This is a genomic window from Pseudacidovorax sp. (genome assembly GCF_017991995.1).
GTDB lineage: Bacteria > Pseudomonadota > Gammaproteobacteria > Burkholderiales > Burkholderiaceae_C > Xenophilus.
In genome coordinates this window covers 1-54,025 of record NZ_JAGOPN010000024.1, presented here as the reverse complement: position 1 = coordinate 54,025, position 54,025 = coordinate 1, and the positions used below count along the sequence as shown (strand labels likewise).

66 protein-coding genes (1 of these 66 cut by a window edge) are annotated in these 54,025 nt (G+C 69.2%); 22 read left to right on the top strand and 44 right to left on the bottom strand.

Annotation, left to right across the window (positions count from 1 at the left end):
• From KBC94_RS25740 to KBC94_RS25695, 10 genes are all read right to left on the bottom strand, one after another.
• On the bottom strand, positions 1–139 hold the 5' portion of the coding sequence (locus tag KBC94_RS25740; protein ID WP_294377352.1) for an ROK family protein. The gene continues 1,031 nt to the left of window position 1, outside the view; only the first 139 of its 1,170 coding nucleotides appear in the window; it begins with the start codon at positions 137–139; its stop codon lies beyond the left edge, outside the window.
• Between the two features lie 264 nt (positions 140–403).
• Entirely contained in the window at positions 404–823 is a 420-nt protein-coding gene (locus tag KBC94_RS25735; RefSeq protein ID WP_294377223.1) for a F0F1 ATP synthase subunit epsilon, read from the bottom strand.
• Positions 824–837: 14 nt separating this feature from the next.
• Positions 838–2,244, bottom strand: a complete 1,407-nt coding sequence (gene atpD / locus KBC94_RS25730; RefSeq protein ID WP_043117619.1) for a F0F1 ATP synthase subunit beta — start codon at positions 2,242–2,244, stop codon at positions 838–840.
• A 52-nt stretch (positions 2,245–2,296) separates the two neighbouring features.
• Positions 2,297–3,181: a F0F1 ATP synthase subunit gamma gene (gene atpG, locus KBC94_RS25725; RefSeq protein ID WP_294377217.1), complete on the bottom strand. Its 885-nt coding sequence runs from the start codon at positions 3,179–3,181 to the stop codon at positions 2,297–2,299.
• A 20-nt stretch (positions 3,182–3,201) separates the two neighbouring features.
• Entirely contained in the window at positions 3,202–4,755 is a 1,554-nt protein-coding gene (gene atpA / locus KBC94_RS25720; protein ID WP_294377214.1) for a F0F1 ATP synthase subunit alpha, read from the bottom strand.
• 50 nt (positions 4,756–4,805) lie between these two features.
• Positions 4,806–5,336: a F0F1 ATP synthase subunit delta gene (locus KBC94_RS25715; RefSeq protein WP_294377211.1), complete on the bottom strand. Its 531-nt coding sequence runs from the start codon at positions 5,334–5,336 to the stop codon at positions 4,806–4,808.
• Between the two features lie 10 nt (positions 5,337–5,346).
• Positions 5,347–5,817 (bottom strand): F0F1 ATP synthase subunit B, encoded by a 471-nt coding sequence (locus KBC94_RS25710; protein WP_017762128.1) that lies wholly within the window; start codon positions 5,815–5,817, stop codon positions 5,347–5,349.
• A gap of 37 nt (positions 5,818–5,854) precedes the next feature.
• Complete coding sequence (gene atpE, locus KBC94_RS25705; protein WP_038200332.1) at positions 5,855–6,109, bottom strand: F0F1 ATP synthase subunit C; 255 nt, start codon at positions 6,107–6,109, stop codon at positions 5,855–5,857.
• A 78-nt stretch (positions 6,110–6,187) separates the two neighbouring features.
• Positions 6,188–7,066, bottom strand: a complete 879-nt coding sequence (gene atpB, locus KBC94_RS25700) for a F0F1 ATP synthase subunit A (RefSeq protein ID WP_294377197.1) — start codon at positions 7,064–7,066, stop codon at positions 6,188–6,190.
• A 26-nt stretch (positions 7,067–7,092) separates the two neighbouring features.
• A complete protein-coding gene (locus KBC94_RS25695) occupies positions 7,093–7,581 on the bottom strand; it encodes an ATP synthase subunit I (RefSeq protein ID WP_294377194.1) in 489 nt (162 codons plus the stop codon).
• 117 nt (positions 7,582–7,698) lie between these two features.
• Between KBC94_RS25695 and KBC94_RS25690 the strand changes: the two genes are divergently transcribed.
• The 5 genes from KBC94_RS25690 to KBC94_RS25670 all read left to right on the top strand — a co-directional run bounded on the left by KBC94_RS25690 (position 7,699) and on the right by KBC94_RS25670 (position 11,641).
• On the top strand, positions 7,699–8,574 hold the full coding sequence (locus KBC94_RS25690) for an aminotransferase class IV (protein ID WP_294377192.1): 876 nt from the start codon (positions 7,699–7,701) through the stop codon (positions 8,572–8,574).
• A complete protein-coding gene (locus tag KBC94_RS25685) occupies positions 8,571–8,870 on the top strand; it encodes a DUF493 family protein (RefSeq protein WP_294377191.1) in 300 nt (99 codons plus the stop codon). Before KBC94_RS25690 ends, KBC94_RS25685 begins: the two co-directional genes overlap by 4 nt.
• A gap of 68 nt (positions 8,871–8,938) precedes the next feature.
• Positions 8,939–9,592, top strand: coding sequence for a lipoyl(octanoyl) transferase LipB (gene lipB, locus KBC94_RS25680; protein ID WP_294377351.1), 654 nt, complete (start codon positions 8,939–8,941; stop codon positions 9,590–9,592).
• 30 nt (positions 9,593–9,622) lie between these two features.
• Positions 9,623–10,633 carry a lipoyl synthase gene (gene lipA, locus KBC94_RS25675; RefSeq protein WP_294377189.1) on the top strand — a complete coding sequence of 337 codons (1,011 nt, stop codon included), beginning with the start codon at positions 9,623–9,625 and terminating at the stop codon, positions 10,631–10,633.
• A 66-nt stretch (positions 10,634–10,699) separates the two neighbouring features.
• Positions 10,700–11,641, top strand: coding sequence for a LysR family transcriptional regulator (locus tag KBC94_RS25670; RefSeq protein ID WP_294377187.1), 942 nt, complete (start codon positions 10,700–10,702; stop codon positions 11,639–11,641).
• A 36-nt stretch (positions 11,642–11,677) separates the two neighbouring features.
• Here KBC94_RS25670 and KBC94_RS25665 read toward each other — a convergent pair whose 3' ends face one another.
• Genes KBC94_RS25665 through KBC94_RS25645 form a run of 5 tightly spaced genes read right to left on the bottom strand, consistent with a single transcriptional unit; the run spans position 11,678 to position 16,566 of the window.
• A complete protein-coding gene (locus KBC94_RS25665; protein ID WP_294377184.1) occupies positions 11,678–12,697 on the bottom strand; it encodes a 2-oxoglutarate and iron-dependent oxygenase domain-containing protein in 1,020 nt (339 codons plus the stop codon).
• Positions 12,698–12,747: 50 nt separating this feature from the next.
• Positions 12,748–13,602, bottom strand: coding sequence for an ABC transporter permease (locus tag KBC94_RS25660; RefSeq protein ID WP_294377182.1), 855 nt, complete (start codon positions 13,600–13,602; stop codon positions 12,748–12,750).
• On the bottom strand, positions 13,602–14,399 hold the full coding sequence (locus KBC94_RS25655) for an ABC transporter ATP-binding protein (protein WP_294377179.1): 798 nt from the start codon (positions 14,397–14,399) through the stop codon (positions 13,602–13,604). Before KBC94_RS25655 ends, KBC94_RS25660 begins: the two co-directional genes overlap by 1 nt.
• A 21-nt stretch (positions 14,400–14,420) precedes the next feature.
• Positions 14,421–15,443 (bottom strand): adenosine deaminase, encoded by a 1,023-nt coding sequence (locus KBC94_RS25650; RefSeq protein WP_294377176.1) that lies wholly within the window; start codon positions 15,441–15,443, stop codon positions 14,421–14,423.
• A 1-nt stretch (position 15,444) separates the two neighbouring features.
• Positions 15,445–16,566, bottom strand: a complete 1,122-nt coding sequence (locus KBC94_RS25645; RefSeq protein ID WP_294377173.1) for an ABC transporter substrate-binding protein — start codon at positions 16,564–16,566, stop codon at positions 15,445–15,447.
• Between the two features lie 183 nt (positions 16,567–16,749).
• Here KBC94_RS25645 and KBC94_RS25640 point away from each other — a divergent pair, with 183 nt between their 5' ends.
• From KBC94_RS25640 to zwf, 14 genes are all read left to right on the top strand, one after another.
• On the top strand, positions 16,750–17,706 hold the full coding sequence (locus KBC94_RS25640) for an AEC family transporter (RefSeq protein WP_294377170.1): 957 nt from the start codon (positions 16,750–16,752) through the stop codon (positions 17,704–17,706).
• A gap of 159 nt (positions 17,707–17,865) precedes the next feature.
• Entirely contained in the window at positions 17,866–19,014 is a 1,149-nt protein-coding gene (locus KBC94_RS25635) for a porin (protein ID WP_294377167.1), read from the top strand.
• A 13-nt stretch (positions 19,015–19,027) separates the two neighbouring features.
• Positions 19,028–19,570, top strand: coding sequence for a hypothetical protein (locus KBC94_RS25630; protein WP_294377165.1), 543 nt, complete (start codon positions 19,028–19,030; stop codon positions 19,568–19,570).
• A gap of 223 nt (positions 19,571–19,793) precedes the next feature.
• Positions 19,794–21,347 (top strand): ATP-binding protein, encoded by a 1,554-nt coding sequence (locus KBC94_RS25625; RefSeq protein WP_294377163.1) that lies wholly within the window; start codon positions 19,794–19,796, stop codon positions 21,345–21,347.
• Positions 21,344–22,042: a response regulator gene (locus KBC94_RS25620; protein ID WP_294377160.1), complete on the top strand. Its 699-nt coding sequence runs from the start codon at positions 21,344–21,346 to the stop codon at positions 22,040–22,042. The genes KBC94_RS25625 and KBC94_RS25620 overlap by 4 nt, the downstream gene beginning before the upstream one ends.
• Positions 22,043–22,188: 146 nt before the next feature.
• Positions 22,189–22,443 (top strand): hypothetical protein, encoded by a 255-nt coding sequence (locus KBC94_RS25615; protein WP_294377157.1) that lies wholly within the window; start codon positions 22,189–22,191, stop codon positions 22,441–22,443.
• 39 nt (positions 22,444–22,482) lie between these two features.
• Complete coding sequence (locus KBC94_RS25610) at positions 22,483–25,848, top strand: DEAD/DEAH box helicase (protein WP_294377155.1); 3,366 nt, start codon at positions 22,483–22,485, stop codon at positions 25,846–25,848.
• Positions 25,849–25,950: 102 nt separating this feature from the next.
• Positions 25,951–27,510: a class I adenylate-forming enzyme family protein gene (locus KBC94_RS25605; RefSeq protein WP_294377153.1), complete on the top strand. Its 1,560-nt coding sequence runs from the start codon at positions 25,951–25,953 to the stop codon at positions 27,508–27,510.
• A gap of 39 nt (positions 27,511–27,549) precedes the next feature.
• Entirely contained in the window at positions 27,550–27,876 is a 327-nt protein-coding gene (locus KBC94_RS25600) for a transcriptional regulator (protein WP_294377150.1), read from the top strand.
• Complete coding sequence (locus KBC94_RS25595) at positions 27,857–28,153, top strand: helix-turn-helix domain-containing protein (protein WP_294377149.1); 297 nt, start codon at positions 27,857–27,859, stop codon at positions 28,151–28,153. Before KBC94_RS25600 ends, KBC94_RS25595 begins: the two co-directional genes overlap by 20 nt.
• A 5-nt stretch (positions 28,154–28,158) precedes the next feature.
• Positions 28,159–28,884: an AraC family transcriptional regulator gene (locus tag KBC94_RS25590; protein ID WP_294377146.1), complete on the top strand. Its 726-nt coding sequence runs from the start codon at positions 28,159–28,161 to the stop codon at positions 28,882–28,884.
• Between the two features lie 201 nt (positions 28,885–29,085).
• Positions 29,086–29,637, top strand: coding sequence for a cytochrome b (locus tag KBC94_RS25585; protein ID WP_294377142.1), 552 nt, complete (start codon positions 29,086–29,088; stop codon positions 29,635–29,637).
• A 132-nt stretch (positions 29,638–29,769) separates the two neighbouring features.
• Positions 29,770–30,621 (top strand): DMT family transporter, encoded by an 852-nt coding sequence (locus tag KBC94_RS25580; RefSeq protein ID WP_294377139.1) that lies wholly within the window; start codon positions 29,770–29,772, stop codon positions 30,619–30,621.
• 252 nt (positions 30,622–30,873) lie between these two features.
• Positions 30,874–32,337, top strand: a complete 1,464-nt coding sequence (gene zwf / locus KBC94_RS25575) for a glucose-6-phosphate dehydrogenase (RefSeq protein ID WP_294377137.1) — start codon at positions 30,874–30,876, stop codon at positions 32,335–32,337.
• A gap of 39 nt (positions 32,338–32,376) precedes the next feature.
• On the opposite strand, the gene KBC94_RS25570 is transcribed toward zwf, so the two are convergent.
• The 13 genes from KBC94_RS25570 to KBC94_RS25510 form a co-directional block, all read right to left on the bottom strand.
• Positions 32,377–33,222, bottom strand: coding sequence for an undecaprenyl-diphosphate phosphatase (locus KBC94_RS25570; protein WP_294377134.1), 846 nt, complete (start codon positions 33,220–33,222; stop codon positions 32,377–32,379).
• 212 nt (positions 33,223–33,434) lie between these two features.
• The gene (locus KBC94_RS25565) at positions 33,435–33,812 is read right to left on the bottom strand and encodes a DUF2628 domain-containing protein (protein ID WP_294377131.1); all 378 of its coding nucleotides are present in this window, start codon (positions 33,810–33,812) and stop codon (positions 33,435–33,437) included.
• 230 nt (positions 33,813–34,042) lie between these two features.
• Positions 34,043–34,468, bottom strand: coding sequence for a hypothetical protein (locus KBC94_RS25560; RefSeq protein WP_294377128.1), 426 nt, complete (start codon positions 34,466–34,468; stop codon positions 34,043–34,045).
• A gap of 71 nt (positions 34,469–34,539) precedes the next feature.
• Entirely contained in the window at positions 34,540–35,589 is a 1,050-nt protein-coding gene (locus KBC94_RS25555) for an NADP-dependent oxidoreductase (RefSeq protein ID WP_294377125.1), read from the bottom strand.
• A gap of 215 nt (positions 35,590–35,804) precedes the next feature.
• Positions 35,805–37,208: a HAMP domain-containing sensor histidine kinase gene (locus tag KBC94_RS25550; RefSeq protein WP_294377121.1), complete on the bottom strand. Its 1,404-nt coding sequence runs from the start codon at positions 37,206–37,208 to the stop codon at positions 35,805–35,807.
• On the bottom strand, positions 37,205–38,011 hold the full coding sequence (locus KBC94_RS25545) for a response regulator transcription factor (protein WP_294377118.1): 807 nt from the start codon (positions 38,009–38,011) through the stop codon (positions 37,205–37,207). Before KBC94_RS25545 ends, KBC94_RS25550 begins: the two co-directional genes overlap by 4 nt.
• Positions 38,012–38,072: 61 nt before the next feature.
• A complete protein-coding gene (locus KBC94_RS25540) occupies positions 38,073–38,642 on the bottom strand; it encodes a DUF4260 domain-containing protein (protein WP_244917657.1) in 570 nt (189 codons plus the stop codon).
• Positions 38,635–39,105: a Spy/CpxP family protein refolding chaperone gene (locus KBC94_RS25535; RefSeq protein ID WP_114801969.1), complete on the bottom strand. Its 471-nt coding sequence runs from the start codon at positions 39,103–39,105 to the stop codon at positions 38,635–38,637. The genes KBC94_RS25540 and KBC94_RS25535 overlap by 8 nt, the downstream gene beginning before the upstream one ends.
• A gap of 43 nt (positions 39,106–39,148) precedes the next feature.
• On the bottom strand, positions 39,149–39,511 hold the full coding sequence (locus KBC94_RS25530) for a DUF4148 domain-containing protein (RefSeq protein ID WP_294377108.1): 363 nt from the start codon (positions 39,509–39,511) through the stop codon (positions 39,149–39,151).
• 100 nt (positions 39,512–39,611) lie between these two features.
• Positions 39,612–41,393: a phosphoenolpyruvate--protein phosphotransferase gene (ptsP, locus tag KBC94_RS25525; protein WP_294377107.1), complete on the bottom strand. Its 1,782-nt coding sequence runs from the start codon at positions 41,391–41,393 to the stop codon at positions 39,612–39,614.
• Entirely contained in the window at positions 41,390–41,659 is a 270-nt protein-coding gene (locus tag KBC94_RS25520; RefSeq protein WP_043116522.1) for an HPr family phosphocarrier protein, read from the bottom strand. The genes ptsP and KBC94_RS25520 overlap by 4 nt, the downstream gene beginning before the upstream one ends.
• Complete coding sequence (locus KBC94_RS25515) at positions 41,628–42,089, bottom strand: PTS sugar transporter subunit IIA (RefSeq protein WP_114802199.1); 462 nt, start codon at positions 42,087–42,089, stop codon at positions 41,628–41,630. The genes KBC94_RS25520 and KBC94_RS25515 overlap by 32 nt, the downstream gene beginning before the upstream one ends.
• A 97-nt stretch (positions 42,090–42,186) precedes the next feature.
• On the bottom strand, positions 42,187–42,699 hold the full coding sequence (locus KBC94_RS25510; protein ID WP_294377098.1) for a hypothetical protein: 513 nt from the start codon (positions 42,697–42,699) through the stop codon (positions 42,187–42,189).
• A gap of 127 nt (positions 42,700–42,826) precedes the next feature.
• Between KBC94_RS25510 and KBC94_RS25505 the strand changes: the two genes are divergently transcribed.
• Positions 42,827–43,324 carry a TlpA disulfide reductase family protein gene (locus KBC94_RS25505; protein WP_234197577.1) on the top strand — a complete coding sequence of 166 codons (498 nt, stop codon included), beginning with the start codon at positions 42,827–42,829 and terminating at the stop codon, positions 43,322–43,324.
• A 121-nt stretch (positions 43,325–43,445) separates the two neighbouring features.
• Here KBC94_RS25505 and KBC94_RS25500 read toward each other — a convergent pair whose 3' ends face one another.
• The gene (locus tag KBC94_RS25500) at positions 43,446–43,889 is read right to left on the bottom strand and encodes a cytochrome c (RefSeq protein ID WP_294377088.1); all 444 of its coding nucleotides are present in this window, start codon (positions 43,887–43,889) and stop codon (positions 43,446–43,448) included.
• 187 nt (positions 43,890–44,076) lie between these two features.
• Here KBC94_RS25500 and KBC94_RS25495 point away from each other — a divergent pair, with 187 nt between their 5' ends.
• Positions 44,077–44,769 (top strand): cytochrome b/b6 domain-containing protein, encoded by a 693-nt coding sequence (locus KBC94_RS25495; RefSeq protein WP_294377085.1) that lies wholly within the window; start codon positions 44,077–44,079, stop codon positions 44,767–44,769.
• A gap of 21 nt (positions 44,770–44,790) precedes the next feature.
• Positions 44,791–45,300, top strand: coding sequence for a GNAT family N-acetyltransferase (locus KBC94_RS25490; RefSeq protein WP_294377349.1), 510 nt, complete (start codon positions 44,791–44,793; stop codon positions 45,298–45,300).
• A 161-nt stretch (positions 45,301–45,461) separates the two neighbouring features.
• On the opposite strand, the gene KBC94_RS25485 is transcribed toward KBC94_RS25490, so the two are convergent.
• The 15 genes from KBC94_RS25485 to KBC94_RS25415 all read right to left on the bottom strand — a co-directional run.
• The gene (locus tag KBC94_RS25485; protein ID WP_294377080.1) at positions 45,462–45,968 is read right to left on the bottom strand and encodes a peroxiredoxin; all 507 of its coding nucleotides are present in this window, start codon (positions 45,966–45,968) and stop codon (positions 45,462–45,464) included.
• A gap of 82 nt (positions 45,969–46,050) precedes the next feature.
• Positions 46,051–46,320 carry a 30S ribosomal protein S17 gene (gene rpsQ, locus KBC94_RS25480; protein ID WP_017758386.1) on the bottom strand — a complete coding sequence of 90 codons (270 nt, stop codon included), beginning with the start codon at positions 46,318–46,320 and terminating at the stop codon, positions 46,051–46,053.
• Positions 46,321–46,331: 11 nt separating this feature from the next.
• The gene (gene rpmC, locus KBC94_RS25475) at positions 46,332–46,547 is read right to left on the bottom strand and encodes a 50S ribosomal protein L29 (protein WP_234197589.1); all 216 of its coding nucleotides are present in this window, start codon (positions 46,545–46,547) and stop codon (positions 46,332–46,334) included.
• A gap of 40 nt (positions 46,548–46,587) precedes the next feature.
• On the bottom strand, positions 46,588–47,004 hold the full coding sequence (gene rplP, locus KBC94_RS25470; RefSeq protein WP_017758384.1) for a 50S ribosomal protein L16: 417 nt from the start codon (positions 47,002–47,004) through the stop codon (positions 46,588–46,590).
• 30 nt (positions 47,005–47,034) lie between these two features.
• Positions 47,035–47,931 (bottom strand): 30S ribosomal protein S3, encoded by an 897-nt coding sequence (gene rpsC, locus KBC94_RS25465; RefSeq protein WP_017758383.1) that lies wholly within the window; start codon positions 47,929–47,931, stop codon positions 47,035–47,037.
• Between the two features lie 14 nt (positions 47,932–47,945).
• Complete coding sequence (gene rplV, locus KBC94_RS25460) at positions 47,946–48,278, bottom strand: 50S ribosomal protein L22 (protein ID WP_017758382.1); 333 nt, start codon at positions 48,276–48,278, stop codon at positions 47,946–47,948.
• A gap of 12 nt (positions 48,279–48,290) precedes the next feature.
• Positions 48,291–48,566, bottom strand: a complete 276-nt coding sequence (gene rpsS, locus KBC94_RS25455) for a 30S ribosomal protein S19 (RefSeq protein WP_017758381.1) — start codon at positions 48,564–48,566, stop codon at positions 48,291–48,293.
• A gap of 9 nt (positions 48,567–48,575) precedes the next feature.
• Entirely contained in the window at positions 48,576–49,400 is an 825-nt protein-coding gene (rplB, locus tag KBC94_RS25450; RefSeq protein ID WP_017758380.1) for a 50S ribosomal protein L2, read from the bottom strand.
• 2 nt (positions 49,401–49,402) lie between these two features.
• Positions 49,403–49,729 (bottom strand): 50S ribosomal protein L23, encoded by a 327-nt coding sequence (gene rplW / locus KBC94_RS25445; protein ID WP_193758146.1) that lies wholly within the window; start codon positions 49,727–49,729, stop codon positions 49,403–49,405.
• Between the two features lie 5 nt (positions 49,730–49,734).
• Positions 49,735–50,355 carry a 50S ribosomal protein L4 gene (gene rplD / locus KBC94_RS25440; RefSeq protein ID WP_017759512.1) on the bottom strand — a complete coding sequence of 207 codons (621 nt, stop codon included), beginning with the start codon at positions 50,353–50,355 and terminating at the stop codon, positions 49,735–49,737.
• On the bottom strand, positions 50,355–51,032 hold the full coding sequence (gene rplC, locus KBC94_RS25435) for a 50S ribosomal protein L3 (RefSeq protein ID WP_043118345.1): 678 nt from the start codon (positions 51,030–51,032) through the stop codon (positions 50,355–50,357). The genes rplD and rplC overlap by 1 nt, the downstream gene beginning before the upstream one ends.
• 199 nt (positions 51,033–51,231) lie before the next feature.
• On the bottom strand, positions 51,232–51,735 hold the full coding sequence (locus KBC94_RS25430; RefSeq protein WP_294377063.1) for a hypothetical protein: 504 nt from the start codon (positions 51,733–51,735) through the stop codon (positions 51,232–51,234).
• Positions 51,736–51,746: 11 nt separating this feature from the next.
• Complete coding sequence (locus KBC94_RS25425; protein WP_294377060.1) at positions 51,747–53,081, bottom strand: hypothetical protein; 1,335 nt, start codon at positions 53,079–53,081, stop codon at positions 51,747–51,749.
• Positions 53,082–53,496: 415 nt separating this feature from the next.
• The gene (gene rpsJ, locus KBC94_RS25420; protein ID WP_017759508.1) at positions 53,497–53,814 is read right to left on the bottom strand and encodes a 30S ribosomal protein S10; all 318 of its coding nucleotides are present in this window, start codon (positions 53,812–53,814) and stop codon (positions 53,497–53,499) included.
• Between the two features lie 14 nt (positions 53,815–53,828).
• Positions 53,829–54,025 (bottom strand): elongation factor Tu (locus tag KBC94_RS25415; protein WP_294375779.1); only part of this gene is annotated, 197 nt, incomplete at its 5' end.

Below are 54,025 nucleotides of genomic sequence, written 5' to 3'. Positions count from 1 at the left end.
GGCCGGCCTCGGCCAGCAGCCCCTGCTCGATCAGGCCTGCGATCAGCGCGTTGGCCCGGCTGCGGGAGAAGCCCAGGCGATCGGCCATGCCGTGACGCGAGCCGCCGGCCGACCAGAAAAGGGTCGACAGCAGATCCAGCTCAGCAGCAGAAAGGCCGTTCCAGGGCGCCATTCGGCGTTGTCTCCGTGTTCTTGCGGCCATCCGTGAAGGGATGTAGCAGCGGCACGGATGCTAGGCGGTCGACTTTGCACGGACAAGACCGAACTTCGGCCATAAAAAGGCCGAAGCGGTTTTGTCATTCCCTTTGATCCCCTCCTGCGGCGAGCACAAAGAAAAAAGCCAGTCAGCGAACTGACTGGCTTTTCTGTGGAGGCAAGAGCGCGGCGTGGTGCCGCAGGGCCCTCACTTCTTCTGGCGGTACTTGCGCAGCGCGGCCAGCTGGGCGGCCATCACGGCCAGCTCGGACTGGGCCATGGCGATGTCGATCTCGCTCTTGGCGTTCTTGAGGGCTTCCTCGGCGGCGCTCTTGGCGGCGGCGGCCTTCTCGTCGTCCAGGTCCTTGCCGCGGATGGCGGTGTCGGACAGCACGGTGACGCAGTCGGGCTGCACTTCGAGGATGCCACCGGCCACGAACACGAACTCCTCGCCACCGTCTGCCGTCTCGATGCGCACGGCACCGGGACGGATGCGCGTGATCAGCGGCGTGTGGCGCGGGAAGATGCCGAGCTCACCGGCTTCGCCGGGCAGCGCGACGAACTTCGCCTCGCCCGAGAAGATGGACTCCTCGGCGCTGACGACGTCGACGTGAATGGTGTTTGCCATGGGTGATGCGCCGATCAGCCGAGCTTCTTGGCCTTTTCGAAGGCCTCGTCGATGGTGCCGACCATGTAGAAGGCCTGCTCGGGCAGGTGGTCGCACTCGCCGTTGGCGATCATCTTGAAGCCACGGATGGTTTCCGACAGCGGCACGTACTTGCCGGGCGCGCCGGTGAACACTTCGGCCACGTGGAAAGGCTGCGACAGGAAACGCTGGATCTTCCGGGCGCGGGCCACGGCCAGCTTGTCCTCGGGCGCCAGTTCGTCCATGCCCAGGATGGCGATGATGTCGCGCAGTTCCTTGTAGCGCTGCAGCGTGCCCTGCACGGCGCGGGCCACACCGTAGTGCTCTTCGCCGACGACGTTCGGGTCCAGCTGGCGCGAGGTCGAGTCCAGCGGGTCCACGGCGGGGTAGATGCCGAGCGACGCGATGTCGCGCGACAGCACCACGGTGGAGTCCAGGTGGGCGAAGGTGGTGGCGGGCGACGGGTCGGTCAAGTCATCGGCCGGCACGTACACGGCCTGGATCGAGGTGATCGAGCCGACCTTGGTGGACGTGATGCGCTCCTGCAGGCGGCCCATTTCCTCGGCCAGCGTCGGCTGGTAGCCCACGGCGGAAGGCATGCGGCCCAGCAGGGCGGACACTTCGGTGCCGGCCAGGGTGTAGCGGTAGATGTTGTCCACGAAGAACAGCACGTCGCGGCCTTCGTCGCGGAAGGATTCGGCGATGGTCAGGCCGGTCAGGGCCACGCGCAGACGGTTGCCCGGGGGCTCGTTCATCTGGCCGTAGACCATGGCCACCTTCGACTCGGACAGGTTCTCCTGAACCACGACCTTGGAGTCGGACATCTCGTGATAGAAGTCGTTGCCCTCGCGGGTACGCTCGCCCACACCGGCGAACACCGACAGACCGCTGTGGGCCTTGGCGATGTTGTTGATGAGCTCCATCATGTTCACGGTCTTGCCGACGCCGGCGCCGCCGAACAGGCCCACCTTGCCGCCCTTGGCGAACGGGCAGACCAGGTCGATCACCTTGATGCCCGTTTCGAGCAGTTCGGTGGAGGGCGACAGTTCGTCATAGGCCGGGGCCTTGCGGTGGATCGAAGCCGTCAACTCCTGCGAGACCGGGCCGCGCTCGTCGATGGGGTTGCCCAGCACGTCCATGATGCGGCCGAGCGTGGCCTTGCCGACGGGCACCGTGATGGGCGCGCCGGTGTTGACCACGGTGATGCCGCGGCGCAGGCCGTCGGAGCTGCCCAGCGCGATGGTGCGCACCACGCCGTCACCCAGCTGCTGCTGCACTTCCAGCGTCAGTCCGCCGCCTTCGAACTTGAGGGCGTCGTACACCTTGGGCATCTGGTCACGGGGAAACTCCACGTCGACCACGGCGCCGATACATTGAACGATTGTTCCTTGAGCCTGAGCCATGTTGTGCTCCAGTAATTTGTCTTGAATCTGCTGAATGCCGGATCGGGCGGAATCAGTTGCCGGTGGCCGCGGCCGCACCGGACACGATTTCCGACAGTTCCTTGGTGATGCCGGCCTGGCGGGTCTTGTTGTAGACCAGCTTCAGCTCGTTGATCAGGTTGCCCGCGTTGTCGGTGGCGGCCTTCATGGCCACCATGCGCGCCGACTGCTCGGAGGCCATGTTCTCGGCCACAGCCTGGTAGACCAGCGACTCCACGTAGCGCACCAGCAGGTCGTCGATGACGGTCTGCGCGTCGGGCTCGTAGATATAGTCCCAGGCATGCTGCGGGGCGCTGCCCTCGCCGCCCTTGAGGCTCTCGGCCTTCAGCGGCAGCAGCTGCTCGACCACCGACTCCTGGCGCATCGTGTTCACGAACTTGGTGTAGCTCAGGTACACGGCGGAAAGGCGGCCTTCGGCGTAAGCGTCCAGCAGCACCTTGACAGGGCCGATCAGCTTCTCTAGGTGGGGCGTGTCGCCCAGCTGCACCGCCTGCGAGACCACCTTGGCGCCCACGCGCGTCAGGAAGCCCAGGCCCTTGTTGCCGATGGCCACCGCCTCGGTGGACACACCGGCCGACTGCAGCTCGCGCAGCTTGCTGGTGACGGCACGAAGCACGTTGGTGTTCATGCCGCCGCACAGGCCCTTGTCCGTCGTCACCACGATCATGCCAGCGACCTTGGCGTCGCTGGTCTTCATGAAGGCGTGGGTGTACTCCGGATTGGCCTGGCTGAGGTTGGACGCAATGGCGCGGATCTTTTCGCTGTACGGACGCGCGGAGCGCATCCGTTCCTGCGCCTTGCGCATCTTGGACGCGGCCACCATTTCCATGGCCTTGGTGATCTTCTTGGTGTTCTCCACCGATTTGATCTTGCCGCGGATTTCCTTGCCGGCTGCCATAGCGCTCTATGCCTCTCGGATCAGGCGAAGGACTTCTTGAACGAGGTGATCGCGGCCGTCAGTTCGGCTTCCGCGTCCTTGTCCAGGGCCCGGGCCTGCTCGATCTTGTCGACCAGGGCGGCGTGGCTTGTCTTCAGGAACTGGTGCAGGCCGTGCTCGAAGGGCAGCACCTTCTTGACGTCCAGGTCGTCCATGAAGCCCTTGTTCACCGCGAACAGCGAAGCGGCCATCAGCGACACGGGCAGCGGGCTGTACTGGGGCTGCTTGAGCAGTTCGGTCACGCGGGCACCGCGGTCCAGCTGCTTCTTGGTCGAAGCGTCCAGGTCCGAGGCGAACTGCGCGAAGGCGGCCAGTTCGCGGTACTGCGCCAGGTCGGTACGGATACCGCCGGACAGGCCCTTGATGACCTTGGTCTGCGCTGCCGAACCCACGCGCGACACCGAGATACCCGCGTTGATGGCGGGACGGATGCCGGCGTTGAACAGGTTGGTTTCCAGGAAGATCTGGCCGTCGGTGATCGAGATCACGTTGGTCGGCACGAAGGCGGACACGTCGCCGGCCTGCGTCTCGATGATCGGCAGTGCGGTCAGCGAGCCGGTCTTGCCCTTGACTTCACCCTTGGTGAAGGCTTCGACGTAGTCGGCGCTCACGCGGGCGGCGCGCTCCAGCAGGCGGCTGTGCAGGTAGAACACGTCGCCGGGGTAGGCTTCGCGGCCCGGCGGGCGGCGCAGCAGCAGCGAGACCTGGCGGTAGGCCACGGCCTGCTTGGACAGGTCGTCATAGACGATAAGCGCGTCCTGCCCGCGGTCGCGGAAGTACTCGCCCATCGTGCAGCCGGAGTAGGCCGACACGTACTGCATGGCAGCCGATTCCGAAGCCGCAGCGGCGACGACGATGGTGTATTCCATCGCACCGGCCTGCTCCAGGGCGCGCACCACGTTCTTGATCGACGAGGCCTTCTGGCCGATCGCAACGTAGACGCAGGTCATGTTCTGACCCTTCTGGTTGATGATCGCGTCGATGGCCACGGCCGTCTTGCCGGTCTGGCGGTCGCCGATGATCAGCTCGCGCTGGCCGCGGCCCACGGGCACCATCGCGTCGATGGACTTCAGGCCGGTCTGCATCGGCTGGTCCACGGACTGACGGGCGATCACGCCGGGCGCGACCTTCTCGATCACGTCGGTCAGCTTGGCGTTGATCGGGCCCTTGCCGTCGATGGGCTGGCCCAGGGCGTTGACCACGCGGCCGATCAGTTCGGGGCCGACGGGCACTTCCAGGATGCGGCCCGTGCACTTGACGGTGTCGCCTTCGGAGATGTGCTCGTACTCGCCCAGGATCACGGCGCCGACGGAGTCGCGCTCGAGGTTCAGCGCCAGGCCGTAGGTGGGCTGGCCACCGGGCGTGGGCGGGAACTCCAGCATTTCGCCCTGCATCGCGTCGGACAGACCGTGCACGCGCACGATGCCGTCGGTCACCGAGACCACGGAGCCTTCGTTACGGATGTCGGCGCTGACGCCCAGCCCTTCGATGCGGCTCTTGATCAGTTCGGAAATCTCTGCGGGATTGAGTTGCATGACTCTTTCCTTCTTTCAATCGGGTGTAAGGACGCGCGCCACCAGCCGGGTCAGGCGGTGAGCGCCGCCTTCATTTGTTCGAGACGGGCCTTGACCGAGGTGTCGAGCACTTCGTCGCCGACCACGGCGCGGATGCCGCCGATGAGCGACGGATCCAGCTCCACGCGGGTGGTCAGCTTGCGGCCGAAGCGGCGCTCCAGTGCGGCCTGGACTTCGCCCAGAGCCGGGCCTTCGATGGGGAAGGCGCTGAAGAGCACGGCATCGGCAGCGCCGCTGGCGGCGTTCTGCAGGGCGCGGTACTGCGTCGCCACTTCCGGCAGCGCGGCCAGGCGGCCGTTGTCGATGACGGCGTGCAGGAAGTTCTGGCCCGCTTGCGGCAGGCCGCCCGGCACCATCCCGGCGATCAGGTCGAACACCTGCTGCGAGGACACCTTGGGGCTGGCTGCGAATTGCTGCAGCTGCGCACTGCCAGCCACCTGGGCCAGCGGCTCAAGCCATTCGGCCGCAGCCTGCGCGTTGCCGGCTGACGCCTTGTACAGCGCCTCGGCGTAAGGACGGGCAATGGTGGCGAGTTCGGCCATCGGTTCGTCCTTACAGCTCGGTCTTCAGGCGATTGAGCAGGTCGGCATGCACGTTGGCATCGACTTCCTTGCGCAGGATCTGCTCGGCGCCCTTGACGGCCAGCGTGGCGACCTGCTCGCGCAGGACTTCACGGGCACGCACGGACTGCTGCTCGGCCTCGTCGCGCGCGGCGGCCACGATCTTGTTGGCCTCCTCGGTGGCGCGGGCCTTGGCCTCTTCGATGATCTGCTGGGCGCGGCGCTCGGCATCGGCCAGGCGGTTGCTGGTCTCGGTGCGCGAAGCCTGCAGCTCCTGCTCGACGCGTTGGTTGGCGGAAGCGAGTTCGGCCTTGGCCTTCTCGGCGGCCGCCAGGCCCGCAGCGATCTTTTGAGCCCGTTCATCCAGCGCCTTTGCGATCGGCGGCCACACGAACTTCATCGTGAACAGCACGAGCAGCAAAAAGACGACGGCCTGAACGAACAGGGTTGCGTTGATGCTCACGACAACACCTTTCTACAGACGGTGTGGACGAAAAGGATCAGGCGCCGGCGACGACGAAGGGGTTGGCGAAGGCGAACAGCAGGGCGATGGCCACGCCGATCAGGAAGGCGGCGTCGATCAGGCCGGCCAGAATGAACATCTTGGTCTGCAGGTCGTTCATGAGTTCAGGCTGGCGAGCCGAGGACTCGAGGAACTTGCCACCCATGAGGGCGATGCCGATGGACGCGCCGATAGCGCCGAGACCGACGATCAGACCACAAGCCAGAGCGACGAGACCGAGAACGTTTGCCATGATGACTCCTTAGATGAAAGGCAAGAGAGAGGGGAAAAACGAGAGGAAAAGCGGGAGCACGAGGGCCGCGAGGGCCACTCAGTGGGCTTCGTGCGCCTGGCCCAGGTAGATGAGCGTCAGCATCATGAAGATGAAGGCCTGCAGCGTGATCACCAGGATGTGGAAGATCGCCCAGATGGTGCCGGCAATGATGTGGCCGATGGGCAGCAGCACGCCCGACAGCGAGGCCGCCATGGCACCGCCCATCAGGGCGATCAGCATGAACACCAGTTCGCCCGCATACATGTTGCCGAACAGCCGCATGCCATGCGAGATGGTCTTGGCCAAGTATTCGATGATCTGCATCAGCAGGTTGATGGGCCACAGCAGGGGGTGCGCACCGAAAGGGGCAGAGATGAGCTCATGGCCCCAGCCGCCCAGGCCCTTGATCTTGATGCTGTAGATCAGGCACAGCAGCAGCACCGAGGTCGACAGGCCCAGCGTGGTGGACAGGTCGGCGGTGGGCACCACGCGCATGTAGGCATGGTGCGGGTCGTGGCCCAGGGCCGCGTAGGCCTTGGACCAGATCGCCGGCAGCAGGTCGACCGGCAGCATGTCCATGGCGTTGAGCAGGAAGATCCACACGAACACGGTCAGCGCCAGCGGGGCGATGAACTTGCGGCTCTTGGCGTTGTGGATGTTGGCCTTGGCCTGGTTGTCGACCATCTCGACCAGCATCTCGACGGCCGCCTGGAAGCGGCCGGGCACGCCGGCCGTGGCCTTGCGTGCGGCGAGCCACAGCACGAAGCAGCCGAGCGCGCCGATCACCAGCGCATAGAGAACGGAGTCGAGGTTGATGACACCGAAGTCCACGATGGCCTTCTGGACCACGGGCTTGAGGCTCCAGTCCACCTGCCAGTGCTGCAGGTGGTGGACGATGTACTCACTCGCGGTCGGGGCGTGTCCTTCGGCGGCCATCTTTCAGCGTCTTTTCTCTTAAACAGTCAAATACGGTTCGGTTTGCGGGGCCGCATGACCAGCGCGAGCCAGTACATCTTGAGCGCGACCACCGCGCCGGCCAGCAGAGCCAGCCAGTGAATTCCCTCGATCAGCCACGGTGCCGCGGCCAGCAGAGCCACGGTCAGCGCGATCTTGATCAGTTCCCACACCATAAAACCCAGCATGGCAGCCGATTGCGACACGCCACCACGCATGCGACCCATGGCACGGGCGAACAGCGCAGCGGGCACAGCGACCGCCATGGCTCCGTAGAACGCGGACACCGCCGCCACCGGCCGCTGCGTCCAGCCCCAGGCCACCGCTGCCACGATCAACCCCGAGGCGATCTGGGCCCCGACCACCCACCAGGGGGAGAGTTCGGGATGGCGCTCGCGAAGCCGCTGGGCCTCTTCGGCAGTCAGCGGGGTGAAGCTGTCTTCGTCAGCTTCTGCAAGCTCGGTGTCGACCGTGCGGATCGGGGCCTTGGTTGTCATTCGAATGGCAGCCGTCGGTCCAAACGGTCAAGTGGAGAAATCTACAAAGCCACTCATTATAGGTAGCAAAAACACGTAGAGGCCAGCCCAGAGTGGTGCGCCTTCGATAATCGACCCATGCCTGCTGCCACGCCCCTGCCCGAATCCCTGTGCCATCTCGATGGCGAATACCTGCCGCTGCGCGACGCCAAAGTGAGCGTTCTGGACCGCGGCTTCATCTTCGGCGACGGCATCTACGAGGTCGTGCCGGTGTACGAGGGCCGCCTGTTCTGCTTCGACGAGCACATGGGCCGCCTGGAGCGCTCGCTCGACGAGCTGCGCATTCCCAATCCGCACGACCGCGGCGGCTGGCGCACCATCGCGGAGCGGCTGATCGAGGCCTCGGAGCGCTCTCCCTCCCAGTCGCTCTATATCCAGATCACCCGCGGCGTCGCCATCCGCGACCACGCGATGCCTGCGGGCCTCATCCCCACGGTCTTCGTGATGCTCAATCCGCTCAAGCCCGTGGCCGACAAGGCCCGCGCCGAGGGCGTGGCCTGCGTCACGGCGGAGGAATTCCGCTGGCAGAAGGCCCACATCAAGAGCACCAGCCTGCTGGGCGCCGTGTTGGCGCGCCAGATCAGCGTGGAAGCCGGCGCCGCCGAGACGCTGATGTTCCGCGGCGAGCTGCTGAGCGAGGCCTCGTCGAGCAACGTCTGGGTGATCAAGGACGGTGCCGTCGCCGGCCCGGTGCCCGACCACCGCGTACTGCGCGGCATCCGCTATGGCCTGCTGCAGCGTCTGTGCGAATCGCGCGGCATTCCCTTCGCGCTGCGCGACATCACGCGGGGTGAAGTCTTCTCGGCCGACGAACTGCTGATCTCCTCCGCCACCAAAGAGATCGTGCCCGTGACCCGCCTGGACGGCCGCCCGGTTGGAAAGGGCGAGCCCGGCCCCATCTACCACGCCTTGTATGCGGCCTACCAGGACGCCAAGCAGGAGCCCCAGCCATGACCGACACCCCCGCCACCCCCGGTTCGACCGACCCGCGCAAGGATTCGCTGATCGAATACCCCTCGCGCTTTCCCATCAAGGTGATGGGTGCGAAGGTGGACGGCTTCGTCGGCGCCGTGACGCACATCGCCAGGCAGTTCGACCCCGAGTTCGACGCCGGCACCATCGAGCTGCGCGACAGCCGCGCCGGCAACTACCTGGGCGTGACCATCACCATCACCGCCACCAGCCGCGAGCAGCTGGACGAGCTCTACCGCACGCTGTCCTCGCACCCGATGGTCAAGGTCGTGCTGTGAGCGTGGCCGACGGCGAAGCCCCGGCCGCGGCAGAAGCCATCCGCCCGCCTCCGCCCACGCCCGAGTGGCTGGGCCGGGTGGACTACGCCGCCACCTTCGCCGCCATGCAGCGCTTCACCGCCGAGCGCGTGCCCGAAACGCCCGACCGTCTCTGGCTGTGCGAACACGACCCGGTCTTCACGCAGGGCCTGGCCGGCCGGCAGGACCACCTGCTGCTGCCGGGCGACATTCCCGTCATCCAGACCGACCGCGGCGGCCAGGTCACCTACCACGGCCCGGGCCAGGTGGTGGCCTATCCGCTGCTGGACCTGAAGCGCGCCGGCTACTTCATCAAGGAATACGTCTACCGCATCGAGGAGTCGGTGATCGCCACGCTGGCCCACTTCGGCGTGACCGGCCACCGCGTGCCCACGGCACCGGGCATCTACGTGCGGCTGGACGACCCTTTCTCGCACGCGGCGCTGACCGGCCCCATGCCCGGCGGTGACCCCTTCCGCGGCCTGGGCAAGATCGCCGCGCTGGGCCTCAAGGTCAGCCGACACTGCACCTACCACGGCGTGGCGCTCAACGTGGCCATGGACCTGGAACCCTATTCGCGCATCAACCCTTGCGGCTACGCAGGGCTGCGCACGGTCGACCTTTCTACAATCGGCGTCCCCGTGGCCTGGGACGATGCCGCCCAGGTACTGAGCCGGAAGCTGCAGGCCTACCTCCTGCCCTGACACCCCCGGCCCCTCCCAGAAAGCCTCCCAATGAGCTCCACCGAAGTCGTCCGCGACGCCCAGAGCGCCGACACCTACAACCCGCTGGCCAAGCAGAAGGCCGCCGCCAAGCTCTCGCGCATTCCCGTCAAGGTCGAGCAGACGGGCGAGGTGCTCAAGAAGCCCGAATGGATCCGTGTCAAGGCCGGCAGCCCCACCACGCGCTTCTACGAGATCAAGCAGATCCTGCGCGAGTCCAACCTGCACACGGTCTGCGAAGAAGCCTCCTGCCCCAACATCGGCGAATGCTTCGGCAAGGGCACGGCGACCTTCATGATCATGGGCGACAAGTGCACGCGCCGCTGCCCCTTCTGCGACGTCGGCCACGGCCGGCCCGATCCGCTGGACAAGGACGAGCCGCTCAACCTGGCCAAGACCATCGCCAAGCTGCGCCTGAAGTATGTGGTGATCACCAGCGTCGACCGTGACGACCTGCGCGACGGCGGCAGCGGCCACTTCGTGGAATGCATCCAGAAGACGCGCGAGCTCTCGCCCACGACGCAGATCGAGATCCTGGTGCCCGACTTCCGCGGCCGCGACGACCGCGCGCTGGAGATCCTCAAGGCCGCGCCGCCGGATGTGATGAACCACAACCTGGAGACCATCCCGCGCCTGTACAAGGAAGCGCGGCCGGGCTCCGACTACCAGTTCAGCCTGAACCTGCTCAAGAAGTTCAAGGCGCTGCATCCCAACGTGCCGACCAAGAGCGGCATCATGGTCGGCCTGGGCGAGACCGACGAAGAGATCCTGCAGGTCATGCGCGACATGCGCGCGCACGACATCGACATGCTGACCATCGGCCAGTACCTCGCGCCCAGCAACAGCCACCTGCCGGTGCGCCGCTACGTGCACCCCGACACCTTCAGGATGTTCGAGGAAGAGGCCTACAAGATGGGCTTCAGCCATGCCGCCGTGGGCGCCATGGTGCGCTCCAGCTACCACGCCGACCAGCAGGCCGGCCATGTGCTGGCCGCCGGCGCCGAAGCCGCGCCTGCTGCCTGATCACCGCACCATGAGGCAGCTGGCGGCGCCTGCGCGCACCGTCCTGCCCGCGCGGGCGGTGCAGCCGTGATCTCCACCACCGCACTGCGCTACTTCGTCGAGTCGGTGCGCTGCGGCTCCATCCGCGCCGCCTCCGAGATCCTCTTCGTCGCGCCCTCGGCCATCAGCCGCCAGATCGGCCTGCTCGAAGAGACGCTGGGCGCGCCGCTGCTGGAGCGCAGCCGGGGCCGCTCGACCCTCAAGCTGACGGCGGCGGGCGAACTGCTGATGCGCTATGCCAAGAGCGTGGACAGCGAATCACGGCGCCTGCGCTCCGAGATCGAGGCCATCCAGGGCCTGCGCCGCGGCCACGTCAACCTGGGCATTCCGGAATCGCTGATCCGCGACTTCATGCCCGGCTTCATGGCCCGCTTCACGCGGCGCTTTCCGGGCTTCACCTTCAACGTGCAGGTCTACAACAGCCCGCAGCTGATCGAGATGCTGGTGGACGACCGGCTGGACCTGTGCCTGACCTTCGGCAACGTCACCCATCAGGACGTGACCATCGCCTACCAACGCCTGCTGCCGCTGTACGTGTACGTGAGCGCCGGTCATCCCCTGCACGGGCGCGAGACGCTGCGCCTGTCGGATTGCGCGGAATATGGCCTGGCCCTGCCCGACGCCACCATGTGGACCAAGCAGCAGTACGACGAGATGCTGTCCAAGGCCAAGATCCGGCCCAAGGTGGCGCTGGAGACCAACTCCTACGAGCTGCTGCGCAACGTCTCGGCCGAGGGCATGGCGCTGTCGATCCTGACGCCGCCGCTGCAGGACACGCAGCACCTGGCCGGGCGCGGCCGCTATGTGCTGCTGAAGGACCCGCGCGCCAAGCCGCAGCGCTTTTCGCTGTGCGTGCACCGGGGCCGCAACCTGCCGCTGCCGGTGACCACCTTCATCAACGAGCTGACGGCCGAACTGGAGCAACTGGAGCCCGAATCCGCCGCGGCCGCGGTGCGGCCCAGCCGCTGATCGAGGCCGGCCGCCGACGCATGGCGCGTGGCGCCCTCAGCCCGCCGCTTCCTCGGCCGCCAGCTCGGCCGGCGTCTTGTACTTCTGCACCGAGGCGAAGCGGCTCACGAGATAGTCGCCCGACTTGATCGGCGCATGCCGCGGCGCCTCGCCCGGCTCGACGAAGCCGGGCAGGCAGGCCACGGGCGTGTCGTAGTCCAGGTTGAAGAAGGTCGGGATCGAATAGCGCTCGCGGCCGGTGCGGTTGGCCACGCGGTGCAGGTTGGAGACATAGCGGTCGTTGGTCCATACCTTCACCAGGTCGCCCAGGTTCACCACCAGCGTGCCCTCGATGTAGGGCGCGGCCACCCATTCGCCGGCCTTGGTGCGCAACTCCAGGCCGCCGATCGGGTCCTGCACCAGCAGGGTCAGCATGCCGTAGTCGGTGTGGGCAGCGGCTCCCAGTTCCAGCTGGGTGGGCGACTCCTGCGGCGGATAGTGGAAGAGCCGCGCCTGCACCATCGGCTTGCGGGCGTACTGCAGGAAGAACGCCTCCGGCTGACCCAGCGCCAGCGCAAACACGCGCAGCAGCCGCTTGCCCAGCGCGATGGTGTGGTTGAAGTAGGCCATCGCGGCCTCTTCCAGCCAGGGCTTGTCGGCCGGCCAGCGGTTGGGGCCATGCAGCGGGCGCCCGGCCTGCACGTCGGCATCGGTGAGCGGCAGGTCCAGGCCCAGTTCGTAGCTTTCCTTCAGGTCGGGCTTGTGGCCCGGATGCTGCGTCACGCCGATGGGCATGAAGCCGCGGCGGAAGCGCTCATCGATCTTGTCCTTCAGGCGCTCCTCCATGGGCAGCGACATGTAGCGGCGGGTGGCGTCGAACACGGCATCGATGACGGCCTGCGGCACGCCATGGTTCTTCACGTAGAAGAAGCCGGTGCGGGTACAGGCCTCGCGGAACTGCGCGACCAGCGGCTCGATGGGACCGCCGGCGATCCATTCGCCCAGGTCGAGGACGGGCATTTCCTGCGCCGAGGCACGGCGGGGCGCGACCACGGCGTGGTCGTTCGATTCGGTCATGGGAGGCTCCTTGGTTTTGGGGAGAGTGCGCGGCGGGAACGGCCAGGGGGCTAACTGCCGCGCGAGAGATCGGAGAAGGCGTCGGCCCAGAAGATCACGCGCCGCGCGATCCAGCGCACCGCCGCATGCAGCACGATGCCGATGAGCGAGAGCACGATGAGGATGGCGAACATGCCCGCCGCGTCCATCGAGAAGTTGCGCTGCAGGATCAGGTAGCCCAGTCCCGCCTGGGCGCCGACGAACTCGCCCACGATGGCGCCGATGACCGACAGCACGATGCCGATGTCCAGCCCCGCGAACACATAGGGCAGCGCATGCGGCAGCCGCACCATGCGGAACACATGCCAGCCCGAGGCGGTGAAGGCGCGCATCAGGTCGATCTGCTCGCGCGGTGCCGAGCGCAGGCCGACGATGGTGTTGGCCAGCACCGGAAAGAACACGATGGTGGCCGTGATGATCACCTTCGACGTGGTGCCGAAGCCGAACCACAGCACGAACAGCGGCGCCACGGCCACCTTGGGCACAGTCTGGAAGGCCACCACGTACGGGTAGAGCACCGCCTCCAGCAGCGCGCTCTGGCCGATCAGCGCACCCAGCACGAAGCCGGCGAGCGCCCCGGCCGCGAAGCCGGCCAGGATCTCGTAGAGCGTGACCCACAGGTGCGAGGGGATGTCGCCAGAGGCGATGCCGTCGTAGAGCGCCTGCACCACGGCCAGCGGGCCGGGGAAGATCAGGTGCGACACGTCGAGTGCTGTGACCGCCAGCTGCCAGGCGGCGATCACGGCCACGAACACGGCGGCGATGAGCACGCGCCGGCGCATCGGCGTCAGACCGGTGGCACGCACCGGGGCGTCCTCGGCGGCGGCCGCGCCCGGCGGCACGGAAGAGGTCAGGGTGTCGGCCATCAGTCCAGCCCTCCGCTGGCATGCAGGTTCGCGCGGATGCCCGACACGTAGGTGCCGAAGCGCTCGGTGTTGATCAGGTCCAGGGTGCGCGGCGAGGGCAGGTCCACCTCCACCACCTGCGTCACGCGACCGGGCCGCGGCGACATGACGATCACCCGGTCGCCCAGGAAGACCGCCTCGGGAATGCTGTGCGTGACCAGCATGATGGTGGCGCCGGTGCGCTCGCGCAGCTTGAGCAGCTCGGTGTTCATGGTCTCGCGCGTCATGGCGTCGAGCGCGCCGAAGGGCTCGTCCATGAGCAGCAGCAGCGGGTCGTTGACCAGCGCCCGGGCGATGCCCACGCGCTGCTGCATGCCGCCCGACAGCTCGCCGGGGTACTTGGTCTCGAAGCCGGACAGGCCCACCAACTGCAGGTAGTGCCGGGCCCGCTCACGCGCGGCGGCACGGTCGCGGCCCTGGATCTCGGCCGGCACCAGCACGTTGTCGAGGATGTTGCGCCAGGGCAGCAGCACCGGCGACTGGAACACCACGCCCACGTCGCGACTGGGCCCGGCATGCGGCCTGCCACCCAGCTCCACCTGGCCGCGGCTGGCGCGCTCCAGGCCGGCCAGGATGCGCAGCAGCGTGCTCTTGCCGCAGCCGCTGGGGCCGACCACGGTGACGAACTCGCCGCGCCGCACGCTGAAATGCACGTCGTGCAGGGCGACGACGTCGCCGCCGTCCTTGGAGCGGAAGGTCTTGTGCAGGCCGCCGAAGCGGAAGGCCGGCGGCGCTTCGGGCGCCAGGGTCGAACTCATGCGAGGTCCTCGGGAGAAGGGTCAGACGGCGGCATCGGCCAGCGCCACCCAGTCGTCGATGGCCGCCAGCGCCTGCGCGCGCTGCGCCTCGGGCATGAACGCGGCCTCGAAGCTCTGGCGCGCCAGTTGCGCCAGCTCGCCCTGCGTCAGGCCCAGCGCCTGCTGGCAGGCGAGGTAGTTGTCGTTGACGTAGCCGCCGAAGTAGGAGGGGTCGTCGGAATTGACCGTGACGCACAGGCCGGCGTCCATCAGCGTCTTGAGCGGATGCGCCGCCATGTCCGTCACCACCTGCAGCTTGAGGTTGGACAGCGGGCACACCGTCAGCGGAATGCGGCGGCGCGTCAACTCCTGCACCAGCGCCGGGTCGTCCAGGCAGGCATTGCCGTGGTCCAGCCGGTCCACCTGCAGCAGCTCCACCGCCTCGCGTACATAGGCGGCCGGGCCTTCCTCCCCGGCATGGGCCGTCACCTTGAAGCCCAGTTCGCGGCAGCGGGCGAAGAAGCGCTCGAACTTCGAGGGGGGATGGCCCAGCTCCGCGCCGCCCAGGCCGAAGCCCAGGATGCGGTCGAACCAGGGCTCGGCCTCGGCCAGGAGCGCCATGGCCTCCTCTTCGCTGCGGTGGCGCTGGGCCACCAGGATCAGGCCGCTGGTGATGCCGTCCTCGGCCTCGGCCGCGTCCATGGCCGACAGCACGCCCTGCATCACCACCGCCAGCGGCACCCCGCGCGTGGTGTGGCCCTGCGGCCCGAGGAACATCTCGGCATGCCGCACGCCATCGGCATGGGCGCGACGCAGGTAGTCGCGCGTCACCTCGTGGAAGTCGGCCACCTGCAGCAGCACGCGGCAGCCGTCGTAGTACAGGTCCAGGAAGTCCTGCAGCCGGGTGAAGCGGTAGGCGTCGCGCAACTCGGCCTCGGTCTGCCAGCGGATGGCCACGCCGTTGCGCCGGGCCAGCGACAGCATCAGCTCGGGCTCGATGGAGCCCTCGATGTGCATGTGCAGTTCGGCCTTGGGCAGGCCGGCGATGAATTGTTCGGGCGTCATGTCAGCCGTTCTTGCACGCCTTGGCGGCGTCGACGACGGCCTGGTGATCGAAGCGGTTGATCGCCTCCACGAAGCCCGGCTTGAGGTAGAGCATCGACTCGACCGGCACCGTGCGCTTGATCAGCCCTTCGCCCTGCATGAAGTCCTGCATGCGGCCGTAGGCGGCCGGGTCCATCGCGCCGATCAGCTTGCCGCCATTCATGGTGTGCGCGGCCTTCATGGTGTCCAGCTGCGTGTTGAGTAGCGCCAGGTCCCACTTGGCCAGCGTGGCCTCGTCGGCGCCGGTGGGCTTGGTGGAGGGGAAGCTCTTCCAGTGGATGCGGCGGGCGCAGTCCGGGTTGGTCCAGGCGAAGAGCGTGGCCTTGGCGGCGCCGCGGGAGATGGCCTCCACCATCGCCGGGTCGGCGTCGATGGTCTTCTGCATGGTGGCGAAGGTGAAGTCGGGCAGGGCGCGCCAAGCCGGCGCGTACAGCACCCGCAGCGGTGTGCCGGCGTTCTGGAAGCCGGTGAGCGCCGAGCCCCAGAACATCAGGGCCTGCACCCGGTCGCTCTTGAGCGCTTCGAGCGCGGGCGCACCGGCGCCGGTGGCGATGATCTGCACGTCCTTGTCGGGGTCGATGCCGTTGGAGCGCAGGTAGCCCTTGAGCAGCGGCACACCGCCGGTGCCCAGGCTGAAGATGCCGATCTTCTTGCCCTTGAGGTCCGTCACGCTCTTGATGGGGCCGTCCTGCGTCACGCCGATGCCCCAGTCGATGACGCCGGTGCCCATGAGCCCGCGTACGGCCACGTTGTTGTCGGTGTTGGCCTGGATCAGGCCGGTGGAGTTGACCTGCGCGAACTCCACGCCGCCGGCCACCATCTGCTGGATGCCCTGCAGCGAGCCACCCACGGTGACCACCTTGACGTCGTAGCCCTCCTCCTTCCAGTAGCCCAGCGCGATGGGCAGCGTGAGCCAGGGATAGGTGACGTTGACCACCTGCGTGCCCAGGGCGATGGTGACGGGCTTGAGCGGCTTGGCGGGTGCCTGCCCATGGGCCGGCGCCAGCGCCGCGAGAGCGGCCGCAAAGCCCAGGGCCAGGCGGGCAAAACCAATACGCAGAGCGGTTGTCGTGGGGGAGAGCATGCGGGGTCCTCTGTCTTGATGCAGGAAAAGATAGCACCCGTGAAGTTCACCTTGGGATCAGATTTCAGCAATTCATGTACTGATTTTTTGCACATTCAGACGCAGCGCGGCATGGGGCTGTTCGATTCGCAAACGACGCGGATCGGGACGCATGGCTACAGTGCCGGGCTCGCCGGACCCGCCATGCTCGCCATCCTTTCGATCACCGTTCCCATCTATCTCGCCATCGCTGCCGGCTGGCTGGTCACCCGCAGGGGCCTGTTTGCCCGGACGGACATGCGGGTGCTGGGGCAGTTCGTCATCCGGCTGGCGCTGCCGGCCCTGCTGTTCAGCGCGCTGGTCCAGCGACCGACGGGCGATGTGCTCAACCTGCGCTACATGCTGCTGTACGCGGTGGGGTCGCTGCTCACGCTCTTCGTGGGCCGCTGGTGGGCGGCGCGACAGGCACCCGCCGGCAGCCCCGTGCCGGCGCTCGTGGCCATGGGCATGAGCTGCCCCAACAGCGGCTTCGTCGGCTACCCCATCCTGTCGATGGTGATCGCGCAGAGCGCCGGCCTGGTGCTGGGCCTGAACATGATCGTGGAGAACCTGCTGCTGGTGCCGCTGGCCATGGCGCTGGCTGATGCCGCCGACGGCCGCGGCGATTGGCGCCTCACGCTGCGGCGCACGGCGCACAGCCTGGCGCGCAACCCCATGATCTGGGCCATGGCGGCGGGCGTGGCGGTGGCGCTGACCGGCCTGCGCCTGCCGGCGCCGCTGCTGCGCACCATCGGTCTGTTCGCGCAGGCCAGCACCGCACTGTCACTGTTCGTGATCGGCGGCTCGCTGGTGGGCCTGGGCCTGGCGGGCATGCGCCGCCAGGTGCTGCGCATCGCGGCCGGCAAGCTGCTGCTGCACCCCGCTTTGATGCTGGCCGTGCTGCTGGCCGCCGAGGCGCTGGGCATGCCGCCCATGGAGCCGGCGCTGCGCCTGGCGCTGGTGCTGTCGGCGGCTGCGCCCATGCTGAGCATCTATCCGATCCTGGCGCAGCCGCATGGCCAGGATTCGCTGGCGGCCGCCTCGCTGCTGGCCACCACCGCCCTGTCCTTCTTCACCATCAGCGCCCTGCTGGCGGTACTGCCACACCTGCTCGGCATGTAGCCGCGGCACGCCGGGCCCGCGCTGCGCCCTCGCACGGCAGCGTGGGCCCATTCAAATTTCCTCCGACTTTGCCCCCGACCATTCGCTCGCGCCGGTCTCCTGCCGGCGCCCATGGTTCCGGCCGACGGCCGGCCGTGGCTCGAAAGGAACGGAGCAAGAATGAAGAACACCCTCGTCGCCCTGGCCTGCGGCGCGCTCGCCGGGGCCGCCTCGGCCCAATCGTCTGTCACCCTCTTCGGCACCATCGACACGGGCGTGACCTATCAGTCGGCCACGGCCACCGATGCCACCACCGGCCTCACCACGCGCCAGAGCCGCACCAGCCTGGGCAACTCGGGCTACGGCAACAGCAGCCTGGGCCTGCGGGGCGTGGAAGACCTCGGCGGTGGCCTGGCCGCCAGCTTCTGGCTGGAGGCGCCGCTGTCCACCGACGATGGCGCCGGCAGCCTGGCGTTCACACGCCGCTCGACGGTGAGCCTGTCGGGCCGTTTCGGTGAGATCCGCCTCGGCCGCGACCGCACCGCCAACTCCCTGAACGACACGATCTTCGACCCCTTCGGCGGCAACGGCTCGGGCGCGAACATCATCGGCGCGGTGAGCGCGGCCGACACCGGCCTGGCGACCAACTACCTGCGCGCCAGCAACATGGTGAGCTACTTCCTGCCGGCCACGCTGGGTGGCTTCTACGGTCAGGTGCAGTACGCAGCGCACGAGAACGTCGATACCAGCACCAGCCTCACCGGCACCAGCGATGCGGGCCGCTACACCGGCGCGCGCTTCGGCTATGCCAACGGCCCGCTCGACATCGCCCTGGCCTCCGGCCAGACCACCGTGACCGACAGCGGCAGCCTCACCCGCACCGTGCGCCGCAGCAACCTGGGGGCCACCTACGACTTCGGGCCGGTCAAGCTCTTCGGCGAACTCTCCAACGTGCGCGACCGCTCCGACACGCTGCAGACCTCGCTCAGCAACAACTACGACGGCTACCTGATCGGCGCCAGCATGCCGGTGGGCGCGGGCCTGATCCGCGCCTCCTACGGCCAGGTGCGCTACGACGAAGGCGCGCTCGCGCCGCTCTACGGCGAAGCGCCGCGCTCGCGCAAGCTGGCGCTGGGCTATGTGCACAACCTGTCCAAGCGCACGTCGCTGTATGCCACCGTGGCGCGCATCAGCAACCGCAACGACAGCGCCTACACCGGCAGCCTGTCGGCCGCGGCCACCACCGGCTACGGCTCGGTGGGCGTGGGCTACAGCGGTCTGCCGAAGTCGTCCACGGGGTACGACTTCGGCATCCGCCACAACTTCTGACCGGGAGGCCGCCGTGAGAGCTGGAGCCCGCACCGACGCCACCGCCTGGCGCACCGCGCCCGCGAGCCTGCCTGCCGGCGTACAGCCGGCCGACACGACGGCCGACCTGCGCGCCGTGCTGGCCGCCATGGCAGCCGGGCCGCGCCTGGCGCCGGGCGTGTCCGTCGACTGGCAATTGCCGGCCCATGCCCTGTGGGTCGCCATGGCGCCGAACGGCCTGGCACAGGTGCTGGGCCGCCTGCTCGCGCTGGCCGCCGAACTGCTGGCGCCCGCCGGCGGCGTGCTGCGCGTGCACGCACGCGCCGAAGGCGCCACCGCCGCCGTCTCGGTGGTGGACGAGCCGGCAGACCGGCAGCCGCCCGCGCTGGCCCGGCGCGTGCACGGCTTCTCGCAGGCCGTGCATCCGGAGCGCGACGCCGCGCTGCGGCCGCTGGCCGAATGCGCCCAGGCCATCGATGCCCACCGCGGCCGCCTCTATGCCGCCCCCTCGGCCTGGGGCGCGATGGGGGCCACGCTGCGACTGCCCCTCGTGCCATCCGTGAAGGAGCAAGCCTGATGTCCCCCTCGAAGCAAACCGGCCGCGGCTACCGTGCCCTGGGCCCCGTCACCGCGCTCGTCGGCGTGTTCAGCGGCGCATGGCTCAGCTGGAGCCCGTGCACTGCCGACCCGCACCCGAGTCACCAGGATTTGTTTACCCTCGGCCCCATCGTCCAGCACGCCCCCCCGCCCGGCGAGTTGCCCTGGCCCTTCCGGCCATCGGCGCGACCGGCGGCAGCCCAATGCCCCGCCTGACGCTCACGCGCAAACTCTTCCTGGCCCTGGCCACCCTGCTGCTCACGCTGATGGTGGCCTTTGCCGTTTCATCGATGCTCTCGCTGCGCAGCGGCCTGGGGCCGTACGTGGCCGAGATCGAGATCCGCCGGCTGAGCTGGCTGGCCGAGCGGCTGCAGCAGCACTACGTGGCCAATGGCAACTGGTCGCGCCTGCGCGGCAATGAGGAGGCATGGAACCGGCTCCAGCGCGGCGAGGTGGACCCGGCCTCGCTGGCGCCACGCGAACGCCCGCCCAGCCTCTGGGACCGGTCCTCGCGCGGTGGCGGCTGGACCCTGCCCTTCGGCGAGGACCGCGAGCCGCCCTCGCCCCTGGAGCCGGGCGGCCGCGTCGCGCCGCCCTGGTTCTTTCCCTTTCCCCGCGGCGAGGGTGGCCCGCCCGATCTGATCTTCAAGCGGCTGGCGGTGGTCGACACGGCCGGCAAGCTGGTGGTGGGCGCCAAGGTGGACCCGGCCACAGCGGCGCACCTGCCCATCCGCAGCGGCACGGTCATCATCGGCCAGCTGCTGCTGGCGCCCATGCAGGGCCTGGAGCACGAAGCCGACCGCGCCTTCCTGGCACGGCACTCGGGCTTCATCGCGCTGGCAGGCGCGGTCGGCCTCGTGGCCGCGCTGCTGATCGCAGGCCTGGTCGGCCGGCGCTGGCTGGCGCCCATCGACGACCTCACCCACGCGGCCCGGGCCGTGGCCCGCGGCCGGCTGGGCACGCGCGTGCACGTGCAGGGGCAGGACGAGCTGGCCCTGCTCGGCCGCACCTTCAACACCATGGCCGACCGCCTGGACAAGGCCGAAGCCGGCCGGCGCGCCTGGCTGGCCGACGTGGCGCACGAACTGCGCACCCCCCTGGCGGCCATGCGTGCCGAGATCGAGGCCATCCAGGACGGCGTGCGCAGCTTCGACGACCGCACCGCCCTGCGCCTGCATCGGCAGGTGATGCGCCTGACCCAGCTGGTGGACGACCTGCGGCACAGCATGGACAGCCATGGCACCACGCTGCGCGAGCATGCGCCCACCTACCCGCTCACGCTGCTGCAGGAGGCACTCGCCGCCACGCGCGATCGCTTTGCGCAGGCCGACATCGCGGTCGAGGCCGACAGCGTGGGCCGCCTGGCCGAAGAGCGGGCGCCCCGCGTGCTGGGCGAGGCCCGCAAGCTCAGCCAGGTGTGGATCAACCTGCTGGAGAACACGCTGCTCTACACCGACGCGGGCGGCCGCCTGGCGATCGAGGCGCGCATCGACCGGGTGGACGGCGGCCCGGCCCTGGTCGTGCAGCTGGACGACAGCGCCCCCGGCGTGACCGAGGACGAGTTGCCGCGCCTGTTCGACCGCCTGTTCCGCGCCGAGGCCTCGCGCAACCGCGCGCTGGGTGGCTCGGGCCTGGGCCTGGCCATCTGCCGCGCCATCGTCGACGCCCACGGCGGCGACATCGAGGCCGGCGCATCGCCGCTCGGCGGCCTGCGCATCACCCTCTTCCTTCCCCTTTCGGACACCGAACCCTCATGACCCGCATCCTCATCGTCGAAGACGAAACCGACATCGCCGACGTGCTGCGCGACTACCTGCGCCGCGAGGGCCACCAGACCGACCATGTGGCCGACGGCCGCGAGGCGCTGCGCCACATGCTGGAAACCCCGCCCGACCTCACGCTGCTGGACGTGATGCTGCCCGGGCTGGACGGCCTGTCGGTACTGCAGCAGGCGCGGGTGCACACGCAGCACCCGGTGATCATGCTCACGGCCCGCACCGAAGAGGTCGACCGCCTGCTGGGCCTGGCCCACGGCGCCGACGACTACGTGTGCAAGCCCTTCTCCCCGCGCGAGGTGGTGGCCCGCGTGGCCGCCGTGCTGCGCCGCACGCGCGCACCGCAGGAAGTGGCCGCCGCCGCGCACGGCATGGAGCTGGACGAGAGCTGCTGGCATGCCTCGCTCGGCGGGCAGCCGCTCAACCTCACCCGACGCGAGTTCTCGCTGCTGCGCGTGCTGGCCCGGCAGCCGGGTCGCATCTTCTCGCGCGCACGGCTGCTGGAGCTGGCCTATGAAGACGATGTCGACGTCACCGAGCGCGCCATCGACAGCCATGTGAAGAACCTGCGGCGCAAGCTGTCGCAGGCGGCGCCCGAGCACGAGTGGATCCGCTCGGTCTACGGCGTGGGCTTCTCCTTCGAGGCGCCTCCGGCGCCGGCCGCACCCCGCGGCTGAGCGGCCGCGCGTCCCGTGCCCGCGAGTGTGGCGGGCGCGCGTCGGTCTGCGGTGGGATGTGCACTTTGCCACCCCGCTGCGCAATGCCTCCCAGGTCGGCGCCAACACTGATGTCTTCCTCCAAACACCCAGAAGGGACGCAAGACATGGCTTCATTCCGACCACTCGCCGCCGCAGGGGCCGCCCTGCTCGCCGCCGGACTTTCCGGCTGCATCATGCTGCCGCCACCCCCGCCACCGCAGGCCCATGCCCAGTGCATGATGCGCCCCGCCGGCGGCCCGCCGATGCCGCGCCCCGACGCGGAGGCAGGCTGCGGCGCGCCACGTCCGGGCCCGGGCCCGGGCCCGGGCATGGGCTTCGGTGAAGGCGCCATGCCGCGCGGTGGCATGTCCATGCCCTGAGCGGCGCCGCCACGCATCTGGGGCACACTCCGGGCCCCGATGCGCGCCGCCTTCCTGATCGCCCCCGCCACACTCGCCCAGCACCTGCCCGTTGCCGCCTACCAACGGGGCCTGGAGGCCTATCGGCGCCAGCAGGTCGTCAGCCATTCGCTCGCACCGGCCAGCCGCAGCGAATGGCGCATCGAGGGCGAAGTGCAGGGCGAGGACCGGCAGGTGCACGAATGCAGCGTGCTGCTGGAGCTGGACGCGGATGGCCGCATCGCCAGCTTCGGCAGCGACTGCAGCTGCGCCGCCGGCAGCCGCTGCCGGCATGCGGTGGCCCTGACGCTCAAGGCCGCCTACCAGAGCGGCACCGTGCGCGGCGCCGAGCCGCCCTCCCCGCCCCGGCCCGCACCACCCGCTGTGCCCTCGGGGCTGCCGCCTTCGCTGGGCCTGTTTGACGAGCTGGTACCGCCACCGGCCGCGCCCGAGAGCGATCCTCCGATTTACCTGCTGCAGGAAAGCCGCCGCAGCCCGCGCGAGCCGGCACGGCCGCTGCTCGCCTGGCGGCTGGCCAGGCCGCTCAAGCGTGGCGGCTGGGGCCGGCTGCGCTCGCCTGATGCGGATGCGATGGTGCGGCTGGGCCTGCCCGGCAGTGGTTTGTCCGAGTCCGATCGCGACTGCCTGGCCCACATCGGCCGGCTCGGCGGCGCCTTCTACCTGCACACGGCCAGCGGTCTGCTGCAGGGGGCGGAGGCCCCTTCGGCCCTGCAGGCCGCGGCCCGCACCGGCAAGCTCTTCCTGGCCGATGCGGAGGGCCGGCCGCAGGGCGCGCCGCTGCGCTGGGGGGCGCCGCGCGCCATCGGCTGGCACTGGGCGCCGGCCACGCTGGGCGATGCGCCGGCCTGGATGCTGCAAGCCGTCCTGGCCGAGCCGGCGGAAGGCCGCACGCTGTATGCCGCGCTGCCGCCGCTGTACCTGGACCGGGCCGCCGGCGAATGCGGCGTCGCCGAGGCCGCGGGCATGTCGCCCGCGCAGCTGACGCAGCTGCTCACCCTGGGGCCGCTGCCGCAGTCAGCCTTCGACGATGCGCAGGCCGAGCTGCTGCCGCGACAGCTGGGCATGCCACTGCCCGCCCGCGCCGACCATCCGGAACCCTGGCCGGTCAGCCTGCCGCAGCCCTGCCTGCGCCTGCGGCCGGTGCCGCCGGCCGAGCGCGCCGCGCGCGGCCTGCTCGTCGCACTGCTGGACTTCGACTACGGCGGCCTGCGCGGCCACTGGCCGGAGCATCCAGCGCGGGTGCTGGCCGAGCACGACGGGCGCCGCGTGCTGCTGCAGCGCGACCTGGCCGCCGAGCAGTGGGCGCGCCAGCGCCTGCAGGCGCTGGACCTGTCGGTCGACGCGCTCGGCCGCTGGCACGGTGCCTCGGCGGCACGCTGGCTGGACTGGGCCGTGAGCGGCTGGGCCGCACTGACGAATGCCGGCTTCCGTGTCGAGCCCGACCCCGCCCTGCGCGGCCTGGCCGAGCCGCCCCATGCACTGGCGCTGCGCATCGTGGAAGGAACGCCCGAGGACGCGGCGCCCGCTGGCGAAGCCCCGGACGAGCGTTCCGCCTCGCCCTGGTTCGAGCTGTCGCTGGGCATCGAGATCGACGGCGAGCGCCACAACGTGCTGCCCTGGCTGCCGGGCCTGCTGGCGCAGATCGAACACGGCCCCGACGGACCCCAACTGCCCGACTGGCTGTGGCGCGAGCAGCCCGACGGGCGCTGGCTGCGCCTGCCCTCCGCCCCGCTCAAGCCCTGGCTGCAGGCCCTGCTCGACCTCGTGGCCGAGCGCCCCGCCCCCGACTGGGAGCAGGCCGCGACGCTGCGCCTGACGCAGGTGGAGGCCCTGCGCATCGGCGCCACGCTGGACGACGGCGCGGTGTGGGACGGCGCGGACCGCCTTCGAGAGTTGCTGCGCCAACTGGGCGGCGACGCCGCGCTGCCCACGGTGCCGGCACCGGCCGGCCTGCAGGCCGCCCTGCGTCCGTACCAGCAGCAGGGCCTGGACTGGCTGCAGTTCCTGCGCCGCCACCGGCTCGGCGGCATCCTGGCCGACGACATGGGCCTGGGCAAGACGCTGCAGACCCTGGCGCACCTGCTGCGCGAGAAGGAAGATGGCCGCCTGGACAGGCCCTGCCTGGTGCTGGCACCGCTGAGCCTGCTGGGCAACTGGCGGCGCGAGGCCGCGCGCTTCGCGCCCGCCCTGCGCACCGCCGTGTGGCACGGACCGCAGCGCCATGGCCGCGGCGGCTTCGGCGGCACGGACCTGGTCATCGCGCCCTATTCGCTGCTGCCGCGCGACCGCGTCTTCTGGCAGAAGCAGGCCTGGCACGTGGTGGTGCTGGACGAGGCGCAGCAGATCAAGAACGCAGACTCGCAGGTGGCGCAGGTGGCCGCCAGCCTGGAGGCGCGCCAGCGCGTGGCCCTGTCGGGCACGCCGCTGGAGAACCACCTGGGCGAACTCTGGAGCCTGTTCCACTTCCTCATGCCCGGCTTCCTGGGCAGCCAGGCGCGCTTCCGCGAGGTCTTCCGCACGCCCATCGAGCGGCATGGCGACAGCGCCTGCCTGGAGCAGCTGCGCAAGCGCGTCACGCCCTTCCTGCTGCGGCGGACCAAGCAGAACGTGGCCAAGGAGCTGCCCGACAAGATCGAGACCCTGAGCGCCGTCACGCTCGAAGGCCCGCAGGCCGACCTGTACGAGACCATCCGCCTGGCCACCGAGCGCCAGGTGCGCGAGTCGCTGGCCGAGCGCGGGCTGGCGCGTTCGCAGATCCAGGTGCTCGATGCGCTGCTCAAGCTGCGGCAGGTGTGCTGCGACCCGCGCCTGGTCAAGTCGCTGCCGGCGGCGCAGCAGGTGCGCCAGTCGGCCAAGCTGGCATGGCTGATGGACGTGCTGCCCGAGATGCTGGAGGAAGGCCGGCGCGTGCTGCTGTTCTCGCAGTTCACCAGCATGCTGTCGCTGATCGAGGCCGCCCTGCGCGAGCGCGGCCTACGCTGGACCACGCTCACTGGCAAGACCACCGACCGCGAGGCCGCCATCGCCCGCTTCACCCGGGGCGACGTGCCGCTCTTCCTCATCAGCCTGAAGGCCGGCGGCGCGGGCCTGAACCTGCCCGAGGCCGACACCGTCATCCACTACGACCCGTGGTGGAACCCCGCCGTCGAAGCGCAGGCCACCGCCCGCGCCCACCGCATCGGCCAGCAGCGGCAGGTGATGGTCTACAAGCTGGTGGCCGAAGGCACCATCGAGGAACGCATCCTGGCCATGCAGGCGCGCAAGGCGGCACTGTCGCAGGGCCTGCTCGAAGGCGGCGCCAGCGGCGACCGGCTGCTGTTCACCGAGGACGACGTGGCGCTGCTGCTGCGGCCGTTGGGGAACTGAAGCGCAGTCTGGCGGGCAAGCAGGCGACAGGCCGCGCAAGACCACGCCGCTATGCTGGCCGGCAGAACGGCCGCAGCCGGCCGCGCCCTCAGGAGACGCTTCATGACCACCCAGCAATTCGTGGCCGACCACGCCTTCGGCACCGTGTCCGACCTCATCCGCGCGCATGCCCGCGAACGGCCCGGCCGTGCGGCCCTGGCCGATGCGCACGGCCGGCTCGACTACGCCGCGCTCGACGCCCGCATGGACCGCGTCGCCGCCGCCCTGCAACGCGACGGGCTGGGCGTGGGCGATGCCATCGCCGTCTGCGCCAATGCCTCGGTGGACTACGTCTGCGTCTTCCTCGGCGCCCTGCGCGCGGGCGTGGCGGTGGCGCCGCTCGCCCCCGGCAGCGCACCGGACAGCCTGGCGCGCATGGTGCGCGATGCGGATGCCCGCCTGGTGTTCGTCGATGCCGTCGGCAACGCGGCCATGGGTGATGCGGGCGAGTCCGCCGCGCCGCGCATCGCGCTGCAGGGCGAGGTGGCCGGCGCCCGGCCGCTGGCGGACTGGCTCGCGCCCGAAGGCGCCACCCCGCAGCCAGCCGAGGTGCAGCCCGCCACGCCCTTCAACATCATCTATTCGTCGGGCACCACCGGCGAGCCCAAGGGCATCGTGCAGGGCCACGGCATGCGCTGGGCCCACATCCAGCGCGGTGCGGTCTACGGCTACGGCCCCGAGTCGGTCACGCTGCTGTCCACACCGCTGTACTCCAACACCACGCTGGTGGTGTTCTTCCCCACGCTGGCCTTCGGCGGCTGCGTGTGGCTGATGCCCAAGTTCGACGCGGGCCAGTACCTGCAGCTGGCCGAGCGCGAAGGCGTGACGCACACCATGCTGGTGCCGGTGCAGTACCAGCGGCTGATGGCGCACCCGGACTTCGACCGCCACGACCTGTCGCGCTTCCAGGCCAAGTTCTGCACCAGCGCGCCCTTCCGCGCCGAGCTCAAGGCCGACGTGCTGGCGCGCTGGCCGGGCGGGCTGATCGAGTTCTACGGCATGACCGAAGGCGGCGGCACCTGCATCCTGGAGGCGCATGCCCACCCCGACAAGCTGCACACCGTCGGCTGCGCGGCGCCAGGCAGCGACATCCGCCTGATCGACGACGAGGGCCGCGAGGTGCCCGCGGGCGAGGCCGGCGAGGTGGTGGGCCACTCGGCCGGCATGATGGTCGGCTACCACAAGCAGCCCGCCAAGACGCGCGAGGCCGAATGGTTCGCGCCCGACGGCAAGCGCTTCATCCGCACTGGCGACGTGGGCCGCTTCGACGCCGACGGCTTCCTCACGCTGTTCGACCGCAAGAAGGACATGGTGATCAGCGGCGGCTTCAACCTCTACCCCAGCGACCTGGAAGCCGTGCTGCGCCGCCACCCGGCCGTGGCCGACTGCTCGGTGATCGGCATTCCCTCGGAGCAATGGGGCGAGACGCCCGTGGCCTACGTGGTCCACCGGCCCGGCGACACCACCGCGCCCGAAACCATCCGCGAATGGGCCAACGAGCAGTTGGGCAAGACCCAGCGTCTGGCCGGCCTGCGCTTCATCGACGAGCTGCCGCGCAGCGCCATCGGCAAGGTGCTCAAGCGCGAGCTGCGGGAGCGCTGGGCCGCGGCCCCTTCAAACTGACTCTCGGGTTGCTATACGCTTCTCGCGTATGATCGACCGATGTTCACGGTGAGCGAAACGCGGGCTTTCGTGCGCAGCATGGCGGCGATCTGGGCAGAGGGCGAGCGCGAGGCCTTCATCGACTGGATCGCCCGCAACCCGCTGGCCGGCGACCTGATCGTGGGTTCTGGCGGGCTGCGCAAGGTGCGCTGGTCGCGCGCCGGTGCGGGCAAGCGAGGCGGCGCGCGCGTCATCACCTATGCCTTGCTGGACGAAGGCCAGGTCTGGCTGTTGATCGGCTACACCAAAGCGCGCTTCGACACGCTGCCCACCGAATTCCTGGTTCAACTGCGAGAGGAGATCGACGATGCCCCGCCGAAACGCTGATGCGGAAATGCAGGCCTTCCAGAACGATCTTCTGGAGGCCGTGAAGGACATGAAGGCCGGTCGGGCCGCCCGCGTCACGCGCGTGGAGATTCCCGACGCTGCCGATGCACGCGCCCGCGTCGGTTTGTCGCAGACGCAGTTCGCACAGTTGCTGGGTGTGTCGGTGCGCACTCTGCAGAACTGGGAGCAGGGCCGCTCCCAGCCCTCCGGCGCGGCACAGACGCTCATCCGTGTGGCTCGCGTGGCACCGCAGGTGCTGCGCAGCGTCGCGCCCTGACGCCGATGACGTGGCGCTCCGCCGTCAGCAGCGGGCCGACGCCCGCCGCCCTCTCGCTGCGCGACTACGGCCCGTCGCGCGGCAGCCATGCGCACGACCACTTCCAGGTGCTGGTGGCGCTGCAGGGCGTGCTGGCGCTGGAGGTGGAGGGCCGGGGACGGCGCCTGGCCGCGGGCCAGGGTTTCGTCGTGGCGCCGGGCGATCGCCACGACTTCGAGGCCGAGGCGGGCGCCAGCCGCTGCCTGGTGCTGGACACCCGGGACGCGGCCTGGACGCCGCATGCGGGCCGCGCCGCCGAGGGCCCACGGGCGGCGGCACTGGCGCATTACCTGGGACTGTGTCTGGCCCAGCCGCAGCCGGCGGCGCTGGCGCTGGCCCAGGCTCCCTGGCTGCTGTGCGAAGCCTGGACCGCACCGCCCTCGCGGCGGCTGCGCGGCCGGCCCATCGACTGGGCGGCGCTGTCGGCCTGGGCCGCGGCCCACTGGCAGGGGCCCCTGGGCGTGGAGGACCTGGCCGCGCGCGCCTGCCTCAGCCCGAGCCAGTTCGCCCAGCGCTGCCGCGATGAGCAGGGGCTGAGCCCGCTGGCCTGGCTGCGCGCCCTGCGCCTGGCGCAGGCGCGCCACCTGCGCGCCCAGGGCCTGGCGGTGGCCGAGACGGCGCGCCGCACGGGCTACCGCTCGCCGTCAGCGCTCACGGCGGCGCTGCGGCGCGACGGCGGCTGGCGCACCTGAAGGGCACCGTCTTCCCGGTCGGGCGCGCTGCCAGCCTGCGGCGGCCTGCCTTTGACGCACACCAAACGCCGCGCGCCGTCTTAAGACTGCCTAAATGCCCTGGAGGGACCATGGCGCCCGTTCCGGCCCATGCCGCCTCGCCTTCCGCGGGCCGCACCGGCCGCCCGGCCCGCCAGGGCCTCATTCCACGATGCGCCCGCCATGACCACCGCCACACGCTCCCACCCACGCTACACACCCTCCGCCATCGCCCTGCACTGGGGCATGGCGCTGCTCATCGTCGCCGTCTACGGCTGCATGCTGGGCTCGGACAACTTCCCGCGCGGCAGCGACACCTACCTCCTGCTGCGCGGGCTGCACTACAGCCTGGGTCTGCTGGTGCTGCCGCTGGCCTGCCTGCGCCTCGCGCTGGTGGCCCGGCAACCCCGCCCCGCCATCGTGCCGGCGCCGGCCGTCTGGCAGGAGCAGTTGGCGCGTTGGATGAAGTTCGCGCTCTACGGGCTGATGCTGGCGATGCCGCTGCTGGGCTGGCTCTCGTTGGCGGCCAAGGGCACGCCGGTGGCCTTCTTCGGCATGCCGCTGCCTTCGCCGCTGCCGCCGGCGCCCAACCTGGCCCACCTGATCAAGGAAGTGCACGAGGCCGGCGCCAGCGTGGGCTATGCACTGGTGGGCGCCCACACGGCCGCGGCCCTGGTGCACCACCATGTGCTGCGCGACAACACCCTGCGCCGCATGCTGCCCGGGCGGGCCTGACAAGGTGTGAACGCTGGCGCCGCTTTCGTCCCCGAGCGGCCCACCGCCCGAGGCCTCTCCCTCCTTGCCAGATCGCAGTCGCGCGACGAGAGACCGGCGGCGCGCGACGATGCGCCCGCCTAAGCTCGGCGGATGCGCCTTCTCTCCGCCTCCACCCTGCATGCCCTGGCCGCCATCGCGCTGTGGGCCTCACTGGCCTCGCTGGGCACCGCGCTTGCGCATGTGCCGCCCTTACTGCTCACGGGCGCCGCGCTGATCATCGGCAGCCTGCCGAGCTGGCCGCTGGTGCTGCGCGACCGGCGGGCCTGGGCGGTGCCGCCGCGCACGCTGGCGCTGGGTGTCTACGGGCTCTTCGGCTTCCACTTCCTGTTGTTCATCGCGCTGCGCCATGCGCCGCCGGTGGAGGCCAACCTGGTCAACTACCTCTGGCCGCTGGGCATGGTGGTGCTGGCGCCGGTGCTGCTGCCCGGCACGGCGCTCCGGCCCTTGCATGTGGTGGCGGCGCTGCTGGGCTTTGCCGGCGCGGCGGTGGCGATCCTGGGCGCGCGCAGCCCGGGCGGCGCCACCGGCTTCGCCTGGGGCTTCGTGCCGGCGCTGGGCTCGGCCTTCATCTGGGCCAGCTATTCGCTGTGGACGAAGCGCGTGCCGGCCTTTCCCACCTCGGCCATCGGCGCCTTTGGGCTGGTCTCCGGGCTGCTGGCCCTGGCCTGCCATGCACTGCTGGAGCCGGCAACCAGCCTGTCGGCGCGCGACTGGGCGCTGGTGGCGCTGTGCGGGCTGGGTCCGCTGGGCGCGGCCTTCTTCTTCTGGGACCGGGCGCTCAAGACGGGTGATGCGCGACAGATCGGCATCCTGAGCTACCTGACGCCGCTGTTGTCGACGACCCTGCTGCTGGTGGTGACCGGCCGGCCGCTGACCGGCGGCATCGCGGTGGCGGCCGCAATGATCGTGTCGGCGGCGGTGATGGGCTCGCGGGCGCGCTGAACGGCGTCGCCCCCGCCCCACGGCACCCGCAGCACCCGCGGCGCACGCGCGGGCCCTCTGCGTGAAGAATGTCGCGTGTGACGCTGCAACAGCGTGTCCGGCGCGCGGCGGGACGACGAAGAGCGCTTCGTTGGCACTGAATTCGCTATGGCCGATGGCACAAGGCAGGCGTCCGGCGCATGCCTTCGTGAAGAACAATCCATCCATCCCCCGCTGTCACACCCGCACATTCCAGAAGAGAGGACATCGTTCATGGCCAAGATCCAACCCGGCGTGGGCCCACGCTTTCCCCAGGTGGTGGTGCTCGTCGGCGCCACCGGCGACCTGGCGCGGCGCAAGCTGCTGCCCGGCCTCTTCCACCTGTGCAGTGCCGGCTTCATCCCCGCCTGGCGCATCGTCGGCTGCTCGCTGGACGATCTGGATGCCGAGGGCTTCCGCCGCTTCGCCCGCGCCGCGCTGGACGAGTTCGGCAGCCGCAAGGTCGACCAGGCGGCCTGGGAGGCCTTCGCCGCCACGCTCGACTACGTGCCGCTGTCGGCCGGCGCGCCGGCGCTGGCCGAGGCCGTGGCCCGGGCCGAGGCGGAACTGGGCACCGAGTCCCGCCGCCTGCACTACCTCAGCGTGCCGCCCAAGGCCGCGCTGCCCGTGGTGCGCACCCTCGGCGAGGCCGGCCTGGTCGAGCGCGCGCGCATCGTCATGGAAAAGCCCTTCGGCACCGACCTGACCAGCGCCCGCGACCTGAACGCGAAGCTGCACGAGGTGTTCGAAGAGGAGCAGATCTTCCGCATCGACCACTTCCTGGGCAAGGAGGCGGCGCAGAACATCCTGGCCTTCCGCTTCGCCAACGGCCTGTTCGAGCCGATCTGGAACCGCACCTTCATCAACCACGTGCAGATCGACGTGCCCGAGACGCTGGGCCTGGGCAAGCGCAGCGCCTTCTACGAGCAGACCGGCGCCTACAAGGACATGGTGGTCACGCACCTGTTCCAGATCCTGGGCTTCGTCGCCATGGAGCCGCCCACCTCGCTGGAACCGGCGCCCATCAGCGAGGAGAAGAACAAGGTCTTCCGCAGCATGCTGCCGATCCCGCCCCAGGACGTGGTGCGCGGCCAGTACGCCGGCTACCGGCAGGAGGAAGGCGTGGACCCGGACTCCGACACCGAGACCTTCGTCGCCCTCAAGTGCCACATCGACAACTGGCGCTGGGCCGGCGTGCCCTTCTACCTGCGCACCGGCAAGCGGCTGGCCGAGGGGCAGCGCGTGATCTCCATCGCCTTCCGCGAGCCGCCCAAGAGCATGTTCCCGGCCGGCAGCGGCGTGGGCTCGCAGGGGCCCGACCACCTGACCTTCGACCTGGCGGACGCGTCGAAGATGTCGCTGTCGTTCTACGGCAAGCGCCCCGGCCCGGGCATGCGGCTGGACAAGCTGAGCCTGCAGTTCGCGATGAACGACACCGGCTACGTGCACGAGGTGCTGGAGGCCTACGAGCGGCTGATCCTGGACGCCATGCGCGGCGACCGCACGCTGTTCACCACCGCCGAGGGCATCGAGCGGCTGTGGGAGGTGTCGCAGCCGCTGCTGGAGGCGCCGCCGCCGGTGCGGCTGTACCAGCCCGGCTCATGGGGCCCGAAGCCGGTGCACCAGCTGATCGCACCGCATGCGTGGCGCCTCCCTTTCGAGCGGGCGTGGCGGCCGACGAGCCAGGGCCAGGGCTGAGCCCCTGACCCGTCCGCTGCGCCTTTTTGCGCTTTCAGCTCACCCCAACCACAGCACAAAGGCCGAGGCCACCAGGCAATAGGCACCGAACAGGTACCACCGGCCCGACTCCAGCCAGGACGACAGCCAGCGCAGCGCCGCCAGGCCCGCGAGGAAGCTGAGCGCCATGCCGAAGGCGCTCGGCGCCAGCACACGGCCGAGGTCGTGCACGGCCACCGCATGGCCGGTGGCCGGGGCCGTGAGCAGCCGGTGCGCCTCCTTGACGATGACGGCCGGCGTCAGCACGACGGCCAGGGCGAAGCTGAATTCCTCGGCCTTTCGCCGTTCGATGCCCGCCGCCATGGCGGTGGAGATCGTGGCCCCCGAGCGGGAGAAGCCGCGGAAAGGCAGGCACAGCCCCTGCACGGCGCCGATGAGCATCGCCGAGGGGCCGCCGACGCGCCGGCCGGCCCGCTCGGGGATGAAGGACGCCGCAATGATCAGCACGCCCGCCGCGGCCAGCGCCGCGGCCATGAGGCGCGAATTGCCGAACAGGTGCTCGATCTCGAAGTTGGGATCGGACGCCAGCACCCAATGCTTGATGGCGAACTGCAGCCCGAGGCCGACGACGCCCGTGCAGACCGTGGCCAGCGCCACGGCCGTCGCGTTCTGCCTGAAGGAGGCCCATGAGCCGAAATAGGCCTTCTTCCAGCTGCGCCAGAAGTAGGCGATGACGGCGAACATCGTGCCGGTGTGGAGCATGACGAGCAGCATCGTCATCTCGGGCGTGGTCGGGTCCAGCCCCATCAATTTCTCCGCAGCGATCACGTGCGCGGAGCTGGAAACGGGGAGCAGTTCGGCGGCGCCCTGGATGAGGGCCAGGATGGCGACTTGGAGGGCGTTCATGGTCGCGGACAGGATGTCGAAGTGATTTCAGTACCGCCGGCGGCCTGGCATGGCCCGCGCGACCACCCTTCATTCGTCGGTGAGCCGTCGATTCTCTTCAGACAAGCTGACGGCCACGCGACTGCGCGGCAGCTGAAGCGGCCCATCACGAGGTTCGCCGTGATCGAGCCGATGGCCCCTTCATCCGGGGACGCCGCGGCGAGGCACTTCGTTCACACCGGCCGGGCCGCATGCGCCAGGGCCGCATCCGCCGTGTCGGCCTCCAGCGTCGCCAGCCTGTCGTAGCCACGGCGCACCAGGTCGGCGTCGCGCCAGGCATTGCCCTTGAAGGCGGGCAGCAGCCACAGCACGAAGTACCCCGCGCTGAGCAGCAGGTAGACCAGCGCCTGGGCGCCGCTCTCGGGCGCGCGGTCGGTGGCGCTCTCGATCAGCGCCAGGACGAGATAGACCGCGAACCACAGGCCGGCGCGCCGCCAGAGCTTCTTGAACAGCATCCAGAAGAGGCCGAAGAAGAAGGCCGGCCAGGAGAAGCCGACCTTCACGGCCTCCAGGCCGTGCGTCGGATGCGTGTACACGTTGTAGGTCCTCATGATTCCCTCATCGGCCGCAGCCGCCCTGTGACGCGAACACGGTACAACGGCAAAGGCCCCTTCGCCTTGTGCCAGGTCGCCCATGCGGTCGAGCGTGGCCGAGGTGGGCGCAGCGCCGCGTGTCGAGCAGTCGCTGCCGCACCGCGGCCGCTCAGCCGGCGTGGGTGGCGACGAAGCTGGCGGTGGTCATGGTCTGGCGCTGCAGAGGCGCCGGCGCAGGAAGGGGGCGCTCACCAGTTGCAGGACTGCGTCCCGGTGTGCGCGATGTCCTGCGAGAAGGAGAACACCCGTCCGTCCTTGGCCGAGGTGTAGGTGAAGTCGGTGATGTTGGCGCCCTGGCGGCGCACGGTGTAGACGCCGTTGATCCTGCCCTCGAGCACCTCGACCCAGCGGTCCTCGAAGGCCCAGGGCCGGCCTTCGGGCCGGTCGGTGGTGCGGCTGCTGGCGACGACGATGGGGATGGCCTTCTTCGAGCCCTTGTAGAGCACATAGCCACCGCTCCACTCGACGTTGGTGTCGACGACCTGCCGGAACTCCAGCGAGATCGGCCTGGGCCCGGAGGAGCTCAGGCAGCGGAAGTCCTCCTGCAGGGCCGCATGGGCGGTGGCGGCGCAGGCGGCAAGCAGGACGGCGGCGATGGGCGACGCAGGCTTCATGGGCAAAAGATGCTCCTGGGGCAAGGACGGATGGGGCCTGCAGCGTAACGCGGACGCACGGCCCGCCGGTGTCAGGCCACCTTGAGCACCAGCTTGCCGAAGTTGCCGCCCGAGAAGAGCTTGGCCAGCGCCTCCGGGAAGTTCTCCAGCCCGTCGACCACGTCCTCGCGGCTCTTCATGCGACCGTCCTTGAGGTAGCCCGCAAGCTCGGCGATGGCCTCGGGGTAGCGGTCGGCGTAGTCGAAGACCACCATGCCTTCCATGCGGGCGCGGTTGACCAGCAGGCTGAGGTAGTTGCGCGGACCGGCGGTGGGCGCGCTGTTGGCGTTGTTGTACTGGCTGATGGCGCCGCAGATGACGATGCGGGCCTTGGGTGCCAGCTTGGCGAGCACGGTGTCGAGGATGTCGCCGCCCACGTTGTCGAAGTACACGTCCACGCCGCGCGGCGCATGCTGCTTGAGGCCTTCACGCACGGCTTGCGGGCTGGCCTTGTAGTCGATGCAGGCGTCGAAGCCCAGCTCCTTCACCACCCAATCGCACTTGGCCGGGCCGCCGGCGATGCCGACGGTGCGGCACCCCTTGATCTTCGCCAGCTGGCCGACCGTCTGGCCCACGGCACCTGCGGCGCCCGAGACGACGACCGTGTCGCCCGCCTTGGCCAGGCCCACGTCCAGCAGGCCGAAGTAGGCCGTCATGCCCGGCATGCCCAGCACGTTGAGCCACTGGCCGGGCGTGCCGGCGGCAGGGTCGATGCGGCGGACGTCGCCGCGCTGGATCTGCGCATGGCCGAAGGCGGCGAAGTCCTGGATGCCGAGCAGCCCCGATACCGCGTCGCCCTCGGCGAAGCCGGGGTTGCGCGAGGCCACGACGCGGCCGATGCCGCCGGCACGCATCACCTCGCCGATGCCCACCGGCGGGATGTAGCTGCGGCCCTCGTTCATCCAGCCGCGCATGGCAGGGTCGAGCGACAGCAGTTCGGTGCGCACCAGCACGCCGCCTTCTTCCACCGCGGGGATGGGAGCGTCGGCGACGAAGTCGAAGTCCTCGCGCGTGGCGGCGCCCTGCGGGCGGCGGGCCAGGCGGAACTGGCGGTTGGCGGTGGCAGCGGGGGTGGCGGTCATTCGGGTGTCTCCTGGTGCGATGTCTTCGGGGCCGAGCGGACGGTCGCGGGCATGCTAGCCAGGGGCCGGGCGGCGGCTGGTTGCGCAGGCGACAGCACCGGCAGGCCTGCGCACCACTCGCCGATGCGCGACGCGGCAAACGGCAGAACACGCACGGCCGGCGACGGGGCCGCGGGCGGCGCAACGGCGGGTGCGCTCGCCCTGGCGTCAGCGGATCAGCGCAGCAGCGCCGTCACCGCCAGTCCCGGCTTCGCCAGCCGCAGGTCGAGCCGGCCGCCGTGGGCCTGCGCCACCAGCCGGCACAGGTACATGCCCAGCCCCACGCCCCCGCCGCCGGCACCGCGCGCCCTCGCGCTGTCGGGGCGGTAGAAGGGCTCGGCCAGGCGTTCGAGCTGGTCCTCGGGCACACCGGGGCCGAAATCGCGCACCTCGATGCAGACGCCGTCGGGCTCATCCGGCGCCGTGGGTGCGCGGTGCAGCGACAGGCGGGGCGGCTGCGGTCCGGCGCCGTGGTGCAGCGCATTGGCCAGCAGGTTGCGCAGCAGCAGCCGCACGCGCGCCCGGTCCAGCGACAGCGCCGGCAGGTCGGAGGCGGCGTCCACCTGCACGGCCTCGGCCAAGGGCAGGCCGCGCGCGACCAGCTCCTGCATGACCTCGCGGGCCAGGGCCGGCAGGTCGACCGGCTCACGCTGCAGGGCCGCATGCGGGCTGGACAGGCGCTCGCCTTCGAGCAGGTCGCTGATGAGGTCGCGCATCTCGTTGAGGTCGCGCAGCAGTGCGGCGCGTTCGGCCGCACCGTCGGGCGTCTCGGGCAGCAGTTCGGCATTGAGCCGGGCCCGTGTCAGCGGCGAGCGCAACTCGTGGCTCACCGCCAGCAGCAGCGCACGCTTGGCGTCGAGCATGCGCTTGATGTCCTCGGCCACGGTGTTGATGTGCTGCGCCAGTTCGCCCAGTTCGTCGCGGCGGCGCAGCGGAATGGGCCGCGAGAAGTCGCCCCGACCGAAGCGCTCGGCACCGGCGCGGATGTCCTCCAGCGGTCGCAGCAGCTTGTGGACCACGCCGTAGGCCAGCAGGATGAGGCCGACGACCAGCGCCACCATCGCCCCGTCGAAGCCGTCGTTGGCCTGCTGCATCAGCCGCGGGCTCCAGCCGAAGGTGATGCGGTGGCCGTCGGCGGTGCGGCGCACGTACCAGGGGTCTTCGCCGGGCGCGGTGGGCACGCGCGGGGTGAGCCAGTCGCGTCGGCGATGGCGCTCGTCGTCGGGGTCGGACGCCCAGTTGACCACCGGCCCGCTGATGCGCAGCGAGATGGGCAGCCGCGCGGCCAGCTCGCGCGCCTTCTCGACGCTGGGCGGGCTGCCGATCTCGTCGACCACGCGGCCCATGTAGTCGCTCAGCAGCGGCTGGGCCACGGCGCGCCAGCCGGTGCTGCCGAAGGCCGCGCGGAAGCCGCCCAGGAAGACGATGGTCATCGCCAACGCCAGCACCACGAAGAGCGTGACCAGCCGCAGACGCAGGGAATGGCTCCAGCGCTGGCGCCAGCGGCGGCGGCGCTGGAAGCGCCGCGGCACGAGGCCGTCGCAGGCGGGATCGGCCGGGGCGCGACGGTGGGAGGTCATGAGCCAGCGCCGGGCGGCCGGTCGGCGGTGGCTTGCGCGCCGTTCTGCCCTTCGTCAGGCTCAGGGCGGACGGGGGGACGGGCCGGGGTCGAACCCGCCTCCTCGACCACGCGGCCGACGGCCAGGGTGTAGCCGGCGTTACGCAGCGTCTTGATGCAGTCCAGCGGCTCCAGCTTGCGGCGCAGGCGGCTGACGACGATGTCCACCGCACGGGTGAACAGGTCGGCCTCGTGGCCGCGCAGCCGGTTGAGGATGTCGTCGCGGCTGAACACCTTGCCGGGCTCGGAGGCGAGCAGGGCCAGCAGCTCGAATTCGGTGCCGGTCAGCTCAAGCCGCTCGCCATGGCGCAGGACCTCGCGGCGATCGAGGTCGATGGCCAGGCCGTCGAAGTCATGGCGCTGCGCAGACGCCGGCGCCGCGGCGGGGCGCACGCGCTGCCGGCGCAGGATGGTCTGCACGCGCGCCACCAGCTCGCGCGGCTCGAAAGGCTTGGGCAGGTAGTCGTCGGCGCCCAGCTCCAGGCCAACCACACGGTCCATCACGTCGCCGCGGGCGGTGAGCATGACGATGGGGATGTCGCTGTCGGCACGGATCTGCCGGCACAGGGCGAAGCCGTCCATCTCCGGCAGCATGACATCGAGGATGGCGGCGTCGTAGGGGTGGGCACGCAGCCTGGCCAGCCCCTCGCTGGGCCGCAGCGCGCAGTCGAGCGTGCAGCCGAAGCGGGCGAAGTAGCTCGCGAGCGGCGGCCCGAGATGCACGTCGTCGTCGATCAGCAGGATGCGGGGCGCGTCGGTGGACATGGCGGGATTGTGCCCAGGGGCGTCGCGCGCACCGCCGTCGCGTGCGTTGCGCTGGCGGCCATCACCATGGGTCGCGTGGGCCGAGGCGACCCAAGTGCGTGTGGCCGAAGCCGCGCCCGTACTTGAGGCCGTAGCCGAGCAGGCGGTCGAGGCCGACGTGCGCCAGCCAGATCGCCGCCAGCGGCCAGAGCATGGCCGCCTGCGTGGGCAGGGCGAAGCCGGCCGCCGCCAGCAGCACCGGGCCGACCACGCTGTGGGCGGCGTTGTAGGCGCGCGCACCGATGGCCGGGCCGGCCAGGTAGCCCAGCATCGCCAGGTCGGGCAGCAGCAGGAGCGCGGCAAAACGGCCCCACTGGCCAGGCGCCAGTTGGGTATAGGCCAGTACGGCGAAGACCAGCAGCGCGGCACCCTCGGCGCGCAGCAGCAGGCGCACACCGCCTTGGACGGCGCCGGCATCCACCGTGGGGACCGCCCGATGCGAGGGGTTGCGGCGACCCGCCATCGATTCGGCCTCCCCCATGGCGCGGGCTTCGGCGCGCGGATCCGGGCCCGGGTGTTCGCCCGAGGCCGGGCCATGGCCCACTTCCGCCGCCGCCCAGTCCGCCTGCCGGCCCAGCAGGGCCTCAGCCATGGCGCGACCAGCGGCCACCGCGCTGCTCGATGAAGTCGCGCACCTGCTGCTGCTGCGCGGGGCGCAGGTGGTCGTAGAAATCGGCCAGCGCGGCGATCACCTCGGGGCTGCCGCTGCGCACGGCGGCGGTCTTCTCCTCGACGAGGCGCGTCGCGGCGGCCTGGTCGAAGGTGGGGCCGGCAAACAGGGCCCGCCACGGCGCACGCGCATCGGTGGTGTCGCCGCGCATGGCCTGGCGCTGGCTCTGCAGCTTGGCCGCGAGGGTGTCGAGACGCTGGCGCTGGTCGGCATCCAGGTCCAGCTTGCGGCCGATGCGCTCGACCATGTGGGCGCGCATGGCGCCGCTGTCGGCCCCGGCCTCGTGCCAGCCGTGTCGGCCGGCGCAGGCGGTGAGCGAACCCAGCAGCAGCGTGCCGCCGAAGAGGGCCAGCAGGCCACGGGCGATGCGAGGACGGAACTTCATGATGAGGGCTCCTGGAGTGGCTCGGACAGGTGCGGCAGGGCGCTCAGAGGCGCGAGCCGGCGGCCGACTGGGCGCGCACGTCGACCGGGTTGGGCAGCGTGGAGATCACGGTGCTGTTCACGCGCGAGCCCGAGCTCACGTTCTGGTCCGGCGCCGCCGCGGTGCGGATGGCGTCGGCCACCACGCGGGCGCGCGGTTGGGACATGGCCACGGTCTCGGGGCCGCGCGAGCCGCGGGTCACGTTCTGGTCGGGCGCGGCGGCGGCGGCGCGCGCTTCGGCGCGCACGGCGTCGCGGCTCATCGCGGAGACGGGCGCGGTCACGCCCTCGTAGGTTTCGGCATGGGCCGCCGTGCCCAGCAGGGCCAGGGCAGAGACGGCGAGGAAGGCAGCGCGGACGTTGGTCATGAGAGGTCTTTCGAGGAAGTTGTTGAAAGAGCCTTCATGGTGCCGGGCGGTCCGCGCCCGGTCTTTTCACGGCCGTCGCGCCGTGTTTCGTTTCTTTTCTTCAGCGGCCCAGCAGTTCGGCCGGGTCGTCGCTGTCGACCACCTGCCGCGCCCAGTCGGCGAGCTTGCCGGCGTCGGCGCGCAGCACCTCCTGCTTGACGGTCAGGATCTGCGAGGGATGCATCGAGAAGCTGCGCAGGCCCAGACCCAGCAGTAGCCGGGTGAACTGCACGTCGCCCGCCATCTCGCCGCACACGCTCACGCCCTTGCCCAGGCGGCGCGCCTCGGCGATGGTCTGCGCCACCAGCCGCAGCACCGCCGGGTGGCTCGCGTCGTACAGATGCGCCACGCTTTCGTCGGCCCGGTCGATGGCGAGCGTGTACTGGATCAGGTCGTTGGTGCCGATGGACAGGAAGTCGAAGTGCTTCAGGAAGATCGACAGCGACAGCGCCGCGGCCGGCACTTCGATCATGGCGCCCAGGCGCACCGGGCCGGCCTCGTCGCCGCGGGCCTTCAACTCGGCGCGGGCCTTGTCGATGAAGACCAGCGTCTGCCGGATCTCGCTGGCGTGGGCCAGCATCGGGATCAGCAGGTTCACCGGCCCGTGGGCCGCGGCACGCAGGATGGCGCGCAGCTGGGCCAGGAACATCGCCGGCTCCGACAGGCTCCAGCGGATGGCACGCAGGCCCAGCGCCGGGTTGAGGTATTCCTGCCGGGCGGCCTTGCCGTCCAGCGGCTTGTCGGCGCCGATGTCGACGGTGCGGATGGTGACCGGCATGCCCTGCATGCCCTCGACCGCGCGGCGGTAGGCCTCGTACTGCTCGTCCTCGTCGGGCAGGCGGCTGAGGTGGCGCGCCTCGCGGCCCATGAAGAGGAACTCGCTGCGGAACAGGCCCACGCCCTGCGCGCCGGCCTTGACGGCGGCGGCGGCGTCCTCGGGCATCTCGATGTTGGCCAGCAGTTCGACACGCTCGCCGTCGAGCGTGACGGCCGGACGGTGACGCAGGCGCCACAGGCGCTCGCGCTCCAGCTCGCCCTGGCGCTGCTTGAAGCCGTATTCGGCCAGGATGATGGGCGACGGGTCCACGATCACCACGCCGGCGTCGCCGTCGATGATGACCCAGTCGTCCTGCCGCACCAGCTGGCTGGCCACGCGTGCGCCCACCACGGCCGGGATGTCCATGCTGCGCGCCACGATGGCCGTGTGCGAGGTGCGCCCGCCGACGTCGGTGACGAAGCCGGCGAACACGCTCTTCTTGAACTGCACCATGTCGGCTGGCGACAGGTCGTGCGCGATGAGCACCAGGGGGGCGTCGAAGCCGTCGGCCTCGTCGTCGCCGGCGATCGACGTCTTGCGCGGCGGCGGGGGCGGCGGGGCCAACACGGCCGCCGTGCCCTTCATCTGGCGCAGGATGCGCTCGACCACCTGCTCCAGGTCGGCCTTGCGCTCGCGCAGGTACTCGTCCTCCATCTCGTCGAACTGGCGCGCCACCACCTCGAGCTGGCTGGTCAGCGCCCATTCGGCGTTGTAGAGCCGGTCGACGATCCAGTGGCGCACGCCGTCGGACAGGGCTTCGTCCTGCAGCAGCATGAGGTGCACTTCGAGCAGGCCCGCCAGTTCGTGCGGCGCCTCGTCGCGCTTCATCTGCGAGACGCTGGCGCGCAGGCGCTCCAGCTCTTCGGCCACCGCGTCGCGCGCGGCGCGCACGCGGTCAAGTTCCGTCTCGATTTCCTGCGGCTGGATGAAGTAGTGCGCCACATCCAGCCGGCTCGACACCACCAGCACCGCCCGCCCGATGGCAATGCCCCGGGCGACGTTGAGACCGTGGATGGAGATGGTCACTCGCCCTCGCCGAACTTGTCGTTCATCAGGGCGACGATGGCGTTCATCGCCTCCTGCTCCTGCGGCCCATCGGTCTCCAGCTCCACCGTGGCCCCCAGCCCCGCGGCCAGCATCATCACGCCCATGATGCTCTTGGCATTGACGCGCCGCTCGCCGCGCGCGATCCACACCTCGCACGGAAAGCTGCCCGCCAGCTTGGTGAGCTTGGCGGAAGCGCGCGCATGAAGGCCCAGCTTATTGCTGATGGTCACGGATGTCTTGATCACTGTATTTACGTCTCACCTGATTGAGGGGGGCGGCCACGGCCACCTGCATGACGCCAGCCGTGCCGCCGGCGATGGCCCGTTGCACCTGAGCGTCGAGCGGCTCGTGGCGATAGGTCACGGCCCGCAGCAGCATGGGCAGGTTCACCCCCGCCACCAGCCGCGAGCGCACACCGTCCACCAGCTGCTGCGCCACGTTGCACGGCGTGGCACCGAACACGTCGGCCAGCACCAGCACATTCGAGCGCGAACCACCCCGGTGGAACTGCTGCTCCAGCAGGATGCGTGCCGCACCCAGCGACTCCTCGGGCGAGACATTGGGCTGGACGTCGAGCGCGGCCAGTGCGCCTTCGCAATCGGGAAAGACATGCAGGGCGCACTGGCGCAAGGCATGAGCCAGAGGCGCGTGGGCGACGATGAGGATGCTGTTCATGCAGACGGCAGGCGGCGAGGGCATCGATTATGGGCCGAGGGCCCGGTGCACTGGCATGGCGGTTGCACGGCGGCCCTGACATGGAAAGGACGGGGCGTCAGCGCAGGCGCAGGCCTTCCCAGAAGGTCTCCAGCGCCTGCGCGTCCGGAGGATGGCCGAGCACGGTGGCCTGATAGAGCGTGTAGCGGCCGGCGGCATCCACCTGGGCGAACCAGCGCATGCGGGCCTGCTGCGGGCCGGCAGCGCCGGTCTCCCCCTCGGCGACGAGGTCGATGGCCGGCGGGGTCTCGGCGGCGCGTGGCACACGGGTCGGCGACTCCTGCACCTGGCCGCGTGCGCGCCACGGCGCGCGGGCAGCCATGCGCCAGGCCTCCAGGCGGCGCCGGGCCTCGGCGGGCGAGTTGCCGCCTTCCATGCGCGCCACGGCGAAGGTGGCGTCGCCCGCGGTGCAACCGGCCATGTCCAGACTCGCCGCCTGGCCCGACAGGTCGACCTCGCGCTGGGCACGGTCGGGCTTGCAGGGCAGCAGCATCAGCAGGCCATCGCCCAGCGGCACGTCGCGCCAGTTGAACACCGGATTGCAGGCGGCCAGCAGTGCCAGCACAGCCATGTACACGGAACTAGAATTCCGACGCCTCATCGAAGGATGCCTCCATGAAAACCGCTCTCCCTGTCCATTCCCGCGCGCGGTCCGTGACCCGCTCCGGGGCCTTGTCGATGCCGGGAGCAGCCTGACCATGAAAAAAGCACTGTATGCGCTCGCGCTGGCGGCCGTGGCGGCGGTGGGCACCACGGTCTACCTCCAGGCCGGCACCAGCCCGGCGCCCAGCTCCAAGTTCGTGCTGCTGGACGGCTCCACCAAGTCGACGGCCGATTTCAAGGGCAAGGTGACGCTGGTCAACTTCTGGGCCACGAGCTGCACCACCTGCGTGGCCGAGATGCCGCGCGTGATCGCCACCTACGAGAAGTACAAGGGCCAGGGCTACGACACCGTCGCCGTCGCCATGGACTACGACCCGCCGAGCTACGTGGTGAACTTCGCGCAGACGCGCAACCTGCCCTTCAAGGTGGCCATCGACAACACCGGCGCCATCGCGCAGGCCTGGGGCGACGTCAAGCTCACGCCCACCACCTATCTGGTCAACAAGCGCGGCGAGATCGTGAAACGCTATGTGGGCGAGCCCGACTTCGCTGAATTGCACCAGCTGATCGAGAAGCTGCTGGCGCAGGCCTGAACCAGGGCCCGCGCTCAAAGACAAAGGCGTCCCGCGGGACGCCTTTTTGCTGCCTGCACGAAGTCGCCTCACACGACGACGGCAGACAACGGGGCGGGCCCAGGCCGGGCCGCCGCGCTCATCACTCGCGGAAGGAATCGTGGCAGGCCTTGCACGAGGCGCCTGCCGGGCCGATGGCGGCCTTGATCGCGTCCAGGTTGCCCGTCTTGGCGGCGGCGGCCAGTTTGGCCACTTCGCCTTCGGCCTTGCCGGCGGCGGCCTTGAACTTGTCCTGCTCCTTCCAGATGGCGGGGCTGGCCTTGCCGCCTTCGGTGCCGGGACCGAAGCCTGCCCAGGGCTGCTTGATCAGCTCGGCGGCGCGGGCCGCGCTGGACTCGGCCACCTTGGCATCGAAGTCGGCCCGGCCGCTGGCCATGTCGGCGACGCGTTTGAAGTTCTGCTGCATTTCCTTCAGCGTGGCCTGGCGGTACTTGATGGCGTCCTGCGGCGTCGCGAAGGTCGGCTGGGCCACGGCATTCGTGGCAAGGATCGCCACGGCGGCGGCAGAAACGAGGGAACGGAACATCGAGGGATTCCTTGTAGAAAGTGGACCCGCCACACCGACGGGGACGGCCGCGGGAGTTTAGGGCCGGCCTCCACATGCCGGTGCATGGTCGGGCGCGGCAGCGACTTATCGGGCATTCGTACTGCTTTTGTTAATCTGCGGGGCATTTTTTGGCTCGTGCGGCCCTTGCCGCCGCTTCCCTCGTCCCATGACATCCAACGCTGAATCCTCCGTCCCGACCGCGCGCGTGCGTGTCTGGGACCTGCCCACGCGACTGTTTCACTGGGCCCTGGCCGGCTGCGTGATCGGGCTGGTGGTCACGGCCAAGACCGGTGCGATGGAGTGGCACTTCCGGCTGGGCTACACCACGCTGGCGTTGCTGCTCTTCCGGCTCGTGTGGGGCTTCGCCGGTGGCTACTGGTCCCGCTTCGGCAGCTTCCTGCGGGGACCGGGCGCGGTGATGGCCTACCTGCGAGGCCGCGCAGACCCCCATTCGCAGCTGGGCCATAACCCGCTCGGTGCACTGTCTGTGCTGGGCATGCTGTCGGTGCTGCTTCTGCAGGTGTCCACCGGCCTCATGGCCGATGACGCCATCAGCTTCACCGGGCCGCTCGCGGCGTTCGTGCCTGGAGCCTGGTCCAGCTGGGCCACCGATTGGCACAAGGACGCCGGGCAGTGGCTGGTCATCGCCTTGGTCGTGCTGCATGTGCTGGCCGTGGCGTTCCATGCCGTCGTCAAGCGTGAACGCCTGGTGCCCGCGATGGTGACGGGCGATCGGACCGTGCAGGTCGCGACGGCCGTGCCGCAAAGCCGCGACGACCTGCCACGGCGCACCCTGGGACTGGTGTTGTTCTCCCTTTGCGCAGCGGTGGCCGCCTGGGTGTCCACGCTGCAGGGCTGATGCAGCATGGACGAAGCCGACATGCGCTCCATCCATCTGAGCGAGCCTCGCGACGACATGCAGCTTGCCGCGGCCAAGGCATTGCTTCGGGAATACGCCGCGTCGCTGACGATCGACCTGTGCTTCCAAGGGTTCGACGAGGAACTGGCCGCGCTGCCGGGCGACTATGCCGCGCCACGCGGCACGTTGCTGCTGGCCTGGGTCGGCGGGCCCCCTGAGGCCGCCGGCGAGGACGCCGAGTTGGCGGGATGCTGCGCCTTGCGTCCGCTGGACACGGCGGACTATCCCAACGCCGCGGAGATGAAGCGGCTGTACGTGCGCCCCACGTACCGCGGCCTGGGGTTGGGCCGGCAATTGGCGGAGGCCACGCTGGACGCGGCACGCCAGGCGGGCTATTCCTGCGTGCTGCTGGACACGCTGGACGACATGGAATCGGCGCGGGCGCTCTACATGGACCTCGGCTTCCAGGACATCCCGCCCTACTACCACAACCCCATCGCAGGGGCGCATTACCTCAAGGCCGATCTCTGAACCCAGGGCCGACGGCGCGGCACAGCGGCGCTCGCCTGTGCCCGCACCGTCCCCGGCTGGTTCAGACGCCTCCAGGCCGGGAGGCAGCGATGCCCGCTTTCCAAAAAAGAGGGCCGGACGAATCGTCCGGCCCTCTGATGGCGCGCGAGGCGGCGAGGCGATCAGCCCTTGGCCTGGGCCAGCAGTGTCCCCGCGTCGCTCACCTCGAACTTGCCGGGACCCTCGACGTTGAGCGCCGCCACCTTGCCGTCCTTGACCAGCATCGAATAGCGGTTGCTGCGAACGCCCATGCCGCGTGCGGTGAGGTCCAGCGTCAGGCCGGTGGCCTTGGCGAAGTCGGCACTGCCATCGGCCAGCATGCGCACCTTGCCGTTGGTCTTCTGGTCGCGCGCCCAGGCGCCCATCACGAAGGCATCGTTGACGCTCAGGCACCAGATCTCGTCCACACCCGCTTCCTTGAAGGCGGCTGCACCCTCGACATAGCCGGGCACGTGCTTGGCCGAGCAGGTGGGCGTGAAGGCGCCCGGCAATGCGAAGAGGGCAATGGTCTTACCCGCGCTGGCCTTGGCCACATCGACCGGGTTCGGGCCGATGCTGCAGCCTTCGCCCTCCACTTCCGAATATTCGTACAACGTGACCGCGGGAATCGTGTCGCCAACCTTGATCATGGAAGCTCCTCTGGGGATTGATGAAAAACAAAAACGGCCCACATTGTGGGCCGTTTTGCATGCACCGCGAGGGTGATGGGGATCAGACCGCGGCGGCCTTCTCGACAAGACGCGTGGCGATCCAGTTCTTGGACTTGGAGATCGGACGCGACTCGGTGATCTCGATCACGTCGCCCAGGTGGAACTGGCCGTCTTCGTCGTGCGCGTGGTACTTGCTCGACTTGATCATGATCTTGTTGTAGATCGGGTGCTTGACGCGGCGCTCGACGAGCACCGTCACCGTCTTTTCGCGCTTGTCGCTGACGACCTTGCCGACCAGGGTGCGCTTGAGGGATTGCTTGGCTTCCGTCATGTTCACAGTCCTTACTTGGCGGAGTTGAGGCTGGAGGCAGCCTGCTTCTGCGCCAGGATGGTCTTGGCACGGGCGATGTCGCGGCGGGTCACGCGCAGGCTGGCCACGTTGGCGAGCTGTTGCGTGGCCTTCTGCATGCGCAGGCCGAAATGGGCCTTCTGCAGATCCTTGACTTCGGCCTGGAGGCCGGCGACGTCCTTCTCGCGCAGGGTTGCGGCCTTGGACACCTTGGCTGCATTCTTCTTGGTTGCCATGAGAGTTCTCCTATCAGGCGCCAAGCTGGCGAGCAACGAAGGTCGTGCGCAGCGGCAGCTTGGCTGCAGCCAGGCGGAACGCTTCACGAGCGAGTTCTTCGGGCACGCCGACGATCTCGTAGATGACCTTGCCCGGCTGGATCTCGGCCACGTAGTACTCGGGGTTGCCCTTGCCGTTACCCATCCGGACTTCGGCGGGCTTGGTCGAGATCGGCTTGTCGGGGAACACGCGGATCCAGATACGGCCACCGCGCTTCACATGGCGCGAGATGGCACGGCGAGCGGCTTCGATCTGGCGCGCCGTCAGGCGGCCGCGATCGACAGACTTCAGGCCGAAGTCACCGAAAGCCACCGAGTTGCCCCGGGTGGCGACGCCGGTGTTGCGGCCCTTTTGTTCCTTGCGGAACTTTCTGCGTGCAGGTTGCAGCATTAGATTTCTCCGTCTTTCTCAGGGCCGGGTTTATTCGGCCTTGGCGCCGTCCGCTGCTGCAGCGGGCGCGGCTTTGCGGACGCGCTTAACGGCGGGCTTGTTGGGGTCCACGGCTTCGGCGGGCTTGTCGCTGCCGTCGGCCGGGGCGGTGTTGCCACCGATCGGACCACGGGCACCGGCACGCGGGCCACCGCGGCGGTCGTTGCCGCCCGGACGGCCATCACGGCGCGGACCACGCGGACCGCGGCGCTCTTCGCCCTCGGGGCGCGGCGTGCTGTCCAGCGAAGGCGCGTCGTTGCGGCCCAGGGTATCGCCCTTGTAGACCCAGACCTTCACGCCGATCACACCGTAGGTGGTCTTGGCTTCGGAGGTGCCGTAGTCGATGTCGGCGCGCAGGGTGTGCAGCGGCACACGGCCTTCGCGGTACCACTCGGTACGAGCGATTTCGATGCCGTTCAGGCGACCGGCGGACATGATCTTGATGCCCTGGGCGCCCAGACGCATGGCGTTCTGCATCGCGCGCTTCATGGCGCGACGGAACATGATGCGCTTCTCGAGCTGCTGCGTGATGCTGTCGGCGATCAGCTGAGCATCGACTTCGGGCTTGCGCACTTCCTCGATGTTCACAGCCACCGGCACGCCCAGCTGCTTGCCCAGATCGCGCTTCAGGTTCTCGATGTCCTCGCCCTTCTTGCCGATCACCACGCCCGGACGTGCCGAGAAGATGGTGATGCGGGCGTTCTTGGCGGGGCGCTCGATCAGCACGCGCGAAACGGACGCGTTCTTGAGCTTCTTCTTCAGGTACTCGCGAACCTTGATGTCCTCGGCCAGCATGCCCGCGAAGTCGCGGTTGTTGGCGTACCAGCGGCTGGCCCAGTTGCGGCTGACCGCAAGGCGGAAGCCGGTCGGGTGGATTTTCTGTCCCATGTTTCTTCCAGACCTTAGTTGCCGACGGTCACGTACACATGGCACGTGGGCTTGCTGATGCGGTTGCCGCGGCCCTTGGCGCGCGCGGTGAAGCGCTTGAGCGTGGCGCCCTGCTCGACGTAGATCGTCTTGACGCGGAGCTCGTCGATGTCGGCTCCGTCGTTGTGCTCGGCGTTGGCGATGGCCGACTCGAGCACCTTCTTGACGATCACGGCGGCCTTCTTCTGGGTGAATTCCAGAATGTTCAGCGCTTGATCGACCTTCTTGCCGCGGATCAGGTCGGCGACGAGGCGGCCCTTGTCCACAGACAGGCGCACGCCGCGGAGAACTGCACGTGTTTCAGACATGTTCTCTGCTCCTTACTTCTTGGCTTTCTTGTCCGCCGGGTGACCCTTGAACGTACGGGTCAGTGCGAACTCGCCCAGCTTGTGGCCGACCATCTGGTCGGTCACGTAGACAGGCACATGCTGCTTGCCGTTGTGCACGGCAATGGTCAGACCGATGAACTCGGGCAGCACCATCGAGCGGCGCGACCAGGTCTTGATCGGCTTCTTGTCCTTGGTCGCGATGGCCTTCTCGACCTTGGCGATCAGGTGGTGGTCGACGAAGGGACCTTTTTTGAGAGAGCGAGTCATGGCTGCCCCTTACTTCTTGCGACGCGACACGATGAAGACCTGCGTGCGCTTGTTGTTGCGGGTACGGTAACCCTTGGTGAGGTTGCCCCACGGGTCGACCGGATGGCGGCCTTCGCCGGTCTTGCCTTCACCACCACCATGCGGGTGGTCGACCGGGTTCATCACCACACCGCGGACGGTCGGGCGAATACCACGATGGCGGGTCGCACCAGCCTTGCCGTACTGGCGCAGGCTGTGTTCTTCGTTGGCCACTTCACCGATGGTGGCGCGGCACTCGATGTGGATCCGGCGCACTTCGCCCGAACGCATACGCACCTGGGCGTAGATGCCTTCGCGGGCCAGCAGCGTGGCCGAAGCACCGGCGGAGCGCGCGATCTGCGCACCCTTGCCCGGCTGCAGCTCGATGCAGTGGATCGTCGAACCGACGGGGATGTTGCGGATCGGCAGGGTGTTGCCGGCGCGGATCGGGGCTTCCGAGCCGCTCACCAGGGTTGCACCGGCTTCCACACCGCGCGGGGCGATGATGTAGCGGCGCTCGCCATCGGCGTAGCACACCAGCGCGATGTGGGCGGAACGGTTCGGGTCGTACTCGATGCGTTCGACCTTGGCCGGGATGCCGTCCTTGTTGCGCTTGAAGTCGACCACACGGTAGTGGTGACGATGGCCACCGCCCTTGTGACGGGTGGTGATGTGGCCGTTGTTGTTGCGGCCGGCCTTCTGGAACTGGGGCTCCAGCAGGGGCGCGTAGCCTTCACCCTTGTGCAGGTGGTCGCGCGAGATCTTGACCGCGCCGCGTTGGCCCGGGGAAGTCGGCTTGAGCTTGATGACGGCCATGATTACGCAGCCTCCGAAACCAGGTTGAGCTCCTGACCGGGCTTGAGCGTCACGTAGGCCTTGCGAACGTTGTCGCGGCGGCCCACCGAGCGGCCGAAGCGCTTGGTCTTGCCCTTGATGTTGGCGACAGACACGCCCTTGACCTCGACCTTGAACATCAGCTCGACAGCGGCCTTGATCTCGGGCTTGGTGGCGTCCTGGAGAACCTTGAAGGTGATGGCATTCGACTTCTCGCCGACCATCGTGGCCTTCTCGGAGACGATCGGTGCGACCAGCACGGCCATCAGGCGGCCTTCGTCGAACTCGCGCTCCGCGGGGGTGGGATTCATGCGGCTCATGCGAACATCTCCTTGAGCTTGTCGACGGCCGCCTTGGTCACCAGCACCTTCTTGTAGTGCACGAGCGACACGGGATCGGCGTAGCGCGGCTCGACCACCAGCACGTTGGCCAGGTTGCGCGAGGCGAGGTACAGGTTCTCATCGACTTCTTCGGCGATCACGAGCACGGACTCGAGGTTCATCGCCTTGAACTTGGCAGCCAGCTGCTTGGTCTTGGGCGAGTCGACCTTGAGCGACTCGACCACGGCCAGGCGGCCTTCGCGGGCCAGCTGCGAGAAGATGGACGCCATGCCGGCGCGGTACATCTTCTTGTTGATCTTCTGCGAGAAGTTTTCGTCAGGCAGGTTCGGGAAGATCCGGCCGCCTCCACGCCACAGCGGCGAAGAGGTCATACCGGCGCGGGCGCGGCCCGTGCCCTTTTGCTTGAACGGCTTCTTGGTGGAGTGCTTGACCTGCTCGCGGTCCTTCTGGGCACGGGTGCCCTGACGCGCGTTGGCCTGGTAGGCGACGACGATCTGATGGATCAGGTCTTCGTTGTAGGCACGGCCGAACACGGTCTCGGGCGCGTCGTACTTCGACGCGGCCTGGCCCTGCTCATTCAGGAGTTCGAGTTCCATTACTTCGCTCCTTCTGCCTGGGGCTTGGCCTTGACGGCGGGACGCACGGTCACGAAGCCGCCCTTGGCACCGGGGATGGCACCCTTGATCAGCAGCAGCTGCCGGGCTTCGTCGATGCGCACGATGTCCAGGTTCTGGGTGGTGACGGTCTCGTCGCCCATGTGGCCGGTCATCTTCTTGCCCGGGAACACGCGACCCGGATCCTGGGCCATCGAGATGGAGCCCGGGACGTTGTGGGAACGGCTGTTACCGTGCGACGCACGCTGCGACGCGAAGTTGTGGCGCTTGATGGTGCCGGCGAAGCCCTTGCCGATCGAGGTGCCCTGCACATCGACCTTCTGGCCTGCGGCGAACACGGCGTTGGCGGCGATCACGCCACCGGCCTGGTGCTGCGCAGCAGCTTCGGCGGTCACGCGGAATTCGCGGATGATTTCGCCGGCTTCGACGCCAGCCTTGGCCAGATGGCCAGCCTGGGGCTTCGTCACGCGCGAGGCACGACGGGCACCGAACGTCACCTGCAGAGCGACGTAGCCGTCGTTCTCTTGGGTCTTGACCTGGGTCACGCGGTTGTTGGACACGTCCACCACGGTGACGGGCACTGCATCGCCGTCGTCCGTGAAGAGGCGCATCATGCCCACCTTGCGGCCCAGCAACCCGAGGGAGTTGCTTTGACTCATGGTTTTTCTCCAAAACTCCCGCCGCTGCCACTGCAATTGGCGACAACGTTGAACGCCCGCGGAATGCAGGCGGATACGAGAGAAGGGTTGATGAATTTTCGTGCCGTTCGGCGCCTGAGGAACCGGAACGGAGCGAACTGCGCACTGTAGCACGAAGCAGGAGGTCGCGCAATACGGCCCATCCACCGACGGCAGGACGCTACTTCACCGGCATCAAGATCATCTTCTCGCCGCCCGGGGTTTCCTTGAGCCGACCCGACGGCGGCAGACTCTTCGACGGGGCACCAACCTGGATGGGAATCGAGGCCGCCGTGGTGGCGCCACCCTGGGTGATGAATACGTTGAGATAGGCCGTCCCAGTCGCCTGAGGCGTCACGTGAACGGTCCACGAAGAACGCCCGGCGGGCAGCGACCACTCGGGAGACGGCGAATCCACCGTCACCCCGGCCTCGGGCTGCAGTTTCACGATCGCCCCCTGGCTGCCGACGCCGGAAAACACGAGGAGAAGCGACACCGTCTCGCCGGCTCGAGACGCCGCAGCCACGCTGTGCTGCAGGATCACGCCAGAGCCGTTCATCTTGACAGGGGCCGTGACCAATCGAGGGCCAAGCGCCGTGGGCGCGGAGGTCCCGCCAGCTTGGACACCCCACGCAAGAGCGAAAAGCGTGGCCGCACAGCAGCAGGCCTTGAATGTGTTGCGCATGCTCTTCCCTTTCAGTTGATCGTCACCGTGAAACAGGTGTTTGAGGAGGCGTTGTTGTAATCATTGATGGCCAGCACAGCCTGCCCGGCGGCCAGACCGACCGCCCCCGACTCCGTACCGGAATTCGCGTTGACGGCCTCTCCCACTTTTCCGCGCTGGTAGACGACGAAGTCGGGGTCCGAAGCCGCCGGCCCCTGGATGCTGATCGTGTAACTGCGCGCCTGCGCCACCGGAAGAACCAGGAAGGCATAGCTTCCGAGTTTGTTGCCATCCGCCCCGGGGTCGGCCCGGTTGGTGACGCATGCCTGCTGAGGCGTCGCCAAACTGACGGCGGTGTACAGGGGCAAAGCAAAGGCACCCAACCCACCATCATTGGTTTCGTTGGGACCAAAGGCATCCATGGGCGGGACCACACCCTGCGCAGCAAGCAGGCCGTTCAGCGACGCGGTCTGACCGGGCGTAGCCACCGCATAGAACGCGGTCGCGAACGCATGGACCGACGTCACCGCCGCCGTGCTTTTCAATCCCTGCGTCATGGCCTGGTGAATCGGCGCCAGACCGACCGCGGCATTCAACTTCCACAGAATGGACTGCACGGACATTTCATTGAACCAGCCGGGCGAGCTGGCCGCCCCGGCATCCAGTGCAAAGGCAAAACCCTGCGCTTGCCGCTGCCCCGCCGAATCGGAATAGGTGCTCCGGTCCAGCGCGATGCCAGACCAGGCATTGCCCCACCCCTCTGAAAAGGCGAGCCGCCGATCAAGCAGGTCACCGAAGCTGTGCGTACCGCCAGGAGAGTCGTCCCTGGAGAAGGCCGATTGGTAGTAATGCCCCCACTCATGGACGACCACAGCACTGTCGTACTCGTCCGTGTCCACGTTCTCGCTGCCCAGGACGAAGATGGCGCGCGTCCCGCCACTGGCGGTGTAGTCGCTGAAATGCGAGGTGCCGATCTGCCCGAGGGTCACGGAGCCCGATGCAGGCCTGTTGCTGGGGCTCCAATAGACATTCAAGATAGGAAACGATGCACCCGGCGCAACGCCGAGGATCTTGGCTTGCGCCGTGTAGATTGCATCGAGCAGCGCGAAGGGCGCCGCCACCCGCTCGCTCCCATACGACGAGCCGGACCAACCCGAGGGGGCGTGAAGGTCTTTTGCCTGGTTGCTACCGGTGGCGGCGAAGTATCCACTTTGCATGCCATAAAGGCCGCCAGATTGGGTGTTATCCCGAACCGCGACATCCCAACCGCCATCGGCCCCACTGTGCTGCAGCCGGGCCATGACACGCACCGCGAGCGACGTCGCGGCCGGAATCACGACCGAGTAGCGCCCGTCGGCATCGGTCACGGTCGACGCCTTGACAGTGCCTGTGGCATCCACGACGTCGAGTGGCGCACCCCGAACAGGCTTGGCCACGGTGGCTGCATAGTTCAACGCGCCATTGAGACTGGGCACCGAGTCAAAGGTAATGCGCCCGGAAAGGGTTGCCGTCGCCGGGGCCGCGGTGCCTGACGACCCTTCGCCTCCACTCGTGACGGGCAGCACAGCGCCCCCCCCTCCGCCGCCGCTTCCACCTCCGCACGAGGCCAGCAATACCGCACAGGCCAGCAACGCTGGGCCCGACCACCATCGACGAGTCATTTGACTTCTCTCCCTGACAGCAAAGGGCGAGAAGCTTAGAGGCCGAGGGCGTCAAGCCAAAGAACACAAAAGCCCGCGGCCTGAAGGCACGCGGGCTCTTTTCACGAAGCTGCCGAAAAACTTACTGCAGCTTGATCTCGACGTCCACGCCGGCCGGCAGGTCGAGCTTCATCAGCGCGTCCACCGTCTTGTCCGTGGGATCGACGATGTCCATCAGGCGCTGGTGCGTGCGGATCTCGAACTGGTCACGGCTCGACTTGTTGACGTGCGGCGAACGCAGGATGTCGAAGCGCTTGAACCGGGTCGGCAGGGGCACCGGGCCCTTGACGATGGCGCCGGTGCGCTTGGCGGTATCGACGATCTCGGCAGCCGACTGGTCGATCAGCTTGTAGTCGAAGGCCTTGAGGCGGATGCGGATCTTCTGCTTGTTGGTAGCCATGATGGGTCCAATCCTTACTCGATGATCTTGGCCACGACGCCGGCGCCGACGGTACGGCCGCCTTCGCGGATGGCGAAGCGCAGACCTTCTTCCATGGCGATCGGGGCGATCAGCTTCACCGTGATCGACACGTTGTCGCCAGGCATCACCATTTCCTTGTCCTTCGGCAGCTCGATCGCGCCGGTCACGTCCGTCGTGCGGAAGTAGAACT

Coding starts and splice junctions, on each gene's coding strand:
- KBC94_RS25500 (WP_294377088.1), bottom strand. CDS start 43,889: ATGTTCCGTTCCCTCGTTTCTGCCGCCGCCGTGGCGATCCTTGCCACG.
- KBC94_RS25535 (WP_114801969.1), bottom strand. CDS start 39,105: ATGAAGTTCCGTCCTCGCATCGCCCGTGGCCTGCTGGCCCTCTTCGGC.
- KBC94_RS25690 (WP_294377192.1), top strand. CDS start 7,699: ATGCCTGCTGCCACGCCCCTGCCCGAATCCCTGTGCCATCTCGATGGC.
- KBC94_RS25665 (WP_294377184.1), bottom strand. CDS start 12,697: ATGACCGAATCGAACGACCACGCCGTGGTCGCGCCCCGCCGTGCCTCG.
- atpA (WP_294377214.1), bottom strand. CDS start 4,755: ATGCAACTCAATCCCGCAGAGATTTCCGAACTGATCAAGAGCCGCATC.
- KBC94_RS25495 (WP_294377085.1), top strand. CDS start 44,077: ATGACATCCAACGCTGAATCCTCCGTCCCGACCGCGCGCGTGCGTGTC.
- KBC94_RS25490 (WP_294377349.1), top strand. CDS start 44,791: ATGCGCTCCATCCATCTGAGCGAGCCTCGCGACGACATGCAGCTTGCC.
- KBC94_RS25540 (WP_244917657.1), bottom strand. CDS start 38,642: ATGGCTGAGGCCCTGCTGGGCCGGCAGGCGGACTGGGCGGCGGCGGAA.
- KBC94_RS25715 (WP_294377211.1), bottom strand. CDS start 5,336: ATGGCCGAACTCGCCACCATTGCCCGTCCTTACGCCGAGGCGCTGTAC.
- rplC (WP_043118345.1), bottom strand. CDS start 51,032: ATGAGTCAAAGCAACTCCCTCGGGTTGCTGGGCCGCAAGGTGGGCATG.
- KBC94_RS25585 (WP_294377142.1), top strand. CDS start 29,086: ATGACCACCGCCACACGCTCCCACCCACGCTACACACCCTCCGCCATC.
- rplW (WP_193758146.1), bottom strand. CDS start 49,729: ATGAATCCCACCCCCGCGGAGCGCGAGTTCGACGAAGGCCGCCTGATG.
- KBC94_RS25600 (WP_294377150.1), top strand. CDS start 27,550: ATGTTCACGGTGAGCGAAACGCGGGCTTTCGTGCGCAGCATGGCGGCG.
- zwf (WP_294377137.1), top strand. CDS start 30,874: ATGGCCAAGATCCAACCCGGCGTGGGCCCACGCTTTCCCCAGGTGGTG.
- atpG (WP_294377217.1), bottom strand. CDS start 3,181: ATGGCAGCCGGCAAGGAAATCCGCGGCAAGATCAAATCGGTGGAGAAC.
- rpsS (WP_017758381.1), bottom strand. CDS start 48,566: ATGACTCGCTCTCTCAAAAAAGGTCCCTTCGTCGACCACCACCTGATC.
- KBC94_RS25650 (WP_294377176.1), bottom strand. CDS start 15,443: ATGACGCCCGAACAATTCATCGCCGGCCTGCCCAAGGCCGAACTGCAC.
- KBC94_RS25640 (WP_294377170.1), top strand. CDS start 16,750: ATGCTCGCCATCCTTTCGATCACCGTTCCCATCTATCTCGCCATCGCT.
- KBC94_RS25580 (WP_294377139.1), top strand. CDS start 29,770: ATGCGCCTTCTCTCCGCCTCCACCCTGCATGCCCTGGCCGCCATCGCG.
- KBC94_RS25430 (WP_294377063.1), bottom strand. CDS start 51,735: ATGCGCAACACATTCAAGGCCTGCTGCTGTGCGGCCACGCTTTTCGCT.
- atpB (WP_294377197.1), bottom strand. CDS start 7,066: ATGGCCGCCGAAGGACACGCCCCGACCGCGAGTGAGTACATCGTCCAC.
- KBC94_RS25625 (WP_294377163.1), top strand. CDS start 19,794: ATGCCCCGCCTGACGCTCACGCGCAAACTCTTCCTGGCCCTGGCCACC.
- KBC94_RS25550 (WP_294377121.1), bottom strand. CDS start 37,208: ATGACCTCCCACCGTCGCGCCCCGGCCGATCCCGCCTGCGACGGCCTC.
- KBC94_RS25685 (WP_294377191.1), top strand. CDS start 8,571: ATGACCGACACCCCCGCCACCCCCGGTTCGACCGACCCGCGCAAGGAT.
- rpsQ (WP_017758386.1), bottom strand. CDS start 46,320: ATGACGGAAGCCAAGCAATCCCTCAAGCGCACCCTGGTCGGCAAGGTC.
- KBC94_RS25545 (WP_294377118.1), bottom strand. CDS start 38,011: ATGTCCACCGACGCGCCCCGCATCCTGCTGATCGACGACGACGTGCAT.
- atpE (WP_038200332.1), bottom strand. CDS start 6,109: ATGGCAAACGTTCTCGGTCTCGTCGCTCTGGCTTGTGGTCTGATCGTC.
- KBC94_RS25615 (WP_294377157.1), top strand. CDS start 22,189: ATGGCTTCATTCCGACCACTCGCCGCCGCAGGGGCCGCCCTGCTCGCC.
- KBC94_RS25645 (WP_294377173.1), bottom strand. CDS start 16,566: ATGCTCTCCCCCACGACAACCGCTCTGCGTATTGGTTTTGCCCGCCTG.
- rplB (WP_017758380.1), bottom strand. CDS start 49,400: ATGGCCGTCATCAAGCTCAAGCCGACTTCCCCGGGCCAACGCGGCGCG.
- KBC94_RS25620 (WP_294377160.1), top strand. CDS start 21,344: ATGACCCGCATCCTCATCGTCGAAGACGAAACCGACATCGCCGACGTG.
- KBC94_RS25660 (WP_294377182.1), bottom strand. CDS start 13,602: ATGGCCGACACCCTGACCTCTTCCGTGCCGCCGGGCGCGGCCGCCGCC.
- KBC94_RS25610 (WP_294377155.1), top strand. CDS start 22,483: ATGCGCGCCGCCTTCCTGATCGCCCCCGCCACACTCGCCCAGCACCTG.
- KBC94_RS25595 (WP_294377149.1), top strand. CDS start 27,857: ATGCCCCGCCGAAACGCTGATGCGGAAATGCAGGCCTTCCAGAACGAT.
- KBC94_RS25485 (WP_294377080.1), bottom strand. CDS start 45,968: ATGATCAAGGTTGGCGACACGATTCCCGCGGTCACGTTGTACGAATAT.
- KBC94_RS25570 (WP_294377134.1), bottom strand. CDS start 33,222: ATGAACGCCCTCCAAGTCGCCATCCTGGCCCTCATCCAGGGCGCCGCC.
- rplV (WP_017758382.1), bottom strand. CDS start 48,278: ATGTCTGAAACACGTGCAGTTCTCCGCGGCGTGCGCCTGTCTGTGGAC.
- KBC94_RS25655 (WP_294377179.1), bottom strand. CDS start 14,399: ATGAGTTCGACCCTGGCGCCCGAAGCGCCGCCGGCCTTCCGCTTCGGC.
- rplP (WP_017758384.1), bottom strand. CDS start 47,004: ATGCTGCAACCTGCACGCAGAAAGTTCCGCAAGGAACAAAAGGGCCGC.
- KBC94_RS25505 (WP_234197577.1), top strand. CDS start 42,827: ATGAAAAAAGCACTGTATGCGCTCGCGCTGGCGGCCGTGGCGGCGGTG.
- KBC94_RS25515 (WP_114802199.1), bottom strand. CDS start 42,089: ATGAACAGCATCCTCATCGTCGCCCACGCGCCTCTGGCTCATGCCTTG.
- KBC94_RS25560 (WP_294377128.1), bottom strand. CDS start 34,468: ATGAAGCCTGCGTCGCCCATCGCCGCCGTCCTGCTTGCCGCCTGCGCC.
- KBC94_RS25565 (WP_294377131.1), bottom strand. CDS start 33,812: ATGAGGACCTACAACGTGTACACGCATCCGACGCACGGCCTGGAGGCC.
- lipA (WP_294377189.1), top strand. CDS start 9,623: ATGAGCTCCACCGAAGTCGTCCGCGACGCCCAGAGCGCCGACACCTAC.
- KBC94_RS25510 (WP_294377098.1), bottom strand. CDS start 42,699: ATGGCTGTGCTGGCACTGCTGGCCGCCTGCAATCCGGTGTTCAACTGG.
- KBC94_RS25605 (WP_294377153.1), top strand. CDS start 25,951: ATGACCACCCAGCAATTCGTGGCCGACCACGCCTTCGGCACCGTGTCC.
- KBC94_RS25555 (WP_294377125.1), bottom strand. CDS start 35,589: ATGACCGCCACCCCCGCTGCCACCGCCAACCGCCAGTTCCGCCTGGCC.
- rpsC (WP_017758383.1), bottom strand. CDS start 47,931: ATGGGACAGAAAATCCACCCGACCGGCTTCCGCCTTGCGGTCAGCCGC.
- atpD (WP_043117619.1), bottom strand. CDS start 2,244: ATGGCTCAGGCTCAAGGAACAATCGTTCAATGTATCGGCGCCGTGGTC.
- rplD (WP_017759512.1), bottom strand. CDS start 50,355: ATGGAACTCGAACTCCTGAATGAGCAGGGCCAGGCCGCGTCGAAGTAC.
- KBC94_RS25695 (WP_294377194.1), bottom strand. CDS start 7,581: ATGACAACCAAGGCCCCGATCCGCACGGTCGACACCGAGCTTGCAGAA.
- KBC94_RS25635 (WP_294377167.1), top strand. CDS start 17,866: ATGAAGAACACCCTCGTCGCCCTGGCCTGCGGCGCGCTCGCCGGGGCC.
- KBC94_RS25530 (WP_294377108.1), bottom strand. CDS start 39,511: ATGACCAACGTCCGCGCTGCCTTCCTCGCCGTCTCTGCCCTGGCCCTG.
- KBC94_RS25590 (WP_294377146.1), top strand. CDS start 28,159: ATGACGTGGCGCTCCGCCGTCAGCAGCGGGCCGACGCCCGCCGCCCTC.
- rpsJ (WP_017759508.1), bottom strand. CDS start 53,814: ATGGCTACCAACAAGCAGAAGATCCGCATCCGCCTCAAGGCCTTCGAC.
- KBC94_RS25735 (WP_294377223.1), bottom strand. CDS start 823: ATGGCAAACACCATTCACGTCGACGTCGTCAGCGCCGAGGAGTCCATC.